The 56,375-nt window shown below is 68.6% G+C and carries 46 protein-coding genes and 23 pseudogenes (1 of these 69 only partly in view); 33 read left to right on the top strand and 36 right to left on the bottom strand.

Annotation, left to right across the window (positions count from 1 at the left end):
* The 10 genes and pseudogenes from crtI to AB0C66_RS17665 form a co-directional block, all read right to left on the bottom strand.
* Window positions 1–811, bottom strand: the 5' portion of a protein-coding gene (gene crtI / locus AB0C66_RS17620) for a phytoene desaturase family protein (protein WP_362438632.1). Its footprint begins 725 nt before the window's first position; the window shows 811 of its 1,536 coding nt (coding positions 1–811); its start codon is at window positions 809–811; the stop codon falls past the left edge of the window.
* On the bottom strand, window positions 808–1,950 hold the full coding sequence (locus AB0C66_RS17625; RefSeq protein ID WP_362438635.1) for a polyprenyl synthetase family protein: 1,143 nt from the start codon (window positions 1,948–1,950) through the stop codon (window positions 808–810). The genes crtI and AB0C66_RS17625 overlap by 4 nt, the downstream gene beginning before the upstream one ends.
* 108 nt (window positions 1,951–2,058) lie before the next feature.
* Entirely contained in the window at window positions 2,059–2,208 is a 150-nt protein-coding gene (locus AB0C66_RS17630) for a hypothetical protein (RefSeq protein WP_362438637.1), read from the bottom strand.
* A gap of 82 nt (window positions 2,209–2,290) precedes the next feature.
* Window positions 2,291–2,491 (bottom strand): annotated as a pseudogene (locus AB0C66_RS17635) (IS5/IS1182 family transposase); the annotation flags it as partial.
* A 73-nt stretch (window positions 2,492–2,564) separates the two neighbouring features.
* Window positions 2,565–3,050 (bottom strand): VOC family protein, encoded by a 486-nt coding sequence (locus tag AB0C66_RS17640; protein ID WP_362438640.1) that lies wholly within the window; start codon window positions 3,048–3,050, stop codon window positions 2,565–2,567.
* A 236-nt stretch (window positions 3,051–3,286) separates the two neighbouring features.
* Window positions 3,287–3,497, bottom strand: a pseudogene (locus tag AB0C66_RS17645) (transposase); the annotation flags it as partial.
* 35 nt (window positions 3,498–3,532) lie between these two features.
* Window positions 3,533–4,132 (bottom strand): DUF664 domain-containing protein, encoded by a 600-nt coding sequence (locus AB0C66_RS17650; RefSeq protein WP_362438643.1) that lies wholly within the window; start codon window positions 4,130–4,132, stop codon window positions 3,533–3,535.
* Window positions 4,133–4,225: 93 nt separating this feature from the next.
* A complete protein-coding gene (locus AB0C66_RS17655; RefSeq protein ID WP_362438646.1) occupies window positions 4,226–4,948 on the bottom strand; it encodes a maleylpyruvate isomerase family mycothiol-dependent enzyme in 723 nt (240 codons plus the stop codon).
* A gap of 166 nt (window positions 4,949–5,114) precedes the next feature.
* The gene (locus tag AB0C66_RS17660) at window positions 5,115–5,651 is read right to left on the bottom strand and encodes a hypothetical protein (protein WP_362438649.1); all 537 of its coding nucleotides are present in this window, start codon (window positions 5,649–5,651) and stop codon (window positions 5,115–5,117) included.
* 300 nt (window positions 5,652–5,951) lie between these two features.
* Complete coding sequence (locus AB0C66_RS17665; RefSeq protein WP_362438652.1) at window positions 5,952–6,587, bottom strand: TetR family transcriptional regulator C-terminal domain-containing protein; 636 nt, start codon at window positions 6,585–6,587, stop codon at window positions 5,952–5,954.
* A 95-nt stretch (window positions 6,588–6,682) separates the two neighbouring features.
* Between AB0C66_RS17665 and AB0C66_RS17670 the strand changes: the two genes are divergently transcribed.
* The 4 genes and pseudogenes from AB0C66_RS17670 to AB0C66_RS17685 form a co-directional block, all read left to right on the top strand.
* Window positions 6,683–8,119, top strand: coding sequence for an amidase (locus AB0C66_RS17670; protein ID WP_362438655.1), 1,437 nt, complete (start codon window positions 6,683–6,685; stop codon window positions 8,117–8,119).
* Window positions 8,120–8,338: 219 nt separating this feature from the next.
* Window positions 8,339–8,541: pseudogene (locus tag AB0C66_RS17675) on the top strand (recombinase family protein); the annotation flags it as partial.
* A gap of 12 nt (window positions 8,542–8,553) precedes the next feature.
* Window positions 8,554–8,793 (top strand): helix-turn-helix domain-containing protein, encoded by a 240-nt coding sequence (locus AB0C66_RS17680; RefSeq protein WP_362438837.1) that lies wholly within the window; start codon window positions 8,554–8,556, stop codon window positions 8,791–8,793.
* A gap of 77 nt (window positions 8,794–8,870) precedes the next feature.
* A pseudogene (locus AB0C66_RS17685) lies at window positions 8,871–9,020 on the top strand (IS5/IS1182 family transposase); the annotation flags it as partial.
* Between the two features lie 733 nt (window positions 9,021–9,753).
* On the opposite strand, the gene AB0C66_RS17690 reads toward AB0C66_RS17685, so the two are convergent.
* Window positions 9,754–10,302 (bottom strand): GNAT family protein, encoded by a 549-nt coding sequence (locus AB0C66_RS17690; RefSeq protein ID WP_362438657.1) that lies wholly within the window; start codon window positions 10,300–10,302, stop codon window positions 9,754–9,756.
* A 196-nt stretch (window positions 10,303–10,498) separates the two neighbouring features.
* A pseudogene (locus tag AB0C66_RS17695) lies at window positions 10,499–11,012 on the bottom strand (hypothetical protein).
* Window positions 11,013–11,138: 126 nt separating this feature from the next.
* On the opposite strand from AB0C66_RS17695, the gene AB0C66_RS17700 reads away from it, so the two are divergent.
* From AB0C66_RS17700 to AB0C66_RS17715, 4 genes and pseudogenes are all read left to right on the top strand, one after another.
* Window positions 11,139–11,594, top strand: coding sequence for a GNAT family N-acetyltransferase (locus AB0C66_RS17700; protein ID WP_362438660.1), 456 nt, complete (start codon window positions 11,139–11,141; stop codon window positions 11,592–11,594).
* A gap of 216 nt (window positions 11,595–11,810) precedes the next feature.
* Entirely contained in the window at window positions 11,811–12,479 is a 669-nt protein-coding gene (locus AB0C66_RS17705) for a DUF4232 domain-containing protein (protein ID WP_362438663.1), read from the top strand.
* 216 nt (window positions 12,480–12,695) lie between these two features.
* Window positions 12,696–12,821 (top strand): DUF4158 domain-containing protein, encoded by a 126-nt coding sequence (locus AB0C66_RS17710; RefSeq protein ID WP_362438666.1) that lies wholly within the window; start codon window positions 12,696–12,698, stop codon window positions 12,819–12,821.
* Between the two features lie 92 nt (window positions 12,822–12,913).
* Window positions 12,914–13,198 (top strand): annotated as a pseudogene (locus AB0C66_RS17715) (Tn3 family transposase); the annotation flags it as partial.
* 17 nt (window positions 13,199–13,215) lie between these two features.
* On the opposite strand, the gene AB0C66_RS17720 reads toward AB0C66_RS17715, so the two are convergent.
* The 3 genes from AB0C66_RS17720 to AB0C66_RS17730 form a co-directional block, all read right to left on the bottom strand.
* Window positions 13,216–13,875, bottom strand: coding sequence for a recombinase family protein (locus AB0C66_RS17720; RefSeq protein ID WP_362438839.1), 660 nt, complete (start codon window positions 13,873–13,875; stop codon window positions 13,216–13,218).
* A 93-nt stretch (window positions 13,876–13,968) separates the two neighbouring features.
* Complete coding sequence (locus AB0C66_RS17725) at window positions 13,969–15,087, bottom strand: hypothetical protein (protein WP_362438669.1); 1,119 nt, start codon at window positions 15,085–15,087, stop codon at window positions 13,969–13,971.
* 374 nt (window positions 15,088–15,461) lie between these two features.
* The gene (locus tag AB0C66_RS17730) at window positions 15,462–16,046 is read right to left on the bottom strand and encodes a TetR/AcrR family transcriptional regulator (protein WP_362438672.1); all 585 of its coding nucleotides are present in this window, start codon (window positions 16,044–16,046) and stop codon (window positions 15,462–15,464) included.
* A gap of 293 nt (window positions 16,047–16,339) precedes the next feature.
* Between AB0C66_RS17730 and AB0C66_RS17735 the strand changes: the two genes are divergently transcribed.
* The 3 genes from AB0C66_RS17735 to AB0C66_RS17745 all read left to right on the top strand — a co-directional run bounded on the left by AB0C66_RS17735 (window position 16,340) and on the right by AB0C66_RS17745 (window position 18,591).
* A complete protein-coding gene (locus AB0C66_RS17735; protein ID WP_362438675.1) occupies window positions 16,340–17,284 on the top strand; it encodes an oxidoreductase in 945 nt (314 codons plus the stop codon).
* A 175-nt stretch (window positions 17,285–17,459) separates the two neighbouring features.
* Window positions 17,460–18,194 carry a recombinase family protein gene (locus AB0C66_RS17740; protein ID WP_362438678.1) on the top strand — a complete coding sequence of 245 codons (735 nt, stop codon included), beginning with the start codon at window positions 17,460–17,462 and terminating at the stop codon, window positions 18,192–18,194.
* 250 nt (window positions 18,195–18,444) lie between these two features.
* On the top strand, window positions 18,445–18,591 hold the full coding sequence (locus AB0C66_RS17745) for a hypothetical protein (protein ID WP_362438681.1): 147 nt from the start codon (window positions 18,445–18,447) through the stop codon (window positions 18,589–18,591).
* Between the two features lie 526 nt (window positions 18,592–19,117).
* On the opposite strand, the gene AB0C66_RS17750 is transcribed toward AB0C66_RS17745, so the two are convergent.
* Window positions 19,118–19,510 carry an aldo/keto reductase gene (locus tag AB0C66_RS17750; RefSeq protein ID WP_362438684.1) on the bottom strand — a complete coding sequence of 131 codons (393 nt, stop codon included), beginning with the start codon at window positions 19,508–19,510 and terminating at the stop codon, window positions 19,118–19,120.
* Window positions 19,511–19,525: 15 nt separating this feature from the next.
* Between AB0C66_RS17750 and AB0C66_RS17755 the strand changes: the two genes are divergently transcribed.
* The 5 genes and pseudogenes from AB0C66_RS17755 to AB0C66_RS17775 all read left to right on the top strand — a co-directional run bounded on the left by AB0C66_RS17755 (window position 19,526) and on the right by AB0C66_RS17775 (window position 23,334).
* Entirely contained in the window at window positions 19,526–19,915 is a 390-nt protein-coding gene (locus tag AB0C66_RS17755) for a MarR family transcriptional regulator (protein WP_362438687.1), read from the top strand.
* Between the two features lie 627 nt (window positions 19,916–20,542).
* Entirely contained in the window at window positions 20,543–20,677 is a 135-nt protein-coding gene (locus AB0C66_RS17760; RefSeq protein ID WP_362438690.1) for a cold shock domain-containing protein, read from the top strand.
* A 329-nt stretch (window positions 20,678–21,006) separates the two neighbouring features.
* The gene (locus AB0C66_RS17765) at window positions 21,007–22,476 is read left to right on the top strand and encodes a DEAD/DEAH box helicase (RefSeq protein ID WP_362438693.1); all 1,470 of its coding nucleotides are present in this window, start codon (window positions 21,007–21,009) and stop codon (window positions 22,474–22,476) included.
* Between the two features lie 88 nt (window positions 22,477–22,564).
* Window positions 22,565–22,968 (top strand): annotated as a pseudogene (locus AB0C66_RS17770) (hypothetical protein).
* A 54-nt stretch (window positions 22,969–23,022) separates the two neighbouring features.
* Window positions 23,023–23,334 carry an SCO5918 family protein gene (locus AB0C66_RS17775; protein ID WP_362438696.1) on the top strand — a complete coding sequence of 104 codons (312 nt, stop codon included), beginning with the start codon at window positions 23,023–23,025 and terminating at the stop codon, window positions 23,332–23,334.
* A 150-nt stretch (window positions 23,335–23,484) separates the two neighbouring features.
* Here the strand turns inward: AB0C66_RS17775 and AB0C66_RS17780 are convergent, their stop codons facing one another.
* The 6 genes and pseudogenes from AB0C66_RS17780 to AB0C66_RS17805 form a co-directional block, all read right to left on the bottom strand.
* The gene (locus tag AB0C66_RS17780; RefSeq protein ID WP_362438699.1) at window positions 23,485–23,919 is read right to left on the bottom strand and encodes a DUF6196 family protein; all 435 of its coding nucleotides are present in this window, start codon (window positions 23,917–23,919) and stop codon (window positions 23,485–23,487) included.
* Window positions 23,920–24,210: 291 nt separating this feature from the next.
* On the bottom strand, window positions 24,211–24,648 hold the full coding sequence (locus tag AB0C66_RS17785) for a VOC family protein (protein ID WP_362438702.1): 438 nt from the start codon (window positions 24,646–24,648) through the stop codon (window positions 24,211–24,213).
* A 57-nt stretch (window positions 24,649–24,705) separates the two neighbouring features.
* Window positions 24,706–25,113, bottom strand: a pseudogene (locus tag AB0C66_RS17790) (hypothetical protein); the annotation flags it as partial.
* Between the two features lie 294 nt (window positions 25,114–25,407).
* A pseudogene (locus tag AB0C66_RS17795) lies at window positions 25,408–25,580 on the bottom strand (IS5/IS1182 family transposase); the annotation flags it as partial.
* Window positions 25,581–26,033: 453 nt separating this feature from the next.
* A complete protein-coding gene (locus AB0C66_RS17800) occupies window positions 26,034–27,521 on the bottom strand; it encodes a methyltransferase domain-containing protein (RefSeq protein WP_362438842.1) in 1,488 nt (495 codons plus the stop codon).
* Window positions 27,522–27,869: 348 nt separating this feature from the next.
* Window positions 27,870–28,237: pseudogene (locus AB0C66_RS17805) on the bottom strand (integrase); the annotation flags it as partial.
* Between the two features lie 492 nt (window positions 28,238–28,729).
* Here AB0C66_RS17805 and AB0C66_RS17810 point away from each other — a divergent pair.
* Entirely contained in the window at window positions 28,730–30,784 is a 2,055-nt protein-coding gene (locus tag AB0C66_RS17810) for a dynamin family protein (RefSeq protein WP_362438705.1), read from the top strand.
* Window positions 30,785–30,795: 11 nt separating this feature from the next.
* Window positions 30,796–31,076 (top strand): annotated as a pseudogene (locus AB0C66_RS17815) (polyketide cyclase /reductase); the annotation flags it as partial.
* Between the two features lie 75 nt (window positions 31,077–31,151).
* Here the strand turns inward: AB0C66_RS17815 and AB0C66_RS17820 are convergent.
* The 3 genes and pseudogenes from AB0C66_RS17820 to AB0C66_RS17830 all read right to left on the bottom strand — a co-directional run bounded on the left by AB0C66_RS17820 (window position 31,152) and on the right by AB0C66_RS17830 (window position 33,535).
* On the bottom strand, window positions 31,152–32,264 hold the full coding sequence (locus AB0C66_RS17820; protein ID WP_362438708.1) for a hypothetical protein: 1,113 nt from the start codon (window positions 32,262–32,264) through the stop codon (window positions 31,152–31,154).
* A 165-nt stretch (window positions 32,265–32,429) separates the two neighbouring features.
* Window positions 32,430–32,561, bottom strand: a pseudogene (locus tag AB0C66_RS17825) (IS481 family transposase); the annotation flags it as partial.
* A gap of 575 nt (window positions 32,562–33,136) precedes the next feature.
* A complete protein-coding gene (locus tag AB0C66_RS17830) occupies window positions 33,137–33,535 on the bottom strand; it encodes a nuclear transport factor 2 family protein (protein WP_362438711.1) in 399 nt (132 codons plus the stop codon).
* A gap of 488 nt (window positions 33,536–34,023) precedes the next feature.
* Between AB0C66_RS17830 and AB0C66_RS17835 the strand changes: the two genes are divergently transcribed.
* From AB0C66_RS17835 to AB0C66_RS17845, 3 genes are all read left to right on the top strand, one after another.
* Window positions 34,024–34,182 (top strand): hypothetical protein, encoded by a 159-nt coding sequence (locus tag AB0C66_RS17835; protein ID WP_362438714.1) that lies wholly within the window; start codon window positions 34,024–34,026, stop codon window positions 34,180–34,182.
* 149 nt (window positions 34,183–34,331) lie between these two features.
* Window positions 34,332–34,730: a hypothetical protein gene (locus AB0C66_RS17840; protein ID WP_362438717.1), complete on the top strand. Its 399-nt coding sequence runs from the start codon at window positions 34,332–34,334 to the stop codon at window positions 34,728–34,730.
* A complete protein-coding gene (locus tag AB0C66_RS17845) occupies window positions 34,730–35,056 on the top strand; it encodes a transcriptional regulator (protein ID WP_362438720.1) in 327 nt (108 codons plus the stop codon). Before AB0C66_RS17840 ends, AB0C66_RS17845 begins: the two co-directional genes overlap by 1 nt.
* Before the next feature lie 853 nt (window positions 35,057–35,909).
* Here AB0C66_RS17845 and AB0C66_RS17850 read toward each other — a convergent pair.
* Entirely contained in the window at window positions 35,910–40,334 is a 4,425-nt protein-coding gene (locus AB0C66_RS17850) for a hypothetical protein (RefSeq protein ID WP_362438723.1), read from the bottom strand.
* Window positions 40,335–40,800: 466 nt separating this feature from the next.
* Window positions 40,801–41,019 (bottom strand): DUF6191 domain-containing protein, encoded by a 219-nt coding sequence (locus AB0C66_RS17855; protein ID WP_362438725.1) that lies wholly within the window; start codon window positions 41,017–41,019, stop codon window positions 40,801–40,803.
* Between the two features lie 609 nt (window positions 41,020–41,628).
* On the opposite strand from AB0C66_RS17855, the gene AB0C66_RS17860 reads away from it, so the two are divergent.
* The 3 genes and pseudogenes from AB0C66_RS17860 (at window position 41,629) to AB0C66_RS17870 (ending at window position 44,486) form a co-directional block, all read left to right on the top strand.
* On the top strand, window positions 41,629–42,810 hold the full coding sequence (locus tag AB0C66_RS17860) for a PLP-dependent aminotransferase family protein (RefSeq protein ID WP_362438728.1): 1,182 nt from the start codon (window positions 41,629–41,631) through the stop codon (window positions 42,808–42,810).
* Window positions 42,811–43,242: 432 nt separating this feature from the next.
* Window positions 43,243–43,365: pseudogene (locus AB0C66_RS17865) on the top strand (GNAT family N-acetyltransferase); the annotation flags it as partial.
* Window positions 43,366–43,700: 335 nt separating this feature from the next.
* Window positions 43,701–44,486 (top strand): SAM-dependent methyltransferase, encoded by a 786-nt coding sequence (locus AB0C66_RS17870; RefSeq protein ID WP_362438731.1) that lies wholly within the window; start codon window positions 43,701–43,703, stop codon window positions 44,484–44,486.
* A 101-nt stretch (window positions 44,487–44,587) separates the two neighbouring features.
* On the opposite strand, the pseudogene AB0C66_RS17875 reads toward AB0C66_RS17870, so the two are convergent.
* Both AB0C66_RS17875 and AB0C66_RS17880 read right to left on the bottom strand, forming a co-directional pair.
* Window positions 44,588–45,092 (bottom strand): annotated as a pseudogene (locus AB0C66_RS17875) (hypothetical protein); the annotation flags it as partial.
* 63 nt (window positions 45,093–45,155) lie between these two features.
* Window positions 45,156–45,498, bottom strand: a pseudogene (locus AB0C66_RS17880) (RNA polymerase sigma factor); the annotation flags it as partial.
* On the opposite strand from AB0C66_RS17880, the pseudogene AB0C66_RS17885 reads away from it, so the two are divergent.
* From AB0C66_RS17885 to AB0C66_RS17900, 4 genes and pseudogenes are all read left to right on the top strand, one after another.
* A pseudogene (locus AB0C66_RS17885) lies at window positions 45,493–46,011 on the top strand (FAD-dependent oxidoreductase); the annotation flags it as partial. The pseudogenes AB0C66_RS17880 and AB0C66_RS17885 sit on opposite strands and share 6 nt — an antisense overlap.
* Before the next feature lie 18 nt (window positions 46,012–46,029).
* Window positions 46,030–46,147 (top strand): annotated as a pseudogene (locus tag AB0C66_RS17890) (IS5/IS1182 family transposase); the annotation flags it as partial.
* Between the two features lie 264 nt (window positions 46,148–46,411).
* Window positions 46,412–46,894 (top strand): hypothetical protein, encoded by a 483-nt coding sequence (locus tag AB0C66_RS17895; RefSeq protein ID WP_362438734.1) that lies wholly within the window; start codon window positions 46,412–46,414, stop codon window positions 46,892–46,894.
* 198 nt (window positions 46,895–47,092) lie between these two features.
* Window positions 47,093–47,590 carry a peptidylprolyl isomerase gene (locus AB0C66_RS17900; protein WP_362438737.1) on the top strand — a complete coding sequence of 166 codons (498 nt, stop codon included), beginning with the start codon at window positions 47,093–47,095 and terminating at the stop codon, window positions 47,588–47,590.
* 180 nt (window positions 47,591–47,770) lie between these two features.
* On the opposite strand, the pseudogene AB0C66_RS17905 reads toward AB0C66_RS17900, so the two are convergent.
* Window positions 47,771–47,962: pseudogene (locus AB0C66_RS17905) on the bottom strand (hypothetical protein); the annotation flags it as partial.
* A gap of 41 nt (window positions 47,963–48,003) precedes the next feature.
* Window positions 48,004–48,927, bottom strand: a pseudogene (locus AB0C66_RS17910) (beta-galactosidase); the annotation flags it as partial.
* Here AB0C66_RS17910 and AB0C66_RS17915 point away from each other — a divergent pair.
* Window positions 48,887–49,930 (top strand): hypothetical protein, encoded by a 1,044-nt coding sequence (locus AB0C66_RS17915; RefSeq protein ID WP_362438740.1) that lies wholly within the window; start codon window positions 48,887–48,889, stop codon window positions 49,928–49,930. The pseudogene AB0C66_RS17910 and the gene AB0C66_RS17915 overlap by 41 nt on opposite strands.
* Window positions 49,931–50,501: 571 nt before the next feature.
* The gene (locus AB0C66_RS17920) at window positions 50,502–51,440 is read left to right on the top strand and encodes an aminoglycoside phosphotransferase family protein (protein ID WP_362438845.1); all 939 of its coding nucleotides are present in this window, start codon (window positions 50,502–50,504) and stop codon (window positions 51,438–51,440) included.
* A gap of 22 nt (window positions 51,441–51,462) precedes the next feature.
* On the opposite strand, the pseudogene AB0C66_RS17925 reads toward AB0C66_RS17920, so the two are convergent.
* Window positions 51,463–51,775: pseudogene (locus tag AB0C66_RS17925) on the bottom strand (transposase); the annotation flags it as partial.
* Window positions 51,776–51,780: 5 nt separating this feature from the next.
* Between AB0C66_RS17925 and AB0C66_RS17930 the strand changes: the two are divergent.
* Window positions 51,781–52,079: pseudogene (locus AB0C66_RS17930) on the top strand (transposase); the annotation flags it as partial.
* Window positions 52,080–52,102: 23 nt separating this feature from the next.
* Here the strand turns inward: AB0C66_RS17930 and AB0C66_RS17935 are convergent.
* On the bottom strand, window positions 52,103–53,656 hold the full coding sequence (locus AB0C66_RS17935; RefSeq protein ID WP_362438743.1) for an oxidoreductase: 1,554 nt from the start codon (window positions 53,654–53,656) through the stop codon (window positions 52,103–52,105).
* Between the two features lie 84 nt (window positions 53,657–53,740).
* Between AB0C66_RS17935 and AB0C66_RS17940 the strand changes: the two are divergent.
* Window positions 53,741–54,331, top strand: a pseudogene (locus AB0C66_RS17940) (transposase); the annotation flags it as partial.
* Window positions 54,332–54,394: 63 nt separating this feature from the next.
* On the opposite strand, the gene AB0C66_RS17945 reads toward AB0C66_RS17940, so the two are convergent.
* Window positions 54,395–54,991: a TIGR03086 family metal-binding protein gene (locus AB0C66_RS17945; RefSeq protein WP_362438746.1), complete on the bottom strand. Its 597-nt coding sequence runs from the start codon at window positions 54,989–54,991 to the stop codon at window positions 54,395–54,397.
* 51 nt (window positions 54,992–55,042) lie between these two features.
* Between AB0C66_RS17945 and AB0C66_RS17950 the strand changes: the two genes are divergently transcribed.
* Complete coding sequence (locus AB0C66_RS17950; protein WP_362438749.1) at window positions 55,043–55,498, top strand: MarR family transcriptional regulator; 456 nt, start codon at window positions 55,043–55,045, stop codon at window positions 55,496–55,498.
* Window positions 55,499–55,527: 29 nt separating this feature from the next.
* Here AB0C66_RS17950 and AB0C66_RS17955 read toward each other — a convergent pair.
* Window positions 55,528–55,882: pseudogene (locus AB0C66_RS17955) on the bottom strand (IS5/IS1182 family transposase); the annotation flags it as partial.
* Between the two features lie 26 nt (window positions 55,883–55,908).
* The gene (locus AB0C66_RS17960) at window positions 55,909–56,115 is read right to left on the bottom strand and encodes a hypothetical protein (RefSeq protein ID WP_362438752.1); all 207 of its coding nucleotides are present in this window, start codon (window positions 56,113–56,115) and stop codon (window positions 55,909–55,911) included.
* Between the last annotated feature and the right edge of the window lie 260 nt (window positions 56,116–56,375).

The following is a 56,375-nucleotide window of genomic DNA, read 5'->3' on the forward strand; positions in this document are numbered from 1 at the left end:
CCGACGACAGACGTACGGCACGCACCCGACCGGCCGAACGCTCCAGCGTGCTGACCTCGGCCGACCAGCGCAAGTCGGCGCCGGCGTCCTGTGCCGCGTCGGCCATGGCGCGGGGCAGCGCGTGGATGCCGCCCTTGGGGAACCAGACGCCGGCCACGGTGTCCATGTAGGCGATCACGGCGTAGGCCGCGAGGGCCCGGGCGGGTGCGACTCCGGCGTACAGGGACTGGAAGGAGAAGACTCGGCGCAACCGGGGGTCGGAGAGGTGGCGGCCGATGCGGTCGTCCAGCCGTCCGAAGCCGCCCAGTGCGGCCAGCCGTGCGAGGTCCGGGTGGAGGAGCTGGAAGGGCGAGTCGAAGTTGGTGTCGATGAAGCGTCGCATCTGCGCCTGGTACAGCCGTTCCAGCCATTGCCGCAGCTCGCGGTAGCCCGCTGCCTCCGCGGGTCCCGCGAAGCGCCGGACCTCGGCCTCCATCGCCTCGCCACCGGTGTGGACGTCGAGCGAGGTCCCGTCCGCGAAGCGTGCCCGGTAGGCCGGGTGCAGGGCCACCAGTTCGACGCGGGAGGCGAGGCTGTCGCCGACGGCCGCGAAGGCTTCGTCGGCCAGATGTGGCATGGTCAGCACCGTGGGGCCGGTATCCATCAGGTATCCGCCGAGCTGCACGCGGCCCGCCCGGCCGCCGGGGCCGGTGTCCCGTTCGACGACCGTGACCCGCCGGCCGGTGCCCAGCAGATGGAGGGCACAGGCGAGACCGGACAGTCCGGCACCCACCACGACGACATGGTCGGTCGGTCCCGCTACTGTCTTCACCGGCCCTCCCCGGCGTGGTCCGGGGCAACGCCCGACGCGCGTTCGAGCATCGCGGCGAACTCCCGCCGCATCGCGGCGTCCGCGCCGGTCGTCTCGAAGTGCCACAGACTCGTCGCCACCAGCTCCTTGATCTTCGACTCCACCTCGGCCCGGGCTCCGGTCCGCTCCAGAGCCGCCCGCATCCGCTCGACGGCGTCGTCGGACCGGTAGGCGGGGCCGGGCGCGAGCGCGAGCGCGTCCTCCTTGTCCCCGGAGGTGTCGGCGAGCTCGACGGCGACGGCGAGCAGGTACGTGAGCTTGCGCGTCCGCAGGTCGTCCCCGGCCGGTTTACCTGTCACTGACGGGTCGCCGAAGGCGCCGAGGAGGTCGTCGCGCAGCTGGAAGGCGAGCCCCGCGCAGCGGCCGGCGGAACGCAGGGCGTCAAGGACGCACTCGTCGGCCACGGTCAGCGAAGCCCCCAGCGCGAGCGGGCGCTCGACCGTGTACAGGGCGCTCTTGAGCGTGGCGATGGTCAACGCCTCGTCGACGCCGGAGGTGCCGACGGCCTGCGCGTGGATGTCGCGGTACTGCCCCGCGGCCATCTCCCCGCGCATCGCCCTCCACTCGCGGTACAACCGCGTTCCGTGCGGCGAGCCGAGGGCCGTCTCCATCAGCAGATCGTCCGCCCAGGCCAGCGCCAGATCGCCGGCGAGCACCGTGGCGGCGACGGCGAACGACTCCGGTGAGCCGGACATCCGTGAGGTCCGGTGCAGACAGGCGAGGTCGACGTGCATCGCCGGCGCGCCGCGGCGAAGCGGTGATCCGTCCATCAGGTCGTCGTGCAGGAGAGCGCATGCCTGGAGCAGTTCGATCGCGGCTCCGGTGCGCAGGACCGCCGTGGGATCGTCCGACCCTCCTGCCGCCCGCCATCCGCACCACAGGAACGCCGTGCGCAGTCGCTTCCCGCCGCGTCGGACGAATGCGCTGACACGGCCGGCCACGTCGCGCGCGAAGAGCGGGTCCACCTCACGGGTCCGGCGCAGTTCCGCGTCGAGGAATCTGGCCAGGACGGCCTCGACGGCCCTGGTGGCGTCGGACGCTGTGAGCGGGTCGTCGACGAGTCCGGCCGCTCCGACCACCGTCGGTCGCAGTTCGAGCATGCCCGGCCCCTTCTCACTATCGGTCGCCTGTGCACCAGTGCTTCTGCCGTCGGTCCGCGTGTGGATGCGCTGATCTCTGCCCGGTGCGGGCCTTGCCCGAGTGACCGCTCACTCCGTCGGCCCAGCGATGTGCGCCTCATGGCGGTATGTCACCGCGTGAGTGCTCCCGCTGGAGGACCTCTTCCAGGTCGGCGAACGCTCTTCGACCGCGCCGTCGAACGCGGCGAGATCGAGCCGGAGTTCCTTACCCTGCTGCACCACGAGATCCTCTCGACCTTCCCCCTGGTGCGCTGACCGCCCGCACAGCCCACTTGGTCAGTGCCGGGTCCGGATCAGGATGGGGCGGGCGGCCGCCCTGGCGGCCTCTTCGTAAGCGGTGGCCGATCTGGTCGGACGGCTGAGGAACGACCGCCCGGATTCCGCGGCGCCGCAGCTGCGACCGGACGGCGCGGGAGGAGTACGCGTGGTCGGCCAAGATCGCTGAGGGCCTGGTCCGGGGCCTGCCCGGCCCGGTTCGGGGCACGCGGATGCGGGACATCACCAGGGCGAAGGCCGGTGCGTCACCGGCCTGGCCGGCGGTGAGGTGAAAGGCAGCGGCCGAGCCCGGCGGCCGCCTACGGCGCGGGAGGCCGCACCTGCTCGGCGCTTTCCTGCGGGTCCACCATGCGCATGACTTCGCCGGGCTCGCCCGAGGTGTGTTCCTCGAGGGTGTAGAAGCGCACCTCGTGACCGTCGGGGTCGTACAGCCGCGGCAGCACCCATCCGCGCAGGCCGCGCCAGACGCCGCCGTGCGGCTCATCAAGAGCCTCCAGACGAGCGGCGAGCGCGTCGATCGCGGCGCTGTCGGGCACCGCGATCGCGAAGTAGTCGAAGCCGGCGGCGGCCTCGGCCCAGTCCGGGGCGAGTCGCAGCACCAGGTCCGGTCCGCCGGCCGGGTGGCTCAGCACAATCTCGATCAACGCCCCCTGCTCGACGAACTCGGCTGCCCGCCGATAGCCGAGCGTGCGCCCGTACCACGCCTCGGAGCGGGCCAGATCGCGTACCGGCAACTTCAGGTGGTGGACGCCGACGAGGCTCGGGATGTCAGCTTCCACGTTCATGGCTCACCTCAGAACGCGTGGGCTCGGCACTCAGGTGTCGAGGCCGATCGTGACCAGTTTCCCCTTCTCACCAGCTGCCGCACCCGCTGGCTCACCGGCCTCCCGGCCGGGTCCTCCGCGCGGTCCGGCAGCGACCGACGGGGCGGTGGGGTACTCGCCGACCGTTTCTGCCGGGGTGGGCGGGGTGGGCGGGCTCAGGTCAGGCGGGAGGCGACCTTCTTGACCTTGTTCGTCCGGGCCCACCTGATCAGCCGCTTGTGAGCGGTCTGGAACGATCCGGGCTCGTCGGGAAAGGTCCCGCCAGGGCGAGCTGGTGCGTACTTCCAGGCGATGGCCTCGGACGTGCGGCGATGGTCGGCCCACCGACGTCCGCAGACCGGATCGGCCGGCATCAAAGGCTCGACCCGGTCCCCACATCGCATCAGCGATCACTGACCGGACAGACATCCGATCAATTGACCAACCCATCAAAGAGGCACGGCCTAGTCACCGGTCGTGCCGTCGAGCATCTCGCGCAGGATGTCGAGGTGGCCGTTGTGGCGGGCTGTCTCCTCGGTGAGGTGAAGGAGGATCCAGCGCAGGTCGACGTGGAGGCCATCGCGGACGGCGCGCTTGGCCTGGTCGTCCAGGCCGCTCGCGGCGACCAGTTCGCGGTAGTGGGAGCTCTGTTGGACGTATTCGTCGAGCGACTGGGGGAGAGGGAAGTCGACGGCGATACGCGTCTCGCGGTCGGGGTCCTCTGCCGCACGGGCCCCGGGTAGCCGCAGCCTGGCTGTACCCGTGCCTTTTCCCACCGCGCTCGCCTCCGCATGTGTGGGGACCTGGTCCGCTCCCACGCGGTCCTGGATGTGCGGGGCGGGCGGCCGATGACCCGTACCGCGGCCGGGTTCGACACGTTCGACCTGGCGGTGGACCTGGGCATCGATCCTGATCTCGACAGGTACCAGCGGGAGGACCCGACCCCACGGGCCGTACTCGGGCGGGGTGTCCCGCCACGGGATTCCGGTGCGGATCCGGGAACGTATGCCGTCGATCAGCTGCCGCCGCTCCCACGTCGGCGGCCGTCCGGGCTTCTTCCTCACAGGCAACAGAGGTTCCGGCGCAGCCCGCTGGTCACCTGTCAGATCCCTGCGCGCCATGACGCAAGATCATTTCAGATCCGTGCCGCCTGCCCATCAGTCTGCGGGGTCAGGCGGCCAAGGCCCCAATTCCGGCAAGTGGGAGCCGGTCGTCTCCAGGCGATCATCGGTGCTACGGCCAGCCATCCAGGCCGCAAGGTCACGCACTGCTCCGCGGACCTCGACCGCCGTGCCCGTACCCAGCACCCGGGAGAACTCATCGTCAGTGGCCCGCAGCACCAGCCGCGTGCTGACGGGGGCACGATCGGACAGGAAGTCCAGCGCGTGCAGGGCGAAATCCCGCGGCCAGTCGCGGGGACGGTATCCGACCGCGAGGTCAACAGCGTGGATCTCTGCCTCCCGCCACCGCGCCAGCGCGGTGTCCAGCAACCTGGCATGACGGAACCGAACCGTACGCCGCCAGTCCGCGGCCGTCAGCCGACTCCACGTAGCTTCCAGCGCCGACTGGGCCAGCGTCAGGTCCTCGTGGAGCTCGCCCAGGGGCCGAGCCGCCCCCTGGGCGATGGACTGGTCGCGTTCTGCCTGGCCACCCTCGTACATGGCGACGCACTCGCCCTGTAGAGCCGCCAGTGCCTGCCGCTCGAAGGCGCGGGCGTTGTCGGCAAGGTGCTGGAGGACGTACCCACGGGTCCACCCCGGCAGAGTGGAGGGTGCGTCCTTCTCCCGGTCATCAAGTTGATCGACCAGTTCGAGCAGCCGGGTATGAGACTGCGAGACCCGAGCCACCACTTCGTCAGGAGCTATCAGCGAGTTGACCACCGTGAAAGCCTAGCCATGTTGATCCACTTCCGATACACGTCCATGACCTCGCATGCGACGCACACAGGGTGTTCTCCGACGATGGCGGGGTGAGGGCTGTGCCCAGTCCGCAGTGGCAATCTTGATGTCTGTTGTCCGCCCACGGCGCCGATGGCGATGGCGGCTGTCAGGGGCTGCCAGGGCCGGCTGCTGCCAGGGCCTCCGCCGCCACCTGCCGCAGTGCACGGCTGGTAATCCAGCGGCTTTTCCCGTCGGCCAGGTACGCCGCGGCACGACCGACCCATTCCGGGTCGCTGAGGAGATGTAGCTTTCCCTCAGTGGTGAGCTGCCGCAGCAGGGACTCCAGCCGGAGGGCGTCCACCGCCCGGTACGGGCGTGTGTGCTGGTCGAAGCGTAGCTGGTGGTCCTCGTACGGGTGGCGCAGTGTCGTGTGCATCCAGCCGCCGTTGCGCGTGGCGACCATTCCCCTCAGCGTATATACGCCTCTGCTGTGTGTGTTCCAGGAGCGCTTGCCCCAGGTGATCCAGATGCCATTCATGATCCTGGACCACGGGATCAACTGTCCCTCGGAGTCCGGCTGGTGCTGGCAGAGCCCGTCCGGACGGAACTCCACCCAGTGGGCGTCAGGTCGTGTGGCGTCCCCGACTCCCCAACGGCCGTTGGTCAGTTCCAGCGGCCCCAGAAATGTACGATCCTCCACCATTCGGTCATTGAATCACGTGTTCTGTGAACCTTGCTCCGCCTCCGCCAGTACCTCCCCGCTCGCCGCTGTCCCGGGGAACGCCAGGTGGGAGTCGGCTTACTGGAGGCGTGGCCAGGCCGCTGAGCGCCTGCTCGTAGGCGGTCAGCCCCGGACGGCGCGGGCGGCCATCAGTACCGCGATCGAGCGATCAGGAACCAAGGAAGCTCGGACTCAACGACCTCTGAGTCCTTTCCGACCTCAAGCTCTCACCAGATGATCGGTCTGGTGGTGCTCTCTTCCTCTGTCCGGCTTTCACGAGTGTCAGACGGCCTTTCCGGGACGGCTGGTGTGGGTGCGTTCCCAGAGGCGGACCAGATGCGCGTGCAGGGCGTCCTCGGCATCCTCAGCGGTCAAGTGCCCTATGAGCACATGGCTGGTCAGGCCGTCCGCGAGGGCGAGCAGGGCCCGGGCCTCGCGCTGCGGATCGAGCGTCGCAGGGTTGTCGTCGGCCGGGCCGCTCTCGCTGGCCTCCGTGAGGAGGCGGGCGAGGAGGTCCTGGAGAGCCGCGTAACTGATTCTGAGTTTGGCGGCGAGTGGCTCGCTGACGGCGGCTTGGGCGACGAACGCGAGCCACACCCGTGCCTCGGCGCGGTGCTGTCTGCGGAGCAGGGCGATTTCGGTTGCCGCGTGGCCCAGGGCGGTAGCGGCTGACTGGGCCGGGCTGCTGGACAGGCGGGTCCGTACACGTTCGGTGATGCGCTCGCCGACGTGGTCGACGGCGAACAGGAGCATCTCCTCCTTGTTGCGGAAGCAACGTTGAACGGCGCCCAGGGAGACCTCCGCACGGGTGGCGACGTCGCGCATGGTCACTCCCTCAGGTCCGTGTTCGTCAGCGAGGAGGCAGACGGCCTCGGCGATCCGCCGGCGTCGGCTCTCGTAGTCCACCTGCTTGGGCATGTTCGGGCGCCTCCTTTTTCCGATACGATCGTATCGCTTCTGGGCTATGGTTTCGACACCAGCGCTTCGACACATGAACGGGGAGGACAAGAATCGTGCGGGATGCCCTATGGAAGATGCCGGCCACAGCCCAGGCAGAGGCGGTCCGGAATGGAGACATATCGGCTGTCGAACTGGTCGACAGCCACCTGGACCGCATCGCCGACGTCAACCCGCAGGTCAACGCGGTCACGCAGCTGATGGCCGAGCGCGCCCGTGAAGCCGCGGCACAGACGGATTTGCGCCGGGCCGCAGGCGAAGAGCTGGGGCCTCTGGCAGGGGTGCCGTTCACGGTGAAGGAGACCACCGCCGTCGAAGGTGTGCCGACCACGATGGGGATCGCGCGCTTCCGCGATCTGGTGGCGACGGCCGACGCGCCCCCGGTGGCCCGGCTGCGTGCCGCCGGAGCCATACCGATCGGGCACAGCAACATACCCACCCTGATCCTGGCCGGGATGCACACCCGCAGCGAACTGTTCGGCGACACCGTCAACCCGTGGGACCGGAGCCGGACGCCGGGAGGATCCAGCGGTGGCGACGGAGTGGCCGTCGCCACCGGCATGGCCGCGCTCGGGCTCGGCAACGACTCCGGAGGATCAGTACGGATCCCGGCCTCGTTCTGCGGCGTGGCGGGACTGAAGCCCACCGCCGGGCGATTCCCCGCCGACCACCGGATTCTCGGCCCCGCCGACCCAGGACCGGCCTCACAGATGCTGGTCACCGACGGGCCCCTGGCCCGCAGGATCGCCGACCTGCGGCTGGCATACGAGGCGCTTGCCGGGACCGACCCGCGGGACCCGCGGGCCGTACCGGTGCCCGTCCACGGTCAGCCGCTGCCGGGACCGGTGAAGGTCGCGGTCGTCGCCGATCCCGGCGGCCACGGCGTCCACCCCACGGTCCGGGGTGCTGTCGGGGCCGCGGCCGACGCGTTGCGGGACGCCGGATACGACGTGCGGGAGGTGGCGGACGTTCCGCGGCTGGATGAGGCACTTGAGGCGTACCACCGGATCGTCGTGACCGAATTCGCCCCGACCTGGCCGGCGGTGCGGACACTGCTCGGCGAGGGCGGAGATCGCTACATCGAGATGACGATGGAGAAGACCCCGCCCGCCACCGCGGCGGAGTTCATGCAGCTGATGGGCGTCTGGCTGGGCATCCGCCGCTCCTGGGCGGAGTTCCTCGACGAGTACCCGCTGGTGCTCGGGCCGGTGTTCACCGAGCCGGCCGTCGAGCCGGGGCTGGAGTCACGCGACCGGGCAGGACGGGAACGAGTCGGCTCGGGCATGCGCCTGTGTACGGTGACCAGCTTCGCGGGCGTACCCGGGGTCGCCGTACCGACCGGAGTGACCGACGGCCTGCCGTCCGGCGTGCAGATCGTCGGGCGAGCGTTCCGGGAGGACCTGTGCCTGGATGCTGCCCAGGAGGTCGAGGACCGCCTCGGAGTGCTCACACCGATCGACCCTCGCCCGGAAGTCCCAGCGGCCGCGCAGTAGGCGGTCCTGCGACACGGGGCAGCGAGAACGGGCCTCCTCTCTGGCCGAGTGTCGGCAATCGATCGTCTGCCGGCACTCGGCGCCGTGGCTACGGACCCGCAGATGGGCATGTCGGCAACTCGTGCCGGGAATCAACGTCGGTGAACGGTCGACCGCGACAACACCCACGTCGACACCGCGAGCGGCGCGAAGACGTTCCGCCCGAAGCCTGACCTCGTCATGCAGTTGCTGCGCGAGGGCGACATATCGAAGGTCACCCGGCTCGAGCGGCTCTCCCGCTCCGTCCTGCACTTGGTGACCCTCGGCGCCGATCTGCGCGAGCAAGGGGCATCGGGCTGCACGTCATCGAGCGCGGGCATCGACACGTCGACGATGGAGGGCGGGCGATGTTCGGGATGTTGTCCGTACTCGCTGGGCTCCAGCGCGAACTGATTGTGGCGAACACGAACGACGGGCTCGCCTCCGCGCGGGCCCGTGGCCGGGTCGGCGGGCGCCGCCCCGAGCTCAGGGAAGACCAGGCCGCGCTCGCCCAACGGCTGTATGACGAGCGGGAGAAGACCGCCCAGCAGATCGCCGACATGTTCGGCGTGCCGAGGTCGACGGTGTACGGGCACCTCGACAGAGCCAAGACCGTTCCCCGTCAGCCGAAGAAGACCGAGGTCACGAAGTTCTGACCGCTACCCTGCGGCTGGTGTCTGAGCTAGGACTCCGGGGCCGTCCTGGACGAGCTCGGGGCGCGAGGCGAGCTGCTCAGGGCTTACCCCTCGCCTTCGGCGTCTCGGGCGCGAACGTTGACGACAGCCAGGCGCTTCTGCCGCTGGTCGTGGGCATTCCCGCAATCCGATCCCGGCGTGGACCGCGACGCCGCCGCCCCGGCAGGCTCCGCGTAGACAAGGCGTACCACTCCACCGAGCGCCTGCCCGGACGACACTGTCAGCGAGGGCCCCATCGCCGGCGTGAGGTCGCCCCGCGAACCAGGGCGCGGCAGTGCTCGACCCCCGTGGCGGAACGGCTTCGCCGCAGAACACCGTATCCGGCTCGAGGATGCCGTTTCAGGCGGAACCGCGTTCTTTCCCGGGAGCCGGGAGCGTGTTCTTCGGCGAGGCGGGGGCAGGGTCCCAGGTCACGGGAGGCATCTGCCGACAGGCAGAATGGGTGTCATGCGAACGTGCAGGAAGTGCGGTGGGCGGAGGCGTCGGTGGCCTCGATCCTGTTCAGGGTGCCGCAACGTGGCGGACCGGGCCGATATGGCCGCTGACGCGGGCGAAGTGGCCGCGGACGTGGGCTTGTTCGGATGGGTCGGGCGGGGGCTCACGGCAGTGGGACGGTTCTTGGCGCGGGTCTTCGACTGACCGACCGGACCAGACATTCCCAGTACCATCGCCCGCCTGCCGATTGCGGCCGCGTTCACGGGTCACCACAGCCTTCCGCTCCGCCGGAAGTGGGACCAGGCGGCACGGCAGCAGGTCTCCGGTCTCGGCGGTAGCGCGAGCATCTGGTGGCGCTGACACGGACTGGGAGCCACCTCGAGGATGAGCGGGGGGAAGGACGCTGGGAGAACCGAAGACCCGTACGACGGCCACCGACTTCCGAGCCCCACCCCACCACTGGAACCAGCGATTGCGGGACACTCTTCAGGTGGGCTTCCGGCATTCGGAGACCATGCCGAAGAACAGTTCGTCGACCCACTCGCCTTTGGCATGACGGTTCGATTTGCGAAGACCTTCGAACCGGAACCCGACTCGCTCGAGCAAGGCTGCGGACCGGATGTTCCGTGCGTCGCAGTCCGCGGAGATGCGGCGCAAGCCTCGCGCGAGATAACTATCCACAGTAGCGGTCAGCGCCTCTGTGGCAAGTCCCATGCCTTGATGCGCGGGAGCCAGGGTGAATCCAATGTCTGCCTGCATCCTGTTCTCATGGAGGTGGACGCCTATTTCCCCTATGAGCAGGCCGCTCGTTTTGGCCTCTATGGCGTACATGAACCATCCGGGTGCAGATGGGTCCGTCCCTCCGTATTCTCGGATGTCGGACGCCCCGGCTTCGCGTGACACAGGAGCCGACCAGCCCTGATACCGAGCCACATCAGGGTGGGACCGGTATTCACAGAATGCATCGACGTCGTCATCTCGAAAAGTGCGCAGACGCAAGCGCGGAGTTTCGAGCAAGGTGCTTTTAGGGCTCACGTGCTGATTCCTGTCCGGTGTTCCTCGTGAAATGCGGATCGGTCGACGGATCGTAAACCACGAGGGGTGCGCTGGTTCGTTCCGAGGGATTTCCCTAGCACATGCTCCACTCGGGCGGCGCATGCGGTCGCGGACATCCTGGGTGCGGTCGTGCCGGGAAGCAACCGAATTATCGGCGCCACCGCCCCCCATGGCCTCAACTGCTCCGCATCGGCCGGACACGACCTATGATCACCGCTCGTCGGTCGGCGTGCCTCCGATGGCGGGGGTACTCGTTGATCCGGTGCACCATCAGCTCCCGGATGGCGATCTTGTCCTTCCCCGCGCGCTCGCCCAAGTCGGAGTGCTCGGCCAGCGTGGCGTCGGTGGCGGTCTGCTCGCGCTCGAGGCCGACGTAGGCGGCGTCGACCGCGGCCTGTTCGCCGTCGGCGCCGTTGAAGTCCGCGTCATGCTCGCCGTAGCTTCGGCAGCGGCTCACTGTCGCTGATCCGGTGACGTCCACGGTGGAACCGACCGCGGGGACAGTTGCTCCGGGTCCAAGCCCTGGCATTTCATGCGCAGCGTCAGGCGGTAACCCGTCAGGAAGTCCTGAAGCGTCGCAAGCTCGCCCTCCGGACTGGGGCCTGCGTGTTGCGGGGTTCGTCCTCCGGGTCGGCCCACATGCCGGGGTAGACGGTCGCCTGGGTTCCACACACGGGTTCGTCACTCATGCGGTGCGTGGTCTTCGGTGACGGCCCCCCTCGCCACCGAGTTTCGCTTCGACCTGAGGTCTCGGGGACAGCGGATGGATGCTTTCGTCGCACCTTGCGTGCTGCGATGGCGAGCGAGGTAGGGGCATGTCGAACTTCGGGGTGGAGGTGCGCCCCCTTGCCTTGGCCGACAGGGACGCGTGGGAGCCGCTGTGGCAGGCGTACCTGGACTTCGACGAGCAGGTTCTCCCGATGGAGGCCACCGATCTGACGTGGGCCCGGTTCGCTGATCCCGCGGAGCCGATGGGCGCGCTGGGAGCGTGGGCGGACGACACGCTGGTGGGCATCTGCCACTACGTCCTGCACGCTTCGACGTGGTCTGCCGGGTGCTGCTGCTATCTGGAGGACCTGTTCACCTCCCCCGGTGCCCGTGGCAGGGGAGTGGGCAGTGCCTTGATCGAGGCGGCGGCCACAGCGGCCAGCAGGGCAGGGGCCGAGAAGCTCTACTGGCAGACGCATACGGACAAGGTGACGGCTCGGGCGCTCTACGACCGGGTGGCATGCCACGAGGGTTTCGTCGTCTACGAGCGCGCCTTGAACTGACCACATACGTGGTGACATCCCATTGCGGCACGGTGTGTGAGGCCGAGGGCGGGGCCTGCTGTCAGCAGCCCGCGAGATGCCCGGGCCGAGCTGCCGGGGGAGTGGCGTGAGTGAGACGTTAGCGGGGTGCCAGCGGAGCAGCAGCCGTACGCCAGCGGGTGAACGCAGTCTTGAGACGTACCGCAAGACGACCACTTGACCCCCAGGGAACTTCTGATGTCGACCGCCGTGCTCAACGCCCGCACCGTCCGTACCGCCGTCGCCAGCGTCACGCTGATGGCCGCGGCTCTCACCCTGGCCGCGTGCAACAACGACGACGCGGACGGGGTCAAGCGCTCCGGTTCCGCCGAGAGCTCGGCTGCCGCCTCCACGGGCTCGGACTCCCAGAGCGGTGATGAGCAGGACGCTCCCGCGGGAGGTGGCGTCCAGGAGACCGGTGGCAAGAACGGTGGCGCGGCGGGCGGTTCCGGCTCCAAGACCACCACGTGTGACCCGGGCAAGGTGTCGATGACCGCCTCGAAGGTCTCACGTCCGGTGAACCACATGCTGCTGAAGGCCACCAATAACTCGGGCACCACCTGCAGCCTGGTCGACTGGCCCTCGCTGCGGTTCGACGACGCCCAGGCGGCGACCCCGGTCGCGGAGGACACCAAGCCGCAGGCTCTCGTCACCCTGGCCCCGGGCAAGTCCGGCTACGCGGGCATCCTCACCTCCAGCGCCGACGGCTCGGGTGCCAGCGGCACCAAGGCCACCAAGCTGGGCGTGTTCCTCAAGGGCTCGGACGCCGCCACTTCCGTCGCCCTGCCCGGCGGCTCGGTCTCCATCGACGACAGCGCCCAGGTCACCTTCTGGCAGAGCGACAGCACCAACGCCATCGACTGGTAACACACATCCACGATTCCCGCGTGACGCCGCAGCCGACTCCCCTGCGGCTGTCCGTCGGCCGACGGCCCCCGCCACCCCCGCGGGGGCCGTTCCCGTTGTTCCCGCTCTCTCCGGAGCGACATCGTCCCGGCTGTTCTCCGACGGCATTGCCCGGCCGGGGTTTGGCACTGGGGGAGTATCGGAACGGAAAGGGGCGGTAGCGGAACGATCTTCGCCATGCGGTTCGTCGCCGAGCAGCTCGGTATCGGCGACGAGCACTTCCCCGAGTACCGGCCCCGCTCGCAGACGGCGTACGAGCATGCGCGGGCGATCCGCGACAAGTACGGCTACCGGGACTGCTGAGGAAGTCGCCTCCGATCTTGTGACCGGCTCATGGCGGCGGCTGGTGTTCGCCAACCCAAACCTGACGCACGGCCTGGTCGACAAGGCGGCGTACTCGTTCTGCGTCCTGGAGCACCGCGCACCGGCACTTCTCCATCGTGCTGTTGAACGAGGCGATCGCCGACCTGGTGAACGCGCACGCCCCTCTGGACGTCTCCCAGGCGTGGGGCGACGACACCACGGTGGCCGCCGACGGCACTCACGTGGACACCTACCTCGACAACCTGCTCGCCGAGACGTCCGTCCGGTACGGCCAGCCGGGCGGGATCGCCTACCACCACATCTCCGACACCTATGTCGGCCCTGGTGTCCTAGCTCAGACACCAGCCGCAAAGTAGCGATCCGCCCCTGGGGGTCAGCTGTCGACGGGCGCCGCTACCGGGTTGAGGGTCTTGTGCACGACACCGACGGACACCTTGACGGCAGCGGTGATCTGGCGGATTGACTGGCCTTCGGCTCGGCGGGCGAGGATCACGCGGCGCTTGTCGTCGTCCACGACGGGGCGCCGGCCGCCGACGCGGCCGCGTGCGCGGGCGGAGTCGAGGCCGTTCTTCGTCTTCTTCACGATGTCGCGGCGCCGGTCTTCGGCAAGGGCGAGGGCCAGATCGAGAATGAGGGAGCGTTCGTGTGTGTGCTCGCCGGTGGCGATGCCGTCCAGCACCTTGACCGCGATGCCGCGTTGGAAGAGGTCGTTGAGGACGATCAGCCCTTCGAGAAGGTTGCGGCCGAGGCGGTCGACTTCCTGAACGGTGAGCATGTCGCCGTCGCGGAGGTTCCGGCGGGGAGCTGGGGCGCGGAGCGGCTCAGGGGTGCACGTTCGGCAAACGGTCGATAAATGAACGCGGGTGCATGCCCTGGCTATCGGGGGGATCGCCGAGGTGAGCCCAGAAGCCGCCAATAGTTGATCTTGGAGGCGTCGGCGCTTCCGGCGGGCGGCGGGGGCGCGTTCGGCGACCTGTCGGGCGACCGCGTCGACGCCGGGGCGGGCGTAGCGTTCCAGGGGAGGGTCTACCACCGTGAAGGAACAGCTGAGGCCCGGCTTGGCCAGCCAAACTACGTCCTTGGATGCACAGCACGGCCAAAGGGACAAAGGCCATGACTGTGCCGACTATGTGATGCACTTCGACATCTGACGCTCGCACAGTCTCCATGGCTGGACAATGAAAACCCAATCCTGCCGGGCGTCCATGGGGATGGAGTCGGTGCGTATATGCAGGGGCCTGCCATTGCTGTCCTGCAGCTGAACCCACCGTGCGGTCTGGTAGGAGTCGGTGTAGCGGACCTTGATGCCCCACTGGCACGACTTCCCCCGTGGGGCGATCGCCCGCACCTTGAAACCGCCCGAGGGCTGGCCGCCTCCGACCTCGATGTAATGGGTGCTGAAGTAGGACTCGCCTTGTCCCTCGGTCTCATCGGTCAGCACCGGTTCGCCGACGAGGGGCGGAATATGCAGCTGGAGACCCTCGTAGGATGCTCCGCCCTGCTCCGGAAGCCGCACGATGGTGTGCCCGGTGCTCTTCCGGCAGGTGACGTCGGTGACCTGCCAGCCGTTGATGACCACCGCGGTGGACCGGGTGCTCATCACGTTCATCTGGAACACGTCGGCGTACCCTCCGAGGGTGCTTGACACCAGCTGTTCCTTGTACCGCTTGGGGGCCTTCTCCAGCGTGGCCTTGTCGGCGAGCGGGCGACCGCCCAGCTTCTTCAGGTATGAGAAGGCGCCCGAGCGGTCGTTCTCGACGGCTACCAGTTTCTGCTTCTCTTCGGGAGTCAGTGCCCGGTCGAGAACCATGGCCCATGCTTCGGGCTCGTCTTCCTCGGGCTGCACGGACACCGTGAACGGCACCTTGTTGGCGTCGTACTCCGCGTTGGAGTCGTTCTCCCTGGTCACGCTGGGTTTGATCATAAGGTAGCCGGTCAGCGTGTCCCGGAAGACGGCCATGAAAGCGATCGACAGCATCACCAGCAAGGTCACCGCTCTGCGCCGCCGAGAGGAGCCGGGTGACACGCCGAGCGTCTCGGCGACGATCGATGCGAAGCTCTCACGCGCCCCGTTTCCCTCGTCGGCGTCGCTCTGTCGTGGGGGTTGCGCGGCCGCGGCCGGCGGGCTGCTGGCCGGGGCCCCGTTCTGCCTGGCCCGTTGTGGGGCTGGCTCCGCAAGGGTGCCGTCGGCACCACCCGGCTGCGGATCATCCCGTCTCTCGTCCGGTGGCTCGGTCGTCGTCATGCCCGTCCCCCCCGTAGGCCCGCCACGCTTCCGTCCACGGGTTGTGCCCGTGGCGTACGGTGCCCCGTCGAGCAGGCGTCACCTCTGGTGACCCACCCGTCATGGCCGGGACGCTGCCGCCGTGCATCTCCCGTTATCCCCTCCAACACCTATCCTCAGCATCGACGACAGCACGCGATATCGCCATGGTGTTCGCCTCCACTACGCGAAGAGCCCGGCTGTTCGTCGCACGCTGCCTGGACCGGCACCCTGCTGACTCTCATCCCGACTCACAGTCAGAACATCACGAGCCGCGCTCACATCACGTGCCGCCACCGCGAGGCCGTGCAGATCACCCGGGCCGCCCTCGACGCCCGGCGCACCCGCACATCGCCTCACTGCTGCACGCCCGGCTCGCCCTCGGCCATTGCTGGCAACACGCCTGCGTGCGCAGCGGCCAGTGCGACGTGCACTGCCCGGTCTGCGGTCGCCTCGTCGACCGGCTCGCCAGTGAACACGAGCCGGAAGTAGATTGGTGCGGCGAGGGCCTTGAGGAGTTCGGCAGGGTCGGTGTCCGCAGGTAGTTCGCCGCGCTCAATGGCTCGGGTGACAACGGGTTCCGCCCGCCGGAACCGGTCGTCGAAGAGGGCATGCTTGACTTCGGCGAACTGGGTGAGGCGTACGGCGTCCGAGAGGACGGTAGTGAGCAAGGCCCGGCCTGCTTGCGTGGTCATGGTGGCAACGAGGGAGCGGGCCAGCGCGCGGAGGTCACTCTCCACCGCCCCGGTGTCGGGGATCGGGATGTCCGTGGCGAAGTGGTTGGCCAGCGCGTCGGCGACAAGGCCGTCAGAGTCTTTCCAGTTCCGGTAGATCGTCGTCTTGTGTACGCCGGCCCGCTGGGCGACGCCTTCGACGGTCAGGGCTGCATACCCGCTCTCCGTGAGCTCGGTGATGGTCGCCTCCAGCACGGCGGCGCGCATCTTGGTGCCTCGCCCGACAGCGGGTGCACGCCTTGAGGGCGACCCAACAGACTCCATTGCAACTCCCAGTTGCGTTGACGGCGGAACATGCAGCAGGATCAGGCTATCGCAACTTTGAGTTGCAATGTGGCTGTGCTCTTTCGAGGCCGCAGTCACTCCTGACCCACGAATTGGAGCTCCCCATGACCCGCGACTCCTGGGCGGCCTCGCGAGCCTCCCTGCGCGACCCTGGCGACACAGCCGCGTGCGGTGACCATCACTCCGCGAACTCAATGCCGAAAACCGTTCCGTGCATGAGCTGGACACCGGACTCCATTCCTGACCAGTCGGGGCGACTGGCTGTTGTCACCGGTGCGAACAGCGGCATCGGGTACGTCACCGCTCGTGAACTCGCCCGCCGCGGCGCCTATGTCATCCTGGCCTGCCGCAGCCGCAAGCGCGGGATGGACGCAGTGGAGCGACTGCGGACCGAAGCCCCCGGCTCCCACGCCGAACTGCGCATGCTCGACCTCGCCGACCTGATATCCATCCGCAGTTTTGCTGAGGACTGGAGTCACGACCGGCTTGATCTCCTGGTCAACAACGCCGGCGTCGCCATGGTGCCGCTCTCCCGGACCGCCGACGGCTTCGAGTCCCAATTCGGCATCAACCACCTCGGCACGTTCGCGCTCACCGGCCTCCTCATGCCGCACCTGCTGGCCGCCGGCGATCCGCGCGTGGTCACGGTCAGCAGTGAGGGCCAGCGATTCGCCCGATTCGACATGGCCAACCTCAATGCTGAGCATCGCTACCGAACGGCGTTTGCCTACGTGCAGTCCAAACGGGCCAATCTCTACTTCGCCATGGAACTGCAGCGGAGGGCCGACACCGCCGGGCTGAGGCTGCGCAGCATGGCTGTCGCCCCCGGACTCACCCGCTCCAACGTGCTCACCGGCGGCGCCAACAGCAACCGGGGTCGCGCATACGGTCTCCTCGCGCGCCTGCTCTTGCGCATCGCTTTCCGCCCCACACCAGACGGCGCCAAGACCTCCTTGTGTGCCTCAACCGTCCCCGACCTGCCCGGGGGAAGCTACGTCGTGCCCGATGGGCCGTTCCAGCTCCGTGGCGAGCCCGTCCTTCGCAGCCGGGAACGGGCTATCCAGGACTCCTCTACAGCCCACAAGCTGTGGGTGCTCTCCGAGCAGCTCACCGGCGTGCACTACTCATTGTCCGCAGAACCGCCTTCTCAGAATCAGTAGTTCTGAGAGATCGCGAACCACCGAAGGGCCATGTCCGGGTTGCCCCTGATCTTCGTTCTCACAACCTCTCGCAAAACAGCTTTCGCACAAAGCCCCTCGCGATAGGTTCTGCGACACGCCAGAGCCCGCCGAACCGGCCGCCGTCGTCGAACAGTTCGACTGCCCCACCTGTGAGGTGCCCGCCGGAAGCACCTGCCGCGCCCGCGGCGGCAAGGTCACCCCGAAGTACCACAACCCGCGCTGCATGCTCGCCCCTCAGTTCCGCGCCGAACTCGAAGTCCGCACCCTCGCCGACCGCGGCCCCGGCCACGCCTGGGATATGGGCCCGACCATCGACGCCGCCGTACCCGAGGCCACCACAAAGCCCACGAGAGTGGGGTACGCCCGGTGCAGCACGGCCCAGCAGGAACTCCGGAGCCAGCTCGACGCGCTCGCCGAGGCCGGGTGCGACCCAGTGTTCTCCGAGAAGATCAGCACCCGCATCAAGGTCCGGCCCGAGTTGGTCAAGGCGATGGACTTCGCCCGCACCATCAAGAAGGCCGTCCCCCACCAACGGGTGATCTTCACCGTGCACGAGATGAAGCGTCTGGGGCGCGGCGCCGCCGAACTCCTGGCCATCGCCGCAGACCTGCGCCACAACGACATCCAGCTCGCACTCCTCACTGGCCCCCTCCAAGGGGTCTACGACCCCTCCGGCCACGGCGCCGCCCTCTTCGCGTCCGCCCGCGAGCGCGGCCGGCACGGCGGACGCCCCAAGGTCGTCGACGACGACATGGCCGACTTCGCCCGATCCACGCGGGCCAACGGGTTCCCGTCCCCGAGATCGCCCGCAAGCTGGTCATCACCTCGGGCAAGAACCAGGGCAAGCGGCCCTCGGTCGCCACCGTCTACCGCATCCTCGCGAGGATGAACAGGAGGGCTGAGGGGACACCGGGATTCCAAGATCAACCCATTGCCCCTTTGACACCCGTATCGTCGGCGATACCCCTCGAAGGGCTCGACGCGGCGGCCCGCAAGGGCAAGCACGGCGGCCGCCCGCCGGTCATCACCGAGGACATGCTGCACACCGTGCTGCGGCGCCGTGCGAACGGCGAGTCGATGGGGCAGATCCAGCACGACCTGATCATCCCCACCGGCAAGCGCAAGGGGCAGAACCCTCGGTGGCCAGCGTCTACCGGGCACTCGCCGAGCACGCCAAGCGCGACGCGTACCCGGAAGCCGTCGAAGCGGCGCACGCCGACGTTGCCGCCCTCCAGACCCGCGAACTCCCCGGCCCCCGTACGGTGATGGTGGAGTCCGCTCGCTGACGCGGTACTGCGTCAGCGGATACCGCTCATTCCCGTTCCGATACTCCCCGAGGGCCGGTTTCCCGATAGTGAGCCCGGGGTGACCTGATGCCCCGACGGCCTGATGGCGGGCTGATTCATCCCCCCGTCCACCGGGACCGGACGGACCAGCCGGTCGCGGTCCGGACATGGTCCAGGATGAGTTCGAAATGCCCGCCGGGGTGGAAGCGACGTGCTGGGAGCACGCACCGCTTTCAGACGGTCAGCAGGCCAACCGCAATGGGCGACTTTGCCGCCGCGGGCGCGGCAGGTGCTTCCGGCGGGCACCTCACACGTAGGGCGGTCGATGCCGGGCGGCGACACCATCGGCGAGTGTGTGCGGCAGTTGATCAGCCCGGGGATGGCGAGCCCGCCACGGCCGCCGCGGCTCGGCGAAGCGGGGGTCGTCCGTCACCCCGGACGTCATCAGCGCCGTCAGCCGCTGATGACGAGATCGGCGGGCGCCGCTGCGGTCGCGCGTCCGGGCCTCCTCGCGGGGAGCGGTGCGTCAGTTGTCGACGCGGTGCATCAACTGTTCGGGATAGCGGAGCCCGGCGGCGGCGCCGGGCGGCACAGCGGCCTCGAGGGCGGCGAGCTGGTGGGCGTCCAGACGAATCCCGGCGGCCGCGGTGTTCTCCTCAAGGTAGGTGATGCGCTTGGTGCCGGGGATGGGGACGATTTCCTCGCCCTGGTGGAGCAGCCAGGCCAGTGCGAGCTGGGTGGGTGTGATGCCGGCCTCGGCGGCCAGCGAACGCACCCGGTCGGCCAGGCGCAGGTTGGCGCGTAGGTTCTCGCCCTGGAAACGGGGGTCGTGGCGACGGTAGTCGTCCTCCGCCAGCGAGGCGGTGTCGGAGATGGCGCCGGAGAGGAAGCCGCGGCCGACGGGGGAGTAGGGGACCAAGGCGACGCCGACGAGGTGGTCGCCCTCTTCGCCAGGATCACTGACCGCTACACCCGGGAGTTCGAGGCCGCCGCAGCCCATCACGGCCTCACTCCGCAGCAGGTCAAGACCCTGGTGGCGCTGGACGAGACCCCGCAGCCGATGCGCCGGGTCGCGGAGCGGCTGGGTGCCGAGCCGTCGAACCTCACCGGCGTCGTGGACCGGCTGCAGACCCGGGGCCTGGTCGAACGACAGCCGGACCCCAACGACCGGCGGATCAAGCTGCTCGCCACCACCGAGGCCGGAAGGATGGCCGCCCGGGATCTACGGGACCGGCTGCGCTTCGCCCGCGATCCGCTGGCCGCCCTCGCCGAACCTCAGCGGCGTGACCTTCGCGACCTGCTCCAGCTCATGGCCGACTCCTAGCCCTCTGGGAGGGGAGGCGATCCGCTCCCAGGTCCAGGGAATTGCGTCCAGCTTCGCCGCCGCCGACGAAGCCGATGTCATCGTGGCGCTCGCAGCTATGGTCGCGTTACCTGCGTCTCTTTGGCGACGCCCGCGAAGCTGAGGGGAGTTGACACCTGCCCGCTGCGCGGCAGCCGACCGTTCCGCGACCTATGGCCGCGCGGTGGTGCGGGCCACTGCCGCAGGCCAACTGATGGCCGCCTCCCGGTCCGCCTGCTGCCGGTCGACCGGGTCGCGGCTGGTCTCATGTGTCCTCCGAGCTGTGAACGACGACCACTCTTCCTGAAACCTTGCGCCCCGGACGGATCAATATCTATGACCGTGAGGTGAGGGTTTACGCACTGTGCGATGAGTGTTTTTGCCGCAACGAACAGAGCAAAATCTTTTTAGCGCGCACAGACCGCTAGGATATGGTACTGTCGCTCTCAGTTGCAGTCTTGATTCCCGAACTTGAAGCGCCTCTGTCTGTATTTTCAGGCGCTGGAAGCATTTTGTATTTCCGGTCATTCTTCCGGGTGGGGCATCATCGCGGCGACCCGGTATCCGCGCATTGACGGGTCCGGCGTACTGCCCCAGAGGAGATATGACATGGCGTCCGGCACCGTGAAGTGGTTCAACGCAGCCAAGGGTTTCGGCTTCATCGAGCAAGACAGTGGCGGCGCTGATGTGTTCATCGCGTCATGCCAGAAGGGCCCGACAGCCGAGAACATCGTTCCCGTCTGAGACTGACGCGCATTTGGTGGCTGGGCCCGCATCCCTCGCGGTGTGGGTGGGCCCCGCGTTACGGGCATTTCCCGCCGTGGTCGCACCTGTGGAATCCCGCCGCCCGCAGCTCTTTCCCCCGGAATGTGTGCCCCTTCGAGGCTGGACCCGTCGTAGTCCTGGACTCCACGTCCGCGCGACGTCACCCATTTCACTGCCTGCAACCTGCATCAGATTCACTACAAGCCAGATTTACTTTCGCATCCTATTCGGCCCGTTCTTGTGCTTCTCCGCGCTGCTCTTCCGCTGCGGGAATTCCTTCATACGTGCCGTATCAAGGAAGGTTCGCAATGACCGCCACACATACGAACGGCCGCTCCTCCCACCCCCGCCGCGCCGGCGGCCCCGCTTTCCGCCCCGGCGCCGGTTCGGACCGGGGCGGCCGCTTCGGCTCGCCCACCCCGAGCCGTTCAGGAGGTCCGCGCCGCTCGGGCGGCTACGGCCGACGGCCCGCAGCCGTCATGGGCGAGTTCGCCCTGCCGAAGACGATCACTCCCGGGTTGCCCGCCGTCGAGGCGTTCGCCGGCCTCGACATGCCCGAGCAGCTGCTGGCCGAGCTCACCGCACAAGGCGTGACCGTCCCGTTTCCGATCCAGGGCGCGACACTACCCAACACCCTCGCCGGACGCGACGCCCTGGGACGCGGACGCACCGGCTCCGGCAAGACCCTTGCCTTCGGCCTGGCCCTGCTGGCCCGCACCGCCGGACAGCGCGCCGAGCCCCGCCAGCCGTTGGCTCTGATCCTCGTGCCGACGCGTGAGCTGGCCCAGCAGGTGACCGACGCGCTCTCCCCCTACGCCCGCTCGGTGAAGCTGCGCCTGGCAACCGTCGTCGGCGGAATGTCGATCCGCCGCCAGTCCAGCGCCCTGCGCGATGGCGCCGAGGTCGTCGTCGCGACACCGGGTCGCCTCAAGGACCTCATCGACCGCGGTGACTGTCGACTGGACCAGGTCGCGATCACCGTCCTTGACGAGGCCGATCAGATGGCCGACATGGGCTTCATGCACCAGGTCACCGCGCTCCTGGACCAGGTCCGCCCCGAGGGCCAGCGGATGCTGTTCTCCGCCACCCTCGACCGCAACGTCGATCTCCTGGTCCGCCGCTACCTCACCGACCCGGTCGTCCACTCCGTCGACCCGTCCGCAAGTGCGGTCACCACGATGGAGCACCACGTGCTGCACGTCCACGGCGCGGACAAGCACCAGACGACGACGGAGATCGCGGCGCGCGAGGGCCGGGTGATCATGTTCCTGGACACCAAGCACGCCGTCGACCGGCTGACGAAGGACCTGCTGAACAGCGGTGTCCGGGCCGCCGCCCTGCATGGCGGGAAGTCGCAGCCGCAGCGCACCCGGACGCTGGCCCAGTTCAAGACCGGGCACATCACTGTGCTCGTGGCGACGAACGTCGCGGCGCGCGGCATCCACGTGGACAACCTCGACCTCGTCGTCAACGTCGACCCCCCGACCGACCACAAGGACTACCTCCACCGCGGGGGCCGTACCGCGCGGGCCGGCGAGTCCGGTAGCGTCGTCACCCTGGTCACCCCCGACCAGCGCCGCGACATGACCCGCCTCATGACGGCCGCCGGCATCGTGCCCCGGACCACCCAGGTCCGCTCCGGGGAAAAGACACTCAGCCAGATCACCGGCGCCCAGACCCCCTCCGGCATCCCCGTGACGATCACCGCGCCGGTGGCCGAGCGGCATAAGCGCCGCGCGCCCTCACGCGGCCGACGCAGCCCCGCTTCGGCTGCCTAGCGCGTGTCCGTGCGGCAGCCCTCGTTCGGTGCGACGAACCTAGAACCTTCGTGATCAGGAACTGACCCACCTCTGCGGGAGGCACGTTTTGACGCCAATTCAGGTGCGGCCTCGCTCGGCGAATGCTTCCCTCTGCCACAGGACGGTGGCCGACGCCATGGACACAGCCGGACCGCAGGTCTGTGACGACATGACCGTCGAGGTCGCCCTGTCCGTCATGGCAAGCGCCCGCACCGGGCACCTGCGTGTCTGCGACAACGACGGCCTGTGCACCGGGCTGGTCACCCAGGCCCAGCTCGCCGCAGTCCGCGACAGGTCTACGTACACGGACCGGGTCCAGCTGCGCGACATCCTCGGATGCCATGAGCCGTTCGCCTCGCCGTGACCACCATGATGGAAGCCGAGCACGCGATGCGCTGCCGCCGACGCGATTCCCTGTCTGGCGTCGACAAACAAGGCAGCGCTCCGGGTGTCCTCGCCCCTGCCCGCTGAGCCACCTCACCGCGGCAGAACCACCCCCCGTCATTCTTCTTCCTGTGAGGCATCATGCGCTGTGTCATCGCACGCTTCCCGTTCGAGCTCACCCAAAGCGGCGTCCTGGAAGCAATGAAGGGCGTCAAGCCCGAGCAGGTCGTCGGCGAGTGCGTGATCATCGGTCGCCGAACCTACCCCGTCAAGCAGGTCGGCCAGATCGTCACACGCCAGGACCCCCGCGATTTCAGCGCCGGCGAAGTCCTCCGGGCCATGGCCAAGCTCGGTTTCACCTGCCGTGGCCTTCCCCCCGCCGCGCCCACGCGCGTCCTCAACCCGGTGGAACACGCCTCCGCGATGCTTGGTGGAGCCCCTGCGGCCCTCTGACCGACGGTCAGGCGTGAGCCTCCACCAAAACAGCAGTGAGGGTTCCTCGGCGCGGCGGTTCAGTGGTCGGAGTAGCTGAAGTCGCCCATGGTCTCCGGCTGTAGATCGAAGTCTTCACCGTTTGTGGGTGGATCGTCGCCTGCCAACAGGTCAGCTGACTCGTAGCGTCCTGACGACCGCGATGGCCTGATCCAGCAAGTCGATGGGACAGCCCCAGTAGTCATAGATGCCGCCGCGGGAGCGGTTGCTGCCACAGACAACAAATACGCCGGTCCCCAGCTCAGCCTTGAGGTGGGTGGCCAGCCAGCCGACGAAACCGCTGTTGTCCACGTGATCGGCGAAGTGGAAGGAGAAGATTCCGAAGCGTTCGACGCCGTCGCCCTCCTGGGCGAACGGGACGAGGCGGCTCCAACTCTCCCGGTCCCGAACGACCGCCAGCGTCTCGCCGGTGAGCGCCGGCGGCTGGTCGGCCGGAGACTCTTCAAAACACCAGACACCGTCGTGTACGACGAGGTCAGCCTGGGCGATCACACGACGTAGCCGTTGCTCTGTCTGTTCCGCATTCTCCATACTCACACTGACCATCAGCGAGACTCCTTGATCCGTGAAGCGACCATCCCACCCGGGGATCATCGCGCGATCGCACCCTCTGTCGGAACGAAGGCTCCTGACAGGGCTACCGTCGTCGCAACGCCCTCGCCGTCTCGTCTATTTCGCACGCGGCCTTCCTCATCTCCGGAAACTCCGACGAGCAAGGTCGCGATTTTCATGGCCGTTGAGCAGCTCGCCGCCGGTAATGGCTAGTGCGTGATCGCTTCTGATGGCGGCGTCTCCATCGCCTCGTGCAGGCGCGAGCCTCATTGACCTGATCGGCCGTCAGTTCTTCTTCAGCTCCTGGGCGAGCATCACAAGGATGCCGCTGGGGCCACGGACGTACGTGAGCTTGTAGATGTCCTCATAGGTCGCCACACCGCGAAGCGGACGGCATCCGTGCTTCGCGGCTACCGCAAGGGCTTCATCGATGTCGTCGACCGAGAAGGCGACGCGATGCATGCCGATCTCGTGGGGAAGAGTGGGCTTCGACTCGATCGCTTCGGGGTGGATGTACTCGAAGAGCTCAAGGCGACCGTGACCGTCTGGCGTCTGGAGCATCGCAATCTTGGCGTGATTCCCATCAAGGCCGACGGCAGTGTCGGTCCACTCACCACTGACCGTGTCACGGCCGAGGACCGTGAGGCCGAGGTCGGTGAAAAAGGAGATCGTCGCTTCGAGGTCGCGAACGGCGATGCCGACGTTCTCAAGTTTGATGGCCATGCGTTGCATGCTACCGAGGCGGGCCGATCAGGTACTGCCGACAAGGTCGCAGCCGTGAATCAGGACACTGTCGAGATTGACCGTGACCTGTCCACCGGCGTCCGGAGCGTGTTTGCCCGGCGGTAAGGACGTCGATCAGGTGGGATGCCGTCGAGTCAGAGGTGACCGGGCCGAAGACGGCAGGCTCGCACCGCAGCACCGCAGCACCGCAGCACCGCAGCACCGCAGCACCGCAGCACCGCAGCACCGCAGCACCGCAGCACCGCAGCACCGCAGGCCCGCAGCACCGCAGCACCGCGACATCCGAGAGGCAGCCACCGCCGAGCGCGACCGCCAAGGCGACGCCCAGGAGATCCTTGTCTCGCGGACCGTCTCGACCGGCAGTACCGCACCGGCTTGCGAATTCACCCCGCGACCGCCGCCCTCGACGCGGACACGCGGGTGGGACCCGATCCGCTTCTTCACCTGGGAAGCGCCTCCGACGGTGGCGGGAACAAGGACCTCAGTCGGACAGCCCGCCTCGTGAAAGCGCGAGGTCAAAGATGAGAGTGCGGTCACGGATCAGACACTTCACCGCAAGTGCCGGCCCCGTGGACGTCCATGGCGAGGTTTCTCGCAAGTTGTGTGGTCCGGGTTGCTACGCGGTGGTCCGCCGCGCGTAATCCTCGATCTGGATCTTCATACGAGGCATGCGAGGCCGCACATCAGCAGCAGCGGAACAGGACCGGTCAGCAGGGCTCGAAGTCCTCGCGGTCGGCACCCGTTCCGGTCCGTGATCAGGTGGACCTTCGATCCCGAATTGCCACGGTCGGTCGGACTCGGTCCCGTCAGCGGCCCCCTTTTGCCGCCCGGTGGCTGACGGAGCCGATCGCACACCGCGACCAGTCCAGCTCGCCGCGGGCGCCGAGTGCATCGAGGATGACGCGGTGGAGACCACGTGCCGGAACGGCACGCATCACTCGTCCGGCACCAGCCGTTCAACCAATCCGTCGTCTTTGTTCCGGTCGCTCATCGGTAACAAGTGGAGGATGGCGGACGTGCGGGCCAGGGCAAGGCAGGCCAGGCGACGGAGCACGGAGGGCGATGACGGCGCGCGACTGGCGGGCGCGTGAACAGCGCGTGTGTGGGGAGCGAAACTGCCGATGTCTGATCGACCAGGGAACCCACGAGCAGGGCGGATGACGTATCGGCGCCCAAGGTGTGGCAGCGCCGCGCACGCTCCCCCTGCGTCGATGGCGAGGGCGCTGTAGCCGCCACTCCTATGCCTGGGAACGGCCGTCCGGGGGAGCATTGCACGGCGAAAAAATCGCCCTCGTCCTGGACACTGCGGTCGTACGCCGTTGGTGCGGCCGGGCGGCGGGCGGGGCCCGTCACCCGGCCGTAAGCTATCGCGTGAAGTGGAAGATGCCCCACGTCACTTGGTTGTTCCTGCCGCCCTCGACCCAGTTGGTGAGACCCTTCTTCATACGCGCGAGGTAGTCGGCGCTCACCTGGTCGGCCAGGCCGTCAGCCTCCTGACGCCGCGTCTCGTCCAGTACCCGGGCGTAGTGGGTGATCAGTTGCTCCCGGTGTTCCTCGAAGCCGCCGCCGACCTCGGTGAATCCGAGTCGCGCCAGTTCATGGCGGTAGAAGTCGGGCGAGCCCATATCCTCCAGGTGGATGCGGTCCAGGATGGGGCGCAGTGTCTCGGCCGGGCAGCCGTCCACCGCCATGGGGTCGGTGAAGATCAAGTGGCCGCCCGGGTGCAGCACACGGGCAGCCTCCTCCAAGGGACGGTCGCGGTTGCCGCTGTGGAGCAGGGCGTCCTGGGACCAGACCACGTCGACGCTCTGGTCCGGAAGTGGGATGTTCTCGAAGGAGCCGTCCACCACCTCAATGGCTTCGCTGAGTCCGCGCTCGGCGTTCAGCATGCGGTGACGGGCGTTCTCCACCTCGCTGAGGTTGAGCGCGATGACTCGGCAGCCGTAGGTCTCGGCGAGGTACCGCGCGGAGCCGCCGAAGCCCGCCCCGAGATCGAGTACGACGGATGAGGCCGTCAGGTCGAGCTGTCGCGCCATGCGTTCCACGGTGCGTCTGCTGGCCTCGGCTATTGGCTCGTCAGGCCGGTCGTAGATGCCGATGTGGATGTCTTCTCCTCCCCAGACCTGGGAGTAGAAGGCGTCAGCGTCCGCCGAGTTGTAGTAGTCGCGCGCGGTCCCCACGGCCTCGGAATATTCCACGGGCGGTTCGGCTGTGATCCGGTATTCCTTCTCCGCGACATGAATGAAGAAGTCGGGCCGCTCTTCCCGGTTGGTGTGCTGGAAGTCGCCGTACGTCTCGATCCGCTGGAAGCCGACCTCCTGCATGAGTCTGCGTGTGTAGTCCTTGCGCAGCGGGAACATGTTCAGGTGGTAGACGGATTTGTCCGGGAAGCTGTAGCGCATGCGCACCAACCCCTCGTCCACATACTCCGGTTCGACCGCGACGTCCTTCCCGCAGTAGTAGTACACGTGTTTGCTGGTGTAGCCGCGATCAAGGATCGCGTCGTAGTTGCGCTGGTCGAGGACGAGGATCCCGTCGTGCTTGAGCATCGCGTAGAACTCCGCGAGTGCCTTGCGCCGGTCGCGCTCAGAGAATAGATGGGTGAAGGAGTTCCCTAGGCAGACGATGGCGTCGTACTCGCCGTGGGCGTCACGATTGAGCCAGCGCCAGTCCGCCTGTACGACGCGGAGGATGTGCTCACCGTGCTTGAGCCCGTTGTCGAATGCCTGGGCAAGCATCTCGGCACTGCCATCGGCGCTCACGGTCTCGAATCCGGCCTCCAGGAGCCGGACCGAATGAAAACCGGTCCCAGTGGCCACGTCGAGCACCTTTTTGACGCCACGCTCCCGCAGGAGGTCAATGAAAAACGTTCCCTCGCTCTCCGTCCGCCTATCCCAATCGATGAGCGAGTCCCACTTTTCGACGAAACTGGGTACGTACTCCTCTGTGTAGTGATCGGTGTCCCGGACGTCGACTGGATTGTGTCCGAATTTCTGTACAGGATGTGCAGAAATAACGAAACCTCCGGTGCTGAGACGGCAGACAACGGCACCCGTGCCCGCCGGGGCGTCTTCCCGGCGCCACGAGATGCATGCCGCTGGAAGGGCAATCCCTCTGCAAAAAGCAGGAAAATCACCTTACTCAACCAGAAATAGAGTGACTCATCCTCATTTTACCTACTTCTTCCAGGGAAGTGGCTATCCGGCCTCTTGTAAGATCCCCCAGACGGTGGGTGCGGCCACCTCCACGCCCAGGACGAGCAGTTCGCCGTGCAGGCGGCGATATCCCCAGCCGGGGTTCTCCCGCGACAGGCGCAACCCCAGGGCCCGCACGGAATGGACGGTCCCAGGCCGTCCCGAGCGCTTGGGCCGGAAGGCGACAGTATGGCGGTGTGCGAGAAAGGTCGCGGTGCCAGCGCAGCACCGTGGCCGGACGAACCAGCAGCCGCATTGTTCGGAGCACGCCCATGGGGAGCCGGTGCAGTAGCGCCGCCAGAAATGCCCGGTCGCCCGGGGGTGCACCGTGCGAACGTATGCGTCACGCCCGAGCAGGCCAGTCGCAGCAGCATGGTCGATGATTCACGACGCACTGACCGCCGGCTGTGCGAGAGCGCCGAATCGAGAGACGTCGGCGAATAGTTGCAAAACCCGGCTCACCTGTCCCCACCAGACCGGTGAGATGTCCGGGCAGGGGCAACCGCACCGCGCGTCCCCGGCCAAGGGCGGTGGTATGGGGTTGCCGGGGCTCATTCTTCGGGGCCTGCCACTTCGAAGTCGTCCCGGGTCACCGCATTGCGGAGACGCTGTTCTACTGGCGGAGCGCAGATATGGCACCTGACGTCATACGGCTCGGCGAAACTCCGCTCAACCGCCCGGCTGTAGCTGGCCCGGTCGTCGCCGCGCCAGCCGGGCAGCAGGCGACGACCGGCCCTATGCCATTCGCTCGCTGCCGGTCGAGGCAGCCGTGATGGTCGGAGCCGTCCCATCGCAACACCCATTAGGTTGCGCGGCGTTGACTCGTTCGACAGGTGCACGGCGGCGTCTTGCGATAGAAGTACGGCATGATGCCAGTGGAGGAAGCCCGGGACGAACTGAAACACCTGCTGAGCCGCTGCGGGCGATGGTTGTGTGACGAAGAGGGAGTGCGCGACCTCCTTCCCGATATAGCCGGCCTGGCCGGAGATGCCGAGCGGCTGGAAGACCTGCGCACGCGCGCCCTGTCATCCATGCTCAACGTGGCCCTGCTCGGACGGCAGTCGTCTGGGAAGAGCTTCCTGATCAGCGGTCTGCAGGGCGGCCTGGAGTACGTCCCCATCACCGACGAGGACGGTATGCCATCGGCAGAATTCCTTGGCGTCCTTCCGTCATCGGCGCGCCCGACCACAGCATGTCCATGCACGGTCATCCCAGTGGGAGACGATCCCTCCGACAACGACTCGGGCCGGGCACTACTGCGCGTGAGGTTCGCAGGTGGCGGGGTGGAGGACATCGGTTCGGATCTGCCGCCCGCCGTGGTGGCCGCGTACGGAGCGGCGGACGGCGACGTCACCAACCGCCGCCGCGAGCACATCAACCGCCGTGTCGAATCGATCGAGGTACTCATCGCCGACGCTCGCCTGCCGGTCAAGCTCTTCGACCTGCCCGGCTCGGAGTCGCCGATCGCGGAGCACGAACTCATCATGCGAGAAGCGTGGGCAAAGGCCGACTGCTTCATCTATGTCAGTCACGCGACCTCGGCCCTTACCTCAAATGAGCTCCAGCTCATCCGGGACCTGTACGCCCACCACATGCAGAGCAACGCAAACAAAAGGGTGTTGTGGGTCCTCACCGGGATCGACCTGGCAACCCAGCGCGAGCAGGGACAGGCTGCCTGGAAGAGCGTACTGACCACGAACAACGACTACCTACGCACGCACTTTGGCGCCCCAGGTGGTCACTTCATCGGGGAGGGTTTCCTGCCGGTCTCGGCCGCCTGGGAAGCCGAGGCGGACTTCAGGAACGCACAGGGCGACGACGGAAGCGCCCTGGGGCGGCTCAGTGGCATGGAGACGCTGCGCGACCACCTCCAGAGCCTGATGGAGTCCGGCGCAGGGCATGCGCACCTCCGCCAAGTCGCCGACGAAGCACGCTGGCTCGTACGGCGCCGCCAGCGCCAGCTCGCCGACATGCTCGATACCCACCAGCTGGCCGTGGAGGACCTGGAGGTACAACAAGACAGCCTTCGCGGTCGCATAGCGGGCGCGGAGCGCTCCCTGGATCGCATCCGGACCGAACTCGGGCGCGAACTGCAACGCAGGATCCGCGCAGCACGGGGGCCGTTCAACGGCTTGGCCGATGAACTGCACCAGCAACTTGACCCATTGATCGACAGTGGCAACCTGAGCGCTGAGCACGCCAACGAGGTCGACGTGCTCCAAGTCCAGCTGTTCAGCCAGTGGATGACTTCACCTGCGGGCCCGGCAACCCTGTGGGAACGCGAATTGCAGGCGTTCGATGCAAGCGCCAGGCAGTTGCTCCGGGCGGACCTCGGCGTAGACACCGGTTCTCAGCTGGTCTCTCCTGAGCCACTCGACACAAGCTACTTCCCGATGCAGACTGACGGCCGCCAGCCCCTGACGGCTTACGGCGTGGTGCAGGCCGCGGCCAACACCCTCGGCGTTGCCAGCCCCATCGCCGCGGGAGCCGTGTGGCTTACGACCAGCCTCAGCCTCGCCACTATCGCGGTGCCGGCCGGAGCCGCCGTCCTGACGGCCATCGCTGTCGCCAAGGTCACGGATGTCCTCAAGGATCGTGAGTCCAAGGTCCAAAGGGCACGCCAGGAGCGCAAGGACATGATCGATGAACAGGTGAAGCAGGCCCGTAGCGCCTTCGAGAGCGTCACCCAAGGCCAGGGTCGGCTGCTGATCGACGCGGTCGACCATCATCACTTGCAACACCAGACACGCCTGAAGTCGACGTTGGCTCAGATCATGGAGCGCATCAACGCGGAGGGCACCATACGCAGCCGCGCCGTCATCGACCGCCTCACGCCCGTCAACCAAACTGGCCAGGCCCTGGTAACCGCGTTGCAGGACCTGCGCGACGCCCTCAGAAACGATGGCCGCATGGGTCGATGAGATCGTGGCCGCAGACTTACGTGGAGCGCTGGCCGTCCTGGCAGACCCCGTCGAGACCGTGGAACGCGTCGACCACGGCCCCTTGCGCAAGGGTTCGGTATTCCGGTGGACGACCCCGGCCGTACCCCCCAACTCCTCAACTCCCGCCACCAGCCTGGAGATCACCTCGACGGTCCGGCAGATCAAGCACAACTCGTGCATCCGCTGGACCGGCCCCCCGATCGGCGAAGGGCTGCGCATCGACGGCATCCAAGTGTGGGACTTCACCAAGGTCGAGGGTGCCGTCCATGTGCCACTCCCGTGACGTGGTGCTCGGCAAGAGGCCCGTCATCGTCACGGGGGAGATGGAAGGACACCTACTCACGACTCAGTCGACGCCCAGCTGTTCCTTGACCTCGTCCTGCAGGAATCTGCGCTCCGCGCCGAACGCCTCGATGCTCATGTGCAGGGCCGCCAGTGCCGCCTGGAACGGGTCGGGCTGGGCTGCGGCGAACAGTGTCGACACGGCGTCACTCATGGGCGATTTCTGGTCGCCCCCCTCCCGTGCCATGGCTGCGACGCTCTGCGGCACCCGGGGATCGGACTGTAGCCGCTGCCGGGCCAGTGCCACCAGGTGGAACGGCGGCGGAAGCGGCCGGCCCTGTTCCACGTCGGTCAACGCGGGTGCTACCCACTCCAGTTCGGCGAGCCCGATTTCCTGGTAGGCGCGGCGAGCCACCCAGCCGGCGATCTCCCGCTGGCGCTGCGGGCTCTCGGCGGCGAGCACCTCGGCCAGCTCCCGCTCCGCCATGGCCATCTCGCGTGCGCCGCCGCACAGTTGTTGCAGCGCCGGGCTGGGTAGTGTCCCGCCCCAGTGGACGGCCTCGGGAACGACCTCGGTCCGTATTCGCTCCGCCTCCCGATTCCATTCCTCCCGTTCGGCCTTCAACCGTGTTTCCTCCACCGGGTCGGGCAGGTTCGGGGGCGGCAGTTTTGTGACCGTCTCGTGCAAGTAGGCATCGGTCCCGCCGGTCTGCTTGACCACCTGGTCCGGCTCCGGTGGGCAGGGCCAGAACTGCAGCAGGTAGCGGTCGATCACGGGCGCATCCTCTTCCCGGGTGTGCTCCTCGAAGGCCAGGTCCATCCCGGAAGCCGAGTATCGGACCCGGTAGTCCACGTCCTCCAGGCCCAGCTCCCAGGAGTCCCCGCCACCCCATTCCGCCAGCGATACGCGCCCGAGGGGACGGTATGACGCCTCGACGATCTCCTCCCACCTGTCGTCCAACTCCGGGCGCTTGTCATGGACTTCGACCCGGACGCCGACCCCGCCGTAGTGAAGTCCGGTGACCAGCCACAGTGTCCCGGGCCAGGCTGCGCCGCACAGTCCGTTGCTCTGCCCGCCGAACGTGTCGTCCATGCCGCCGAAGTCGGGCGACTCCTCACTCTTCACGTAGATCTGGCTGTAGGACACGTCCACTTCGTCGTCCAGCACTGTGCGCACGGGGGTCCTCCTCTTGGTCACAGCCCGCCCCTTACTCCGGCCTGTCGGGTCCTGTCGTATCCGATGGTGCGCGATGCCACTGACAACGTGGCGACGCCGAGTTTGTTCTACCTTCCAAGCGTGGGTCTGAGCTGGTCATTCGTGATGCGACCCGTCGGACAGGGGACGCTCGTAGCGGCGGACGGGCTCTGCGGTCGGCCGGTCGAGCCGGGCCAGACGGTGCAGGCCGTAGCGCGTGAGGATGCGGTGCACCGTGGAGGCTGGCAGGGCCAGGATCGGTCCGATCGTGGCCGGTCCCAGTAAGCGGGTCCGTTCGAAGCACACAGACACAGACTTCCACGTCAGGCGTCGCGCGATACGGGGTCTTATGCGGTCGGCGTCACGGCCGGGGGAGTCGTACTGGGCTCGGCTGATTCGACGTTCGGCCGACGCGGATGGTGCTGGGCCGCTGATGCCGGTACCGCGAGGGCCGCAGTCAGAGCGCCGGCGCTCAGGACAGCGACGGTCACGCGGCGAGCGGTGATGGACTCGGAGCCGGTCGATGGCCAATGGGATCAACCCCCTGGTGGGGACCAGAGTTCTGGTCCGTACACGCTTTCGGGAGACCTCATCTGGCCGCGCGCCCCCGGGGTTGGTCCCCGGTGCCATGCTGTCCGCGCCCCCTCAGACCGCGACAAGAAGCGCCCGGCACGCTGCTCCTTCGATCACCGCCCCACCCGGTGCCCGACACGAAGCAGTCACCGCGATGACGCCACACCGAGCAGCAGTTGTGTCCCGGGCCACCTGCCGAAGGGCATCCGGCCGGAAACAAATGGTGGGCAGCGATGACGGTCCGCTCGCCGTCATCGGCTTCCCCTGGCCTCCGCGTCGGCTCAGACCGCCTCGAACGCCTGCGCCAGGGCAAGGCTGTCCTCGAAGGTGACATATCGCGTGATCTTGCCGTTCTCGACCGTGAAGTGGAAGGCGAAGGGGGAGGCGAACGTCTTGCCCGTGGCCTTGACTATGTGGCGCATGGCGCCCAGGGCGACCGCATCGGTGCCGTCGACGAGGATGTGCGAGACCGCGAAGTCCTCGGGCTGGAGGTGGCCGGGCAGCGCCCGGAAGAACTCGATGGCCTGCTCGCGCGTGGTGCGCCGGCCGGTCCACGGGACCTCCTCGGCACCGTAGATGTCCCAGTCGATCTTGTCGGCGAACAGTTCGCCCAGCCGGTCGATTTCGCCGCTGCCGAGCAGGCGGTAGAACTCGTTGACGACAGTGCGGGTCTCACTCACGGTATCCCCCGTGGGTCACGGGCCAACAGGCCCTGCGTCATGCCCCGATGACGGGGCCATAGGTCGATTCGGCCGCCAGTGCCTGACGGCATGTGATCATCAGCTCCGCGAGGGCACCTGCTATTCCCGGCGCCCTCACAGGGCGATCGGCAGGTACACCAGGGCCTGACCGTTCACCCAAGGTGTAGAGCACGTCGTGGACGAGGGCGGTGGGCGCTCCGTTTGCCGATCGCGTCGATCAACGCGGTGTCCGCCTTTGCCCAGACGGGGGGCAAGGCGGGGATCGTCTTCCGTACCTCGTCCTTGGGCATACGGGTGAACTCCTGCCAGATGAAGATCCGGAGGCCCGCATGGGCTCGCGGCGCGGGACTTTGTAGCAGCCGTCGGCCTCCGGCACGCCGCTGCGTCGATCCCCACCCCAGTCCCGGGCGGGCCCGATGCGAAGGAGACGCGGCGATGACGGCACAGCGACCAGGGGCCGGCTGCTGATGCTGGGCATCGTGGTGTGGTGCGCGCCGTACCACGCTGAACTGCTCGACTTCACCACGTGGCCGCGCAAGCAGAAGTTGCCTGCCACGTCGGCGCTCGGAGGCTCCGGCATAGATGGGCCTTCCAAGAAAGTCCTTGCCTGGCAGGAAAATGGATAGTAACTTTCCTGCCAGGCAAGAGATTGTTCCTACGGAATGCGGGAGCTCATGTGACGTATCAGCCGAGTGCGGAGCAGGCGGCTCTGGCTTTGCGGGGCACGCGGGAGCATCAGGGTGCGGCGTTGGCGGCGCGCCAGGAGCCACTGAGGTTGAAGATCGCGTTCGCTCTGACGGGCCTGGCCTTTGGCATGTGTTACGACGTGTTCGACAACCCCGGTTCGGCCCCCGTCCTGGTGGTGGCCGCTGTGTCCTGGGCCCACTTGCTCGTTTCCAGGACTCCGCGCGGAGCTGCTCTGCTCGGGTACCACACGACGGGGGTCCGCAACCGGCCGCCGGGGTACATCCTGGGAGTGCTTTGCGTGGTCGCTCTTGTGATGGCCATCGGCTACTTCAGCGTCGCGCCCCACACGGCGTACCTGGATGACCATGTTCCCTACTGGCACACGATGGGAATGTTGCTCCTGATGGTGGTGACCATCGCTCTGGCTCCGCTCGAGTCGCGGTTCCGGGCGTGGCTGTTCAAGCTGACCTCGAAGCGAGGGGTGTAGTGGCTGCAACGTCCATCGATCCACTCCTGGTCGACCCGACGCGGCTGTCGATCCTGGCTTTGCTGAGCACGGCGCGGTGGGCGGAGTTCGCCTTCGTCCGCGACACGGTCGGCCTGTCCGATTCGGCGTTGTCGAAACAGGTCGGCAAGCTGAACGACCGGGGTTACGTGGAGGTCCGACGTGGCTACGTCGGGAAGCGGGGCCGCACCTGGATCAACCTCGCACCGGCCGGCCGCACGGCTCTGGAAGGCCACGTCTCGGCCCTGCAGGAGATCGTCACCCGGGCCCGGGAGACCGGCGAGGCGCAAGCCTCCGGCATCGGCTGACGGCCGCTTCAGCTGGGGCGCACCCGCGGGCAACTCCGGCCGGACCGGTGTTCCTCCGCTTGGGCCCGCGACCGCATGCAGCACAGGGTCTCCCAGCCGATCCGCACGGGACGGGCGACTCCGGCGCAGGTGCTCGGCGAGCCTGCGGATTGACCAGCGGGAAGGCCCGCCCGGGACGGTCGGGCGGGTGATGGCCGTCTGGACGACGAAGTTCTCGTCGTCAGGGGTGAGCAGGTGAACACGGCCTCCTGCCCATCGAGGGGACTCAGCGGGACTTACACCCAGGAGCGATCGTGCTGCTGCACTGGTTCCGCCGCCTGCGCATCCGCTGATCCGCGACGACATCCACCACACGTTCGTCACCCTCCGGCCGCGCCTTCATCTGCTGGCGACGACTCCGCACCGCGTTTTGCCGGGAGTAAGGGCAGGCGATGCGCCCCAGGAGATGGCCTGTTCGATGAGTCAGGCGCCGAACGTTGAACCGCTCCCAGGTGCGATCACTTGGCCGGCCGGGCGGGGTGTGGTGGCGAACGGCACCTCTTCGGGTATCCCGGCACGCCGACCCGCTCCGCGTGACCCGCCACTCGGCCAAGGCCGCGACGTGTGAGGCGGGCCATCGCCCCGCCGCAACCCCCTCCTGCTCGAGGCCGCCCTCGGCAGCGCTGACGAACTGTTCCCCCGTTGAGGATCCGCAAGGCCCGTGCGGTGCGGGATGCCTGGGGACCCCGGCCGAGTGCCGGGCCCTGGACGGCTGAACCGGTGCCTGTGGACCTGCTCCGTGCGCGGGGCGGCTGTGCCGGTGGTGCGGGGGCGCGGCGCCCGTTGCGTGAGTGCTGCGCCCCCGGACCGGACGTCAGACCAGCGGCGCCTTGGCGGCGTGCTCCAGGAGCGCTGCCACGGTGACCGGCGCGCCGGGCCGCGGCCAGTTGCGGTCCTTGCGGGTCAGCGCGGCGTAGAGCCGCTGCCAGGCCGCGGGATTGTCGCCCAGGTGCCGGTCGGCGAGGGCGGCGAGTTCCTTGGTGGCGTCGTGAACGGTGTCTTCCAGCGCGGCGGGCAGTTCGTGTCGGAGGGCGGCCTCGCGGAGATAGTGCAGGACGCGGTTGGCGCCTTCTGCGTGGTGGAGGAGGTCGGCGCCGGTGAGCAGGGATGCTTCAAGGAGGGAATCCAGCGTGGCACCGAACTTCTCGCGGCCACCGCCCGGCAGGGCGGGGGCCGCGATGGCCGCGCGGGCCAGCTCGTGGCTGCGTTCGGCGAGGGCGCGGGCGGGGACGGGTGACCAGCGTCCCGTGACGCCTTCGGCCACCTCCGGCGGGGCGTCCGGGAGCCGGACGAGTTTGCTCCACACCCGTTCCGGGAGCGGTTCCTTTTCGTGGGCACGGACCAGGACGTCCCAGTCACGGCGGTAGGGCAGGTCGAGGATCTTTCCCTCCTCGTACTCCTTGCATGCCCGCAACTTGGTGACCAGTCGCTCTGTGCTCAGTTCGAGGTCGAGGCGGGCGGTGAGGACGGCGTCGGGGTCGGGCGAGGCCAGCGCTCTGGTGGCGACCTTGGCGGCGGCGGTGCTCAGCAGGTCGCGGTCGACCAGGGAGCGCAGATGGTCCGGGCCGCCGTGGCGCAGGGAGTTGCGGGCGACGAGGAGATGGTCCATGAGCGGGACCCACTTGCCCCATGACACGATCGCGTGCTCGACGAGTTCGGCGTCGGCCGCCTCGGCCAGGACGCGGTAGTGGTGCAGGTAGTCCCGCCCGATAAAGACGAACTTCTCGAGCAGCCTGGCGCGCAGTTCGGGGGTGAGCGGGAGAAGGTCGTCCGGGCCGGTGGCGGGGCGGCCCTGGGGACGGCGGGAGAGGATGGTCCGGCGGATCTCGGGCGTGGAGCTGTGGGTGGTCGGGCCGTAGAGCACCTCGTTGACGGCGGGGTCGTCGGCGCTCAGGAGCCGCCGCCACAGCCCCGGGTGCTGCCTGGCGGCATCCGGGTCCTTGGCGAGGACGAGCAACGCCGCGCGATCGTCATGCGTGCACACATGGTCGAGGACCGCGTCGGTGAGGTGGTTGCGCGCGCAGGCTTTCTCGATCAGCGTGAGCGTCGCCCGGGAGTCCAGCTGAGGCAGAATGGCCGCCAGCGCGTCCGCGTCCGCGTGCAGCAGCAGCCCGGCTGCCGCCGGGGTGAGGGCCGTGGGCGCCTCGGGGCCGTTGTCGGTGGCGGCGTGGTCGAGCAACTCGCCGAACGGCCGCTGGGCCCGCTCGGTGTCCATGGCGGCGAGTGCGCGCAGCCAGCGGCCGGGGTCGGCGCCGAGCCGGTCGGCGATGAGACGGCGCACGGCACGCAACTGGTCGGCACCACCGCGGTCGCGCCAGGCGGCCGGCAGCGGGTCCAGCCGCGCGGCGGGCTGCCGGGCGACCATCTCGCTCGGGGCGATATGGCCGTTGCGGCAGGCGGCCAGCTCCTTGATGACCTCCCATGTGGGCCCCGTGAAGCCCGCGTGAGCAGGACCCCGCCGGGAGGCGAGCACCCGCACGGCCTGCGCGGTGCCATGGGTACGACACGCCTCGTCGAGCCAGTCGGGGTGTGCGTGCCCGGGGATGTGGAAGGAACTGGTGTCGGCTAGCTTCTCCAGGACGTCGGGGTCCGTGGGCAACGGGGCGCCGGGGACGAGGCTGCGCAGCAGGTCGATCGCGGCCACCGCGGCGCTGGTGTCCAGGGCCTCGTTAAGGCGCCCGCGTTCGACGATGTGGAGCTTCTTCTCGGGGGGTGCGGGCGCAGGCTCGTGGGCCGCCGCCTCGGCCGCGGCGTGCTGCCGGCTCGCGTCGAGGCGGGCGAGCGCTTCGGCGTCCGGCCGGGGGCCGGCCGCCTGCGCGGCGGCGGTGAGCAGTTCGGCGAGGGTGCCGGTGAAACTCTCGACGAGGTGGAGCGCGATGACCCATCCCTCGGGATGACCGGCCAGATGCTCCCGCACCAGCTCCCTGACGTGCCGTTGGGCCGCGGCGCGCACGGTCGGGTCCCCGTCTTTGAAGAGGCTTGCCAGGACCGCGGGCGCGGGATGGGCGGTGTCGATGAGCCGTTCCGCGGAGAGGGTGCCCCGCCGCACCGCGTCGTCGAACCAGTGGCTGTGGCGGGGCCAACTCTCGGTCCGCAGATAGACCAGCGGATCGAAGACTCCGTCCCGTAGGGCCTCCGCGCCCGCAACCCCGTACGGCCGGGACGCTGTGAGGGCCACTCGGACCTCCTCGTCGACGTCCTCGTGACGCAGGAGTTCGGCGATCGGCTCGGGCTCGAAGGTGTGCTCGTGGTGAGCGGCGATCAGGCGCGGGAAGTCGTAGGTGTACGGCTCGTGAATGATGGTGCGCATCAGCCGGCGGGTGGCGTTGCGGCCGCCGGAGTACGCAAATTCCCAGGGCAGTCGGTCGGGGTCCTCGTACGGCTCCATGTCCGCGCGGAAGTTTTCCATGCCGTCGGGTTGGTCGAGCGCGGCTCGGGCGTCCTCGATCAGCTGTCGGTGCCAGGCGCCCTTGGGAAGCAGGGCGATCAGCGTGCGCACCGCATCGGGGCCGCCGCGCTCCCACACGCGGACCACGGCGAAACGGTGCATCTCGTCGGTGGGGAACAACCGCCAGGCGTGCGCGACGAGTTCGGGGTCCCCGCTGGTCACAAGCGGGCTGCACAGGAACTTGTCCTCGCTGGCGAGGAGTTCGGCGCGCAGCCCGGCGTCGAGCGGGAGCGGCTCGGTACGGCCCGGGGTGCGCGGGATGCCGGAGGCGATCGCGCGCCGCAGCGTCAGGGTCGCCTTCTGGTTGCGGTACACGGCGCCGTTGACCGCGGGCTCGTCGCACTCGGTCAGCCGACGCAACTCCCGCGCGCCGAGCGCCACATTGCGCCCGATGGCGGCGCGTGCGCGCGGATCGGCCGCCGCGAGCGCGGTGCCGAGGGCGTGCGCGGGCAGTGCGCCCTTGCTGAGAAGGGCGGCCAGCAGCTCGTCGGGCAGATGGGGAAGGAGATCGCGCAGGTCGTCGGGCTCGGCGGCGTACAGCAGGGCGCGGTACGCCTTGGTGAGGGCGGGCACCTTGGCGGTGGGCACGGGCTCGGGAACCGTACCGTCGGCGATGTCGGCCAGAAGACCGGCGAGGGTGCCCTTGTAGCGGGACAGGGTGGCGCGCAGGCAGGCCCAGCGGCGGGGGTCGGCGCCCAGGTGGCGGTGGAGCAGGACGCGCAGCGGCGCCGCCGCGGCGCCGCTGCCGCATTCGGCGAGGGCGGCGGCCGCGGTGCGGGCGGGGGCGACGGCGTCGAGGACGGCCGCGCAGGTGTCCTGGTCGGCCGGGCCCAGGGCGGCGGCGAGCCGGAGGAGTTCGGGGTGGCCGGGGGTGCGGGCGGCGGCGCACAGTACGGCGGTGCTGGGCCGGGCGATGTCGGCGACGGTGGCGGGGTGAGTGCGGTAGAAGTCGGCCAGCAGCGGCTCGGGGCAGTCGGAGCGGGCGGCCAGGATCCGTACGGCGGCGTCCGGCAGTGGATCGGTGTCATGGGCCGCTGCCAGGGCGTGCCAGTCCGGTGTGTGGCGCCAGCCCGGCTCGGCCTCGCCGGCCCGCAGACCGGCTATCAGACCTTCCGTTCCTTCGGCGGCTGTGACGGCGGCGCGCAGGCGGGAGGCGCCGTCAGTGCCGGTGAGCGCGGCGCGGGCGATCTCGCCGACTTCCGGGTGCAGGAGTGTGGTTGCGGCATCGAGGAGGGCGCGCAGCCGCTCGGGATGCGGTAGCAGGCTCTGCACACTGCGCAGTTGCTCGGCGGTGGTCAGCACCGTGCCGCAGGTGCGCAGGGCGTGCTCGGCCACCTCGGGCACGTCGCTGACCACGGCTGCGGCGATGAAGTGGTCGAGGCCGGGCGGGTCCTGAGTGGTGGCGCGGATCCGGTCCAACAGGGGTGTCAGGGCGGTGGAGCCGGGGTAGCGCCCGGGTGCGAGGATCCGGCGGCGCATCCAGGGCAGGGCCGCGGTGTGCTCGTACACGCCCTGGTCGACGACGGGATCGGGCCGCTCCAGCAGGACGGCCAGGTCGTCCGCCGTGAGCGCGTTCGTGCGGACCATGGCGCGCCGTACCTGCGTATCGGGATCGCGGAGGGCGTGTGCGCGGGCCTGGTCGGTCAGCTCCACCCAGGTGAGGTAGCGGGGCTCGGCCTCCTCCAGCCGGTGGCGCAGCCGCCCGGCGTCTCCGGGGGCAGCCCCGTCGAGCAGGAGGGCCAGCAGCTGCGCGCCGTATTTGTTGTAGGGGGTGGTGCGGCCCGATGTCACTGACTGAGTCCCTTGCGTCCGTGGGTGCGATCCCAGTGTGCGGTGTGTGGAGGGGGACGCGCTGCCGCGGCCATCGGACCGTGGCCGACCGGATGCCGATTCCCCCATAGGAGGCAGCTCATCACATGCGGTGCCTGACCGGGCAGCCGGGTGCCTGCCCCGTCCGGGCCCGGGCTCATACCTTCCAGCCGTCCGGGGTGGCCGGCCCGGTCCGCAGGCCGCAGGCAGCGCGGGCCACCAGCAGCGGCGGGCGCGCCAGGCACACGACCGCGACGGGCCCGGGGGTGTGACCGGACCGGGCGCGCGGAGCGGCAGCACTCGACACGTCTCCGGACCGGTAGGCAGACATGTGGTCGGTCACGCGGCTTGACGGCCGTCGCATGTGCGCCCTCCCGAGACCCGCCCGAGGGGCCGTCCACTTGGTCTCACCGCTGCCGGGGCACCGGAGCTTGCCATGGGGGGCTCCTCAGGGCTGCTGCACACCCCCGCTCGGCCGGTGATCGGCCTCGCGGTCGGGCGGGAGGACGATGCGAGCCGTGCCACTGGCCAGGTCGATACGCGTGTGCGGCGGGGCACCGTCGTCTCGGTCGTCGCGGCGGTTCGCCTCATGTTGCTGCTGCTCGATCTCGATCGATTTGTTGCCGTTGAAGAGCAGGTCGAATTCGTTGAACGCGGATCCTGTCAAGGGGCGGTGCGCAGGACCACGGCCGCAGCGGAGGACGCTGCGCCGCTTGAATCGCCGCATCATCAACTCCGCCGCGCCGCAGACGAATCAGGAGAAAGGCCAGCGCCGGAAGCGCGGCGCCCCACATAGCCAGTATGCGGGAGAAACGCGGGGCCTGTGCCGGAGGTTCCCGCGCTCTAGTTCGAGTTCCCGGCACGCCCGCCCTTCAGGCGGCCGCCGCACGCGATCGAACACATCGGGCTTGATCATCTAGACGAGCGGCCCGGGGCATCGACCGTGGCGCGTTGCCTGGCCGACGTGCGGCTCATGCAGAGACACCGGCCCTGACCCGCACCGGCCGTCCTGCCGACGTCAACGATCTGCTGCACCAAGAGACTCTGGGGCCGGGTCAGGACACCGGCGCGGGCCGCGAGGCCCGCGGAGTTCCGGGGCGCCAACGGCTGCAGATGTTCCCCGAGGCCGTCCTCTCCAGGTTCAGCTGAATGACATCAGTTGTGGAGGGGCCCCGGGGGAGGGGGGTACGACCGCAATGCGGACAGTTCGGTCGTCGGCGACCGTTCCGCCGTAGGCTGCGCGCACCGTCCCGAGCCGAGGAGCCAGGAGAGCCCCATGCGCGCCGATGTCCCCGCACTTGCCGCCCGTGCCGCGTCCGTGGCCGGGTCGCCGGTACGCGACATCCTCGCGCTCACCGCCCGCCCCGAGGTGATCTCCTTCGCGGGCGGGATGCCCGCGGCCGAGCTGTTCGACAGCGAGGGCATCGCCGCCGCCTTCGGGCGGGTGCTGGCCGAGACACCGGGCACGGCCCTCCAGTACTCGACCACCGAGGGTGATCCCAAGCTGCGCACCGCGACCGCCGCCCGGCTGACCGCCCGCGGACTGCCCACCGGGGCGGACGACCTGCTCATCACCAGTGGTTCACAACAGGCGCTGACCCTGCTGGCCACCGCACTGCTGGAGCCGGGCGACACAGTGCTGGTGGAGAGCCCCACCTATCTCGCGGCGCTCCAGTGCTTCGCCTTCGCCGGGGCGCGGGTGGTGCCGGTGCCCGGCGACGACGAGGGACTGAACCCCGACGCGCTCGCCGAACTCGTCCGGCGTGAGCGGCCGAAGCTGCTCTACACCGTCCCCACCTTCCAGAACCCCACTGGACGCACGCTGCCCGCCGGCCGCCGGGAGGCGGTGACGGCGGTGGCCGAGCGCCACGGTCTGTGGATCGTGGAGGACGACCCGTACGGGGAGCTGCGGTTCGCCGGTGAGCCGGTGCCGTGGATCGCGGCCGGTCCGCGCGCCGCCGACCGCACCGTGCTGCTGGGCAGCTACTCCAAGATCATGGCTCCGGGGCTTCGGCTCGGCTGGCTGCGCGCCCCGGCGGCACTGCTCCGCGCCTGTGTGATCGTCAAGCAGGCCGCGGATCTGCACTGCCCGACGGTCAACCAGCTCGCGGCGGCGCGCTATCTGACCGACGCGGATCTGGACGCCCATCTGTCGCGGGTGCGGATCGCCTACCGGGAACGCCGGGACGCGCTGCTCGAGGAGCTGCCCGGCGCGCTGCCCGAGGGGTCGCGCTGGAACCGGCCGGAGGGTGGGATGTTCGTATGGGTGTCACTGCCCAAGGGGTACGACGCGACGGAGCGGCTGCGGGTGGCGGTGGAGCACGATGTGGCGTTCGTCCCCGGCGCTCCGTTCTTCGCCGCGGATCCGGATCCGGCGACGATGCGGCTGTCCTTCGTGACCCACACCCCGGACGAGATCGCCGAAGGGCTGCGCCGTCTGGCCAAGGCGCTGCACTGACCACGATGACGCGGTCACGTCCGCCGGGCTCTGCCCGGGCCCAGGCTATTCTCGACACCGAACTTCCGGCGACCGGCTCGCTCAGGCCGCGATCGATGGGGCGCTGAAGACCACCTTGGTCGCCGACGTCATCGCGCGCCGCCGTGAGCTGGGGCTCCCCCTCGATGAGACGTCTGCTGACCGCGAGTGCGCGCGGTGCCGAGCAGAACGTCTTCCTCGCTCATACCGGTGTGCTGGGTGAGGGCGCTGACGCTGGGGGAGCGGTCGTCCGCGGAGCGGCTGAGTTCCTGGATGGCGGTGCGTACGCCCTTGCGCAGTTCCTGGACCCGGCGGGGGGCGTGCAGGCCCCACATGTGGTCGCGGCGCCGGTTTCTTGGACCACGGACACGCTGCGCAGTCCTCCAGCCGGGCAGCGAGTTCGAAGGACGCTTCTTCCGGCCGTATCGCGGCCACAACGACCATGGCGCGATGGCCGCTGTGCGGCTGGGCTGCGCGGAGCGGGACCGGATCGACACCCGTTCGGTTGTGGACGGGCTCCCGACGGCAGCCGAGGTGCTCGCGCACGCCGGCCGCGGCCACTACGGGCTCAGTGCCTCGGTGCGGACCGCTGCCAACCTCCCCCTCCCCCCCCGGCAAGGATCGTAGCCACCCCGAATTCGAACCGCTCCTCGAAAGACGCTGGTGCGAGAGGTCCGGCCACGCGGTGAAGGGAGGGGTGGGTCGTCTCGGAGATCGCATTCGCCAGGATGTCGCCCAGTGGGCGGTGGTCGACCTGTCGTGACGCTGGCCAGGTTTGGATGCTCAGGCCTGTGTCCGGCTGTTGCGGGCTGTGCGCGCAGGGTAGTTGGATGATGGGTGTCCGTGATCGACAACGTTGGAGGACCACCGCCGTGGCTGACGAGATCCGCACCGACATCCCGCACTCCGCGCGGATCTGGAACTACTGGATGGGCGGTAAGGACAATTACGAAATCGATCGTCAGGTCGGCGACGCCTCCCTGGAGATCGACCCCGACATCGGAGAGATGGCGACCGAGAGCCGCAAATTCCTGATCCGCGCCGTCGATCACCTGGCCGGCGAGGTCGGCATCCGGCAGTTCCTCGACATCGGCACGGGTCTGCCCACCATGCGAAACACCCACGAGGCGGCTCAGGACATCGTCCCCGATGCTCGCGTCGTCTACGTCGACAACGACCCCCTGGTGCTGACTCACGCGCGAGCCCTGCTGACCAGCACGACCGACGAGGGTGTCACCACCTACGTAGAGGCCGACTTCAACCACCCCGAGCACATCCTCGAGGAGGTCAGAACCATCCTCAACCTCACTCAGCCGGTCGGCGTGATGTTCATGGGCGTGCTCGGACATGCCGAGACCTACGACGACCTGCTGCGCATCACGAGCACGGTGCTGGCTGCGGTACCGCCGGGCAGTCATCTGGTCTACTGGGACGGCACCACCGATAGCCCGTACTACGTGCGGATGTGTGAGGAGTACGCCAAGTCTGGTGGTGTGCCGTATATCCCGCGCACGCAGGACCAGTTGCGCGCCGTCTTCGACGGGCTCGAGCTGCTCGAGCCGGGTTTCGGGAAAATCACGCACTGGCGCCGACCGGATCCTGAGCTGGCCGGGGTGCGCGACATCGCCGCCTACGGCGGGGTCGCGCGCAAACTCTGACAGTGCCGCGTGGCACGTGAAGCCACGTGACCGGCCCGTCCGTTGGACGGCCTGCGGGCGGCCCGGTCGGCCGTGATGTGGCTGAGGCGCGGCGCTTCCTCCATGCGGAGGTTGACCAGTTCTTCGGTCTGGGTCTCGGGGTCCACGTGGTCGATGGATCCGATCTCCAGGTCGATCCGGCCGTCGCGCAGGGCGGTTCCGGCCTCCAACTCTTCGGCCCGGAGCCGGAACGAGACGCCCGGTGCTTCCCGCTGGGCCAGTCGCAGCAGCCCGGGGCCAGTGCCGCGCCGACCAGTCGGCGGCTTGGAGGGTGAAGGTGCTGCGCAGGTCGGCGGGGTCGACGCCTGCGCCGGGGCTGAGCAGTGCTCCGAGGCTGCGTACCACTGCGGCGGCTTCGTCGCGCAGGGACTGGGCGCGTGGGGTGGGGACCATGGTCTGTCCGGCCCGGACCAGGAGGGGGTCCTGGAGGATGCGACGGAGGCGGGCCCCCCGCGAGCGCACGGCGGTCGACACGGCGGTCGCGCAGTTGCCGCAGACTTCCGTGTGCTTCTCCAGCGACCATGCCACGGCCTCGTTGACGGCCCCCGCCGCGTAGCGGACACTCATCGCCTCGTCGACGTGCCACTCTCCTGCCGCTCGCCCGGCCCCGGAGGCGTACCGGACCGCGTCGAGGGCGACCCCCATGTCCCCGAACTCGAGTCCGTCCAGCACCCGTTCCTCGGCGGAGGGGGCGACCGGCGGCGGGGTGTACTCCACCCGCTCGGCGCGCGCCTGGACCCGCTGGGCGTCCACCAGCCGCCGGGCGGCGATCACCCACAGCCAGCCACCGCATTCCGCGCCGCGGTAGGAGGCGGCGGACCGCCAGGACGGTGAGGAAGGTGTCCTGGAGGACCTCCCGAACGGTCTCGGGGTCGGCACAGCGCCGCGACAGCCGGGCGAAGAGCCAGCCCGCGTGCCGGTGGTAGAAGGTGGCCAACGCAGCCTGGTCCCCTCCGGCGACGGCACCCAACAGGAGCTGGTCGCCGCGGCCTTCGCTGACGCGGGATGGGAAGTCCCGGGCATGCTTGCCGCCATGAGCGACGCGGGCGACCTGTGCTTCGACGTGGTGAGCCAGATCCGCATGCCCCGCTGGTCCAGCTGCAGGACCGCACTCGTGGGCGACGCCGCATACGCCCCCTCCTTCCTCACCGGACAAGGCACCAGCCTCGCACTCGTCGGCGCCTACATGCTCGCCGGATCCCTGGCCGACCGGGACCACACCGAGGGCTTCGCCGCCTACGAACACCACACCCGTCAGTTCGTGACCGTGAACCAGGAGCAGGTCGGCGAGGGCGATGCCACACTCTTCCCGACCACCGCTCGGGCCTTGGAGCAGCGCAACGCCATGCTGCGCAATCTCAGCGCCATGCCCCCCACGGAGGGACGACCGGCCCGTTCGGCTCTCGCCCTGCCCGAATGCACGCCCACGACGCGAGCCCGGGTACGCGCGCCGATGACGGGCACGGAGCGACGTTTCACAGCGTGACCTGTCGGAGCGGTGCGGGCGTGGAAGACGGTCTACGAATGCCACCGGCCGTGGTAGGCGGATGGGCACCTGGGAGCGTCCTCTGCGACAGGCACAGGGCGTGGCCGACGCGGCGGGTGAGATCGACTGGGATGTGGCGGTGCTCCGGCGGGAGACGCCGTGGCGCGCCTCGTCGTGGGCGGCACGGGCGCCCCGTCAGCACACGCGAGTCCCCGGAAGCTGTCCCCGGGAACAGTGAAAATGATCGGTAATGTTCCTGGGCCGCCGGGCGTGAACCCATTGAGAGCAAGCGCTGCCGGAGTCGGTCCGGCAGCCTCACGCAACTGTGGGCTTCACCTCAGGCGGGACGGTCCATGGGACCGCACGGCAGGGGCGGGAAGGCATGGGGATGAGCAAGAGGATGACCCGCGTCAAGCTGATGACCGCTGCAAACCGGCAGCCGGTGGCGGCGCAGGCCGCCGAAGCCAAGACCAAGGCTGCCCAGGGCAATACGAAGCAGGCGTTCCCGGAGAAGGTGTCCGGCAGCCCCACCTCTCCGCTGACCAGGGTGAGCGATTTCTTCGGCGCCTACATCGACGCAAGGAAGGACGCGAGGAACGACGAGGGCAGTGGCGCGCCGTCGACCGTGCTCCGCAGGCACTACCTGTCCACGGGGCTGGACAAGACGCTGATGGACTGGGAGCGGCGTCACAACGCTGATGGGGTGCTGCGCTCGCAGAACGTGCCGGTGAAGTGGACCGTCACCGTCACCGACAACGGAAACGGCAACAACTACTCCGCTGTCACTACTCTGACCTGGGGTGATGGCACCGAGACCAAACTGGTGGTGCTCGGCTCCCGCGATGCGGAGAGGATCATCTCCATAGAGCCGATCGAGCGGTGACCGCCACGTGGTGAGCCGACGGGCGGGGCGGCCCCGCCCGCCCCGCCCGGGGCCCGCACTTCGTGTCCCGGGCCCGCCCCCGCTCGCGTCCCGTTACGGGCGCGTGAGGGGCGCACCGCTCGGACGGCCGGAACCACCGTCGACTGGTACGGAGGGGCTGTTGCGGCTCTGCTTGATCCGTTGTGGAGAATCTGGGGTATGAGCGACAACGTATACTTCAAGATCTCGGCCAACGGTGAGGACCTCGGCCGCATCGTCTTCCGTCTATTCGACGACGTGGTGCCCAAGACGGCACGTAACTTCCGTGAGCTGGCCACCGGTCAGAATGGGTTCGGCTACCAGGGCGCACCCTTCCACCGCGTCATCCCCGAGTTCATGTTGCAGGGCGGTGACTTCACCAACGGCAACGGCACCGGCGGCAAGAGCATCTACGGTGCGAAGTTCGCGGATGAGAACTTCCAGCTCAAGCACGACAGGCCATTCCTGCTCAGCATGGCCAACTCCGGCCCGGACTCCAACGGCTCGCAGTTCTTCGTCACCACCGTGGTGACGCCGTGGCTGGACGGCAAGCACGTGGTATTCGGCGAGGTCGTCGAAGGCGAGGACGTCGTCAAGGCCGTCGAGGCTCTCGGCAGCCGCTCCGGCGCGCCCGCCAAGAAGGTCGTCATCGAGGAGAGTGGCGTCGTCACCGGCTGAGCCCGGGGACACCGGCAGCCAGCCCACTGGTAGTGCGGGGCTGGCTGCCTGTCTCCTGGTCCGCGGCGCGGCAGCCGCGGTCGGACTCGGGACGGCGTGCAGTTCGAGGAGGACGATCTCATTGCGGCCGGTCCGCAGGACGGGGCTGGGGACGTACAGGGAGCGCTGGGGCCCCCGGGACCAGTATCGGCCCAGGGCGAAGCCGTTGCTCCAGACGATGCCCTTGGTCCACCGTGTGGTGTCGAGGAAGGTGTCGGCGGGCTCCTCGATGTCCTCGTGCCGCGCCGGAAGGTGGGACCGGTGAACGGAGCAGTGCGGACGGCGAAGGTGAGGGCGTCCAGGAAAGTGAGGGGCAGTGGTCGGCTCGTCCAGCCGGTCAGCCGGGTGCCGTTGAGCGTCACCCGCCCGATCAGTCCCTTGCGGTCGTGGCTGGCGGGACCGTAGTTGACCCTGCCCTGGTTCTCCAACAGGATCCGGAGGACCGCTCCCGGCCGGGGGACGTGGAACCCGAGGGCGTGTTCGTGCCGTTCGCGTTCCAGGACGCCCACCGGCTGGTTGTCCAGGAAGACCTGAGCGCGATCGCGGACCGCTTCGACCTCCAGGAGAACGGTTCCGGACTCGGTGAGAGCGGTCTCGTAGAGGACGAAACCGAAGTCCTGACCGAGTTCTTCCATGGTGTGCGGACGCTCCGCGGCGACCGCCGTTCCCAGGGTGTCGAGATGGTCGAACAGCGGTCCCGCTGCGCCGAGCTCGATGCCCAAGTGGCAGATCTTCTTCGACGGTGGGGGCACCGGTGTGTCCGGAACCGGGACGTAGCGGGAGATGACGTCCCGGAAGGCGTGGAACTTCCCGGTCGGATCACCCGCCTCGTCGAGTGGCGCGTCGTAGTCGTAGGAGGTGACGATGGGGTGGTAGGTGTGCTTGTCGTTGGCGCCGTTGCTGAAGCCGAAACTGGTGCCCCCGTGCAGCATGTAGAAGTTCACCGACGCGCCGGCCGCCAGTAGTTCGTCCAGCGCCTCCGCCGCGGGCTCGGCGTCCCTGACGACGTGGACGCCTCCCCAGCGGTCGAACCATCCGATCCAGAATTCCGTGCACAGCAGTGGGCCGGTCGGCTGGACCTCACGCAGCGCGGCGAGGCCCGTACCCACCCTGCTGCCGAAGTTGACGGTCCTCAGCACACCGGGCAGACCACCACGCGCGAGGTCCTGTGGTTGGTCGCAGACAGGGCGTTGCGCAGCGGCCCGTTGACCGGTGGGTCCTCTCTGTCCCGGCACGGCCGCCCACCCCTCAGGCGGGGTGTTCGTGCTCGACTGGGACGTCGACGACGGGTCGCTCATGCCGAGCAACGAGCTGATGCCGTTGGTGCAGGAGCAGGTCCCCGCAGCGTTGCGTCCCTGCTTTCTTCTGGGCAACCCGCTCCGCCCCTGGATCCACTGGCCCGGCGAAAGGACCGGCGAGGGCGATCTGACTCACTTCACCTTCGCTCTGTGGCGGGAGGGGTCCGATGACGCCGACGGCCAGCGCCTCGTGCTGAACGACGCTCTCAGGGAGGAACAGTGCATCGAGGACGACGAGAGCTCGGTGATCAAACTGCTGTCGGATCTGATCAGCCCTTCGCCGGACCAGATCGTCCTCGGCGAGATGCACACGCAGCACGACTCCGGAGATGAGGGCCCGTGGCTGGGGGCAGGGGTGCCGCAGGCCGGGGCCATACGGCACATCATGGCGCTCCGCCCGCTGACCGAGGAGGTGGTCCAGGCACTCAACCCCACCCTCCACCTGGAGGACGCGACCGTACTCTCCGAAGCCATCGGCTACCCGCAGGACGGTTCTCGCGCCAGGACGTGCTTGCCGGGGGCGGGAGCGCCGCTCGTGGCAGACATCCCGCTCGGTGGGTGGGGGACACCGTGGGCGGGGCACGCGCTGGAGGCCGGGGCCGACGGCGGACACCGTATCCTCGTCCGTCATACCGGCATGGCGTGGGAGGCGGTCGGCAGCGGACCCGACGCCCGCATCGTCCGGGCCGAACCTCACGACGGGCCTTCTCAGCGGTTCATCATCCAACTCGTGAGGGGCGACGGCACCTACGAACCCACTGACTCCTGGATCCGGTACTCCTCCTACCGGATCCAGACAGCCGATGGCCAACTCGCCCTGCAAGCGCCGGCGGACCGAGGCCCGCTGCTCCTCGCCTCGCCCCACGACGTCGCTGACCAACGTTTCGAGGCCGAGTACACGTTCCACGGTGACGCAGAGCCGCCGTTCCGGTCCTACCAGGCGCTGATGTCACCCGCCGGCTGCGTCGGCATCCGGCCCGAGGCGGAGCGGCCCCTGTACTGACCAACCTCGCAGGTGGGCTCTGCGAGGCGGGCTTGGACCGGCTCACCGGCCGCCCAGGCGTACACCCCACCCGCCCACCACGAGAAGGGCACCAAACCCCGTCACGCAAGCGGCACTGACACCGTTGGCAGAGCCTCGTAGTCTGCTCTGGTGCAGAAGGGCGAGCTCTGGGCGGGGGACTCGTATGACACGCGGCGGCAGGTCCAGCACGGATATCGGCGCCGACCACCGGACGTGGCGGAGACGCCTTCGACGGGTTTGCGTCGCCACGTTCGGCTGGGGCGACCACGTCACTCCCTGATGGGGTTGCATGACAAGCTTAGAGAACGTAGCGGCGCCCGATCGCGTGTGCGCAGGCGCTGATTGGCGAGGTTGCGGAAGCCGTGGGCATCCGGTGACGAGCTTGATCACGCGACTGATGCCTTCACTCTTACTTAATGCTCGTTTCTCCATGAGTGCGGGTCCTCATGCGTGTGGATCACCAGACTCGGAGGATGTGTCGTCGTAGTGCCGGTAGCCTTCCTTTGTGATCACAGGTGGGGGCGAAGAGCGACTTGATGGCGATCTTGGGGTGCAAGGCTGGGGCGCCACGAGGGCATGGGCGGAGAAGCGACTCGCTGATGAGGAGCGGATAGAAGCTGCCGAGCGTCTGCGCGGTGGTTGGACCTCGGAGATGCGCAGGCTCCGCGTCGTGGGGCCGGGCGGCCGGCGAGACCTGGTGCTGCGGTCTTTCGTGAAGCCCTTCTACGTCCAGCACGCGGACGGTCTGTTGTCCCGCGAAGCCGCGATCCTGCGTGTGCTCGGGGCGACGGACGTGCCTGCGGCCACACTCCTGGACGTGGACGCGACCGCGACGCACTGCGACCACCCGTCCCTGCTGATGTCGTTGTTGCCTGGCGACGTCCGCTTGGACGACCGAGACGCTGAGCGCCGGGCCGATCTCTTGGCCGAGCAGTTGGTGCGCATCCATCAGGTCGAGGTCTCCCCTGACGCGCGACCGCGGACCTGGCAGGCATGGACGTCGCCGGAGCGGGTGACGCTCCCGCAGCACACGGCGCGGCCCGAGCTCTGGCAGCGTGCCGTCGACGTCATCCGGCACGATCCGCCCGCTCTGCGACCTTGTTTCCTGCACCGGGACTTCCATCCGGGCAACGTCCTCTTCGAGGGCGAGGGGGACGACCTCCGCATCAGCGGTGTGGTCGACTGGGTGGAGACCTCATGGGGACCGGCCGACCTCGATGTGGCCCACTGCTCGTCGGCTCTGTCCCTGCTCCATGGGGTCTCCCTGGGGATGACCTTCGCGGACCGGTACCTCGCCGCGGGCGGACGTCTCGCCGAGCAGGGTGCGGCGCACCTGTACTGGCGGATCATCGATGCCCTGGCGTTCGCCCCGAACGCAGAGAAGGTCGCCGTCCCCTGGCGCGAGCTCGGCCGGGCGGATCTAGACCCCGCTCTTCTGAGCAGCAGACTCGAGGAGTACCTCCAAGCTCTGTTCGAGCGTTACGCGTAAGTCGCTGAAAACAGGCGCTGAGACAGATGAGACTGCAGGCCGGTTCGAGCAGGCCCTGGTGGATGTCGGTCCGTCGTTCGTAGCGGATGACGGAGTCGTGTGAACTGGTGGAGCCAGGCGAACGCACGCTCGACCACCCAGCGGACCTTGCCAAGCCCGGAGCCGTGGGCGACGCTGCGTCGGGCGATCATCGGCTTGATGCCCCGCTTTCAAAGAAGCCGGCGGTACTTGTCGAAGTCGTAGCCCCGGTCGGCGTACAGGCGCCGAGGCTTCCTCCGCGGCCGTCCTCGCAAGCCCCGAACTGGCGGGACCGCATCCAACAGCGGCAGGATTTGAGCTTGAGGCGGTACCGCCGGTGCGGGGCAAGCGTGGCCGGCCACGGCGCCGCCCCGACATCGTGCTCGGGGACCGCGGCTACGACCACGACAAGCATCGCAGCCTGGTCCGCGCCCTCGGCGTGAAGCCACTGATCGCCCGCAGGGGCACCGAGCACGGCTCCGGACTCGGCGCCCACCGCCGGGTCGTGGAGCGCGCATTCGCCCACCTGCGCTGGTCCGCCGCCTGCGGATCCGCTGGGAGATACGCGACGACATCCACGAAGCCTTCCTCACCCTCGGATGCGCACTGCTCTGCTGGTGACGCCTGAACTCAGCTGTCGCCCGTTAGTTCTTCTGCAGGGTGCGGGTGACACCCGCGATGACGGCGGTCGTCAGCACCCAGCCAAAGGCGATCAGCAGGTAGGCCAGCCACTGGAGGCTGCCGTTCGACCAGTACCAGGCCGTGCGCTGACCCAGACCACCGATGGGGATCAAGAGGTCGAGCGTGTAGACGAGGGGCTGGAACGGGGCGCCTTCGCCTTGTTTGACCGGGTTGGGAGTGTGAGTGCCGAAGGACAGCGTGCCCAGCAAGGTCAGCGCGAGGAGCCAGACGCCGGCCAGCCAGGGGCGGTAGCCATAGCCGACCGTCGCGTCGAGCAGGTGCCCCCACACGCGCGCGGCCGGGTGAAGAGTTCGACGCCGATGGCGCTGTTTGGCCAGGAGTACGCGGCGGGCGTCGCCGTCGTGGCCGGCCTTCCGGTACCAGCTCGCCAACTGCTCATAGGGCTGCGGGCTGTAGCCTGGGCTGCGTCGTATCCACGCCACGCGGTGGGCCACGGAGTCCCGCTGCCCCACTGCCTCCCGCCGCCCGCCTGCTTCGTCCATCTTGATGGAGCCGTAGACGAAGCCGTCCAGCTCCACCACGTCCGGCCAGCTGAGCTCGCTGTCGTGGAGGTAGGACACCTGCGCGCCCCGCAGGTGCACGGTGCCGGACGGGGGCCGGGCGAGGGTGAAGTCGAAGTCGACGGCCTGCATCAGCAGGCCGACCAGGGCCGGGCCGTCGCCGTCGGGCGGCCCGTTGAGGACGGCTCCTTCAAAGGTCAGGTTGTCCGAGACCCGGGCACCCCGCAGCCGTACGGTCCCGTGAGCGGTGAACCCGCCGGAGAAGTCGAGCGTCGACGCCACGACGTTGTCCAGGGCGAGCGCCACCCCACGCTGGCCGGGGCGCTCCAGCCGTGCGCCCCGCATGTGCAGTCCGCCGGGCAGCTGTGCCCCCATGAGACGGACTTCACCGTGCGCGACGAATCCATTGCAGTAGACGCCGCCCTCCGCGACCAGTCCGCCAGCGGACACTGCCCATTCCTCGGGTGCGGTGATCTCGGCGCCGCTGAGGTTCACGGCGCCGCTCACGTGGGCGTTGATGAGCGACAAGGCGGTGACCCTGCGGTGGAAGGGCGAGCCAGAGCCGCTTTCCAGGCGAGAGCGCCGCAGGTCGAGGCGTCCCTCGATACGGATCAAGCCGGCTTCCACGCCCGGCACTCGGCTGCCCACGATCGCAATGGACTGGGTCGACGCTCCGGAGAGGTCCACGCCCTCCTCGAACCAGCAGTCCTCGAGCGAGAGGGCGTGAGCGATCTGCGCGCCAGCCAGGTTAAGGTGCCCGGATATACGCGCCCCGGCGAGCCTCAGGCGCGCGACGGCGCCCGGCTGCCCGGTGTTCGCGCCCTGGATGAGCGCCACGATCACGGCAGCCCGGACCGTCCGCTCGGGGCCCCATTGCCCACCCTCGAAGACACGGTCGTCCTCGGGCACACCCGTGCGCAGGTCCACGCGGCGTCCCTCGGGGAACGCATCCCACAGTTCACGCTCCGGTGAAGTCAACTCGTCGTATGAGAGCACCCATGCAGAGTAGTGATCTTCCTTCGCGCTCGCCTTGCCTCATCGCGCGCGGATCGGAAGGCGGTCCATTCTGTTAGGAGCTCTTATCGCACCAGCCTGGCCATGCGGCAGTTGGCGCCGTTTTTCGGAGTCTCGCCGGCGATGGTGTGCCGGGTGGTCCTGCGGCTGTGTCCTCTCCTGGTTCTCGAGCTGGCTTCTAGGCGAGTTGGTGGTGCGGGTCGGTTGTGGGTCGTGGACGGCACCCTGTTCCCGGTCCGTGACCGTAGGGTCGGTGCCTTCAGCCGCGGCTGCCGATTCTCAGCAAGTGTGCAGGTTGTCATCGATGCTGACAGCAAGGTCGTCGTGGCCATCGCTCGGCCAGCTCCGAGGAACAGGGCCGAGGCGCAGGTTTGGTGGAACTCCGGCCTTCCCGCCTATTGCCGGGGAGTCACTGTGCTGGGCGACGGTGCCTATATCAATACCGGCTTGGTGGTGCCGCACCGCAAACGCCCCGGCAGGCCCGCTTCTGGCGGGTGGGGAAGAGGGCAGCGCGGAGCACCGCAGAGGCCGGGTCCGTGTCGAGTACGTCTTCGCCCGCATGAGGAACTACAAGATCCCCGCCACTGCCGGCGCCATGGCGACGGATTCCACCACGCCGTCCAAGCCATCGTCCACATGGACAACCTCGCCCTCGCCGCATGGCCAGAACGCCCAGAACCAGGCTCTGACCTGCCGGAACACCGACTTCTGCAACATGCTTCAGAAGGGGGAGCGGCCCAGGTGAAGGAGGATTCGGGTCAGGGTGTCGGTCTTGGTGGGTTCGCGGAGGCTCGGGGCGAATGCGGCGTTCGGCTGTATGCGGCGGGCGTCGTCAGGGACGGCCAGCGCGATGGGGAGGGCGGCATCAAGGACGTCGGTATGCGGGGTGAAGGGGAGATCGAGGGCGCGGGCGACGTCCCAGGCGTGGACCACGTAGTCGATGAAGTGGAAGCCGATGGCCTGGATCGCGGGGAAGGATGCGTTTGCGCCGAATTCGGGGAGGGTGAACTCCTGTTCCTCTGTGCTGACTTCGGCGAATGCGGTCAGGACTGCTTCTGCGGCGGCAAGGTATCGCGCGACGGCGTTCGGCCCCGGCGCCTCGGTCTTCCAGTGCGCCAGGTCGGCACCTTCGGCCCCCGCCGCCGCCGCGAATCCTCGGTGCTGGGCCGTCATGTGCGCGAGCAGCTCGCCCAGGTTCCAGGCCGAGCAGGGAGTCGGACGCGCGAGGTCCTCGATGCTCACCCGGCGGACCACGGCGATGCTCTCGCGTACCGCACGGGCGTTGAGGGCGTTGATGACACCCAAGGTCATATGCATAGGCTTACGATAAGCGCGTGCGTACCATAGGTCAACGAGTATCTTCTTTCCATGGCTAGGAACACCACATCCGAAGGGCGCCCTGACCTGGCGGCGATGGTCGTCCCGCTGGGCCGCGCGCTGGTGGCCGCGGAGTTGCCGGTGCTGCGCGAGCACGGGCTGGCCATGTGGGCGTACTCGGTACTGCTCAGGCTCGACGACGAACCGGTGCGGACACAGGCCGCATTGGCGCGGGACATCGGTGCGGACAAGACCCGGATCATCGGCATCCTCGACGACCTGGAGGAACGTGGACTGATCCGGCGGCAGCATGACCCGGCGGACCGGAGGGCGCGTGTTCTCTCGCTCACTCCCGCGGGGCGCCGGGTGCGCGACGCGGTCCAGTCGGCGATCCAACAGCGGGAGGAGCGGCTGCTGGCGCGGCTGTCGGAGGAGGATCGGCGCGGTTTCCTGAACGCCCTGCGGGCGCTCGCGGAGCTGTCCGCCGACGAAATCAGCGGGAGCTGATGCCTGTCCGGCGGATCGTCTCCGGAGCCCAACCGGATGACTGCCAGGGTGAAGGTGCTGTGGAAGACGTAGGCCCGTCTCGTCGTTCCTCGTAGCTAGCCCCCGGGAGTTCTCGAGCCGGTTAATGGTCCGCTCGGCTTCGTTTGCGGCACCTGTAGAGCGCCTTGTCGAAGCTGATGAGCTGGCCGCCTTTGCTGCGGCGGCGCTGGCGGTCGGCCCTTTGGCCCTTCGGCTCGCGGATGGTGTGCTTGATGTGCCGTCGCCGCAGGTTACCGGGTTGCTGCGGGAAGAACAGGCATTGTTGGCCACGAGGTGGTCTGGCCGGGTGCGCGGATGGCCGCCGCTGGTACGGGCGATACGGGCGCGTTCGAGCACCGGTCGGATTCCCCGGGCGCTGGTGAACCGGTAGTTCAACTGCCAGCGGACCCACTGCCCGGGATGTAGTCGAATTGCCGACGGCCTGCGTGGCCGTGGTGGCAGCCGTCGTGCACGTCCAGGGCGATCCGCACCGCGGCGACATCCCTGGCCAGGGGCAGCGTCGGATTCTGCACGATGCTCACGTTGTACCCGTCGCGCTTGAGGATCTCGTAGACCCCCTGCCAGCCTGATCCGTCCACGGAGCCTCCGTGGGCCGGAGCGACGTTCCTCGTCTGCTGGCTCGTGTGGCGGCACTTGCGTGTGAGAGGGGCAGGAAGGGCCTCGCGTTGGCTGGCTTTCGTGTCGGGGACCATCCGCGCTTTCTCGCCCCAACGCGCCGCGGAGGTAGGCCATGTTGATACGGCAGTGCCGGACGACCGGGCGGCCGTGATGGTGGATGGCATGGAGGGGGGAGGGCCGAAGCAGTCGTACCGTCCGGCTTCGCGATCCTCGCTGGCAC

Origin of the sequence: Streptomyces sp. NPDC048636 (genome assembly GCF_040650655.1) — a bacterium.
Classification (GTDB): Bacteria; Actinomycetota; Actinomycetes; order Streptomycetales; family Streptomycetaceae; genus Streptomyces.

Bases quoted from the DNA above. Each gene is read 5' to 3' on its own strand.
- AB0C66_RS17725 (WP_362438669.1), bottom strand. From the start codon at position 15,087: ATGACGACGACCGAGCCACCGGACGAGAGACGGGATGATCCGCAGCCG.
- AB0C66_RS17665 (WP_362438652.1), bottom strand. From the start codon at position 6,587: ATGCCCAAGCAGGTGGACTACGAGAGCCGACGCCGGCGGATCGCCGAG.
- AB0C66_RS17760 (WP_362438690.1), top strand. From the start codon at position 20,543: ATGGCGTCCGGCACCGTGAAGTGGTTCAACGCAGCCAAGGGTTTCGGC.
- AB0C66_RS17660 (WP_362438649.1), bottom strand. From the start codon at position 5,651: ATGGTGGAGGATCGTACATTTCTGGGGCCGCTGGAACTGACCAACGGC.
- AB0C66_RS17835 (WP_362438714.1), top strand. From the start codon at position 34,024: ATGCTGGGCATCGTGGTGTGGTGCGCGCCGTACCACGCTGAACTGCTC.
- AB0C66_RS17900 (WP_362438737.1), top strand. From the start codon at position 47,093: ATGAGCGACAACGTATACTTCAAGATCTCGGCCAACGGTGAGGACCTC.
- AB0C66_RS17895 (WP_362438734.1), top strand. From the start codon at position 46,412: ATGACCCGCGTCAAGCTGATGACCGCTGCAAACCGGCAGCCGGTGGCG.
- AB0C66_RS17780 (WP_362438699.1), bottom strand. From the start codon at position 23,919: ATGGTCAGTGTGAGTATGGAGAATGCGGAACAGACAGAGCAACGGCTA.
- AB0C66_RS17625 (WP_362438635.1), bottom strand. From the start codon at position 1,950: ATGCTCGAACTGCGACCGACGGTGGTCGGAGCGGCCGGACTCGTCGAC.
- AB0C66_RS17775 (WP_362438696.1), top strand. From the start codon at position 23,023: ATGCGCTGTGTCATCGCACGCTTCCCGTTCGAGCTCACCCAAAGCGGC.
- AB0C66_RS17860 (WP_362438728.1), top strand. From the start codon at position 41,629: ATGCGCGCCGATGTCCCCGCACTTGCCGCCCGTGCCGCGTCCGTGGCC.
- AB0C66_RS17735 (WP_362438675.1), top strand. From the start codon at position 16,340: ATGAGCTGGACACCGGACTCCATTCCTGACCAGTCGGGGCGACTGGCT.
- AB0C66_RS17765 (WP_362438693.1), top strand. From the start codon at position 21,007: ATGACCGCCACACATACGAACGGCCGCTCCTCCCACCCCCGCCGCGCC.
- AB0C66_RS17785 (WP_362438702.1), bottom strand. From the start codon at position 24,648: ATGGCCATCAAACTTGAGAACGTCGGCATCGCCGTTCGCGACCTCGAA.
- AB0C66_RS17640 (WP_362438640.1), bottom strand. From the start codon at position 3,050: ATGAACGTGGAAGCTGACATCCCGAGCCTCGTCGGCGTCCACCACCTG.
- AB0C66_RS17950 (WP_362438749.1), top strand. From the start codon at position 55,043: ATGGCTAGGAACACCACATCCGAAGGGCGCCCTGACCTGGCGGCGATG.
- AB0C66_RS17730 (WP_362438672.1), bottom strand. From the start codon at position 16,046: ATGCGCGCCGCCGTGCTGGAGGCGACCATCACCGAGCTCACGGAGAGC.
- AB0C66_RS17810 (WP_362438705.1), top strand. From the start codon at position 28,730: ATGATGCCAGTGGAGGAAGCCCGGGACGAACTGAAACACCTGCTGAGC.
- AB0C66_RS17710 (WP_362438666.1), top strand. From the start codon at position 12,696: ATGCGGTTCGTCGCCGAGCAGCTCGGTATCGGCGACGAGCACTTCCCC.
- AB0C66_RS17700 (WP_362438660.1), top strand. From the start codon at position 11,139: ATGTCGAACTTCGGGGTGGAGGTGCGCCCCCTTGCCTTGGCCGACAGG.
- AB0C66_RS17705 (WP_362438663.1), top strand. From the start codon at position 11,811: ATGTCGACCGCCGTGCTCAACGCCCGCACCGTCCGTACCGCCGTCGCC.
- AB0C66_RS17945 (WP_362438746.1), bottom strand. From the start codon at position 54,991: ATGCATATGACCTTGGGTGTCATCAACGCCCTCAACGCCCGTGCGGTA.